Below are 57,671 nucleotides of genomic sequence, written 5' to 3' on the forward strand. Positions count from 1 at the left end.
GCGAAGCCGCCACCCGGCAACGTTCTCAATGATACGTCTTAACAATCTCCAGTACGCCGTTAATAATAAACTGCACGCCCATACAGACCAGCAGGAAGCCCATCAGACGGGAGATAGCTTCAATCCCCCCCTTGCCCACCCAGCGCATAATCGCCCCGGAGCTGCGCAATGACCCCCAGACGATAATGGCGATAAGCGCAAAAATGATCGGCGGCGCAACGGTAATAACCCAGTGCGGAAAAGTAACACCATCACGCACCGTTGAGGCGGAACTGATGATCATCGCAATCGTTCCCGGCCCCGCCGTGCTCGGCATGGCTAACGGCACAAACGCGATATTGGCGCTCGGTTCGCTTTCAAGCTCCTCCGATTTGCTTTTGGCTTCCGGAGATTCATGCGCTTTATGCGCCGGGAACAGCATCCGGAAACCAATAAACGCCACAATCAGCCCACCGGCGATACGCAGACCGGGAATCGAAATACCAAAAGTATTCATCACCAGTTGTCCGGCATAATAAGCCACCATCATAATCGCGAAGACGTAGACGGAGGCCATCCTCGACTGCTGGTTGCGCTCCGCGCTGTTCATGTTACCCGCCAGCCCCAGAAAGAGCGCCACGGTCGTTAACGGGTTCGCCAGCGGAAGCAACACCACCAGCCCAAGCCCCACTGCTTTAATCAAATCCAACATAATGCACCGCAGTCCTTATCCTTATTCATTACCGCAATTATAGGGGGAAAGTCTCGTCCTGAGCTATCCGCGCAACGTAACCATAATTGTCTCGCGTAACTAATAACCCCAGATTATCTATATGATTTAAAAGCGTACAGAAAAAGTTCCTGAAGCGTTTTAGCATTTCGTGGCATCGGCTGATCCATTCAGTTGACTTATACTTGCCTGAGCAATAATATCTGCCGTGACTAAACTACTTGCCAGGGCAACCATTGTGAAAAGCACCAGTGATCTCTTTAACGACATAATCCCACTGGGTCGTCTTATTCATATGGTTAACCAGAAAAAAGATCGCCTGCTCAATGACTACCTGTCACCGCTGGATATCACCGCAACACAGTTCAAAGTGCTGTGTTCCATTCGCTGCGAAGTGTGTATCACGCCGGTTGAGCTGAAAAAGGTGCTCTCTGTCGATCTGGGTGCGTTAACCCGCATGCTGGATCGTCTCGTCTGCAAAGGATGGATAGAACGAAGCCCTAACCCGAATGACAAACGTGGCGTACTGGTGAAACTGACCAGCGATGGCGCGGCCATGTGTGAGCAATGTCATCAATTAGTAGGACAAACACTGCACCAGGAACTGACAAAAAACTTAACGGCAGATGAAGTGGCAACGCTTGAGCTTTTACTCAAGAAAATCCTGCCGTAAACAGAAAAAGAGGTATGACGATGTCCAGACGCAATACTGACGCTATCACCATTCATAGCATTTTGGACTGGATCGAAGATAACCTGGAATCTCCACTCTCCCTTGAGAAAGTGTCGGAGCGTTCAGGTTACTCAAAATGGCACCTGCAACGGATGTTTAAAAAAGAGACCGGCCATTCATTAGGACAATATATTCGCAGCCGTAAGCTGACGGAGATTGCCCAAAAACTGAAAGAAAGCAATGAGCCGATCCTCTATCTGGCGGAACGCTACGGATTTGAATCGCAACAAACCCTGACGCGTACGTTCAAGAACTACTTTGACGTGCCGCCTCATAAGTACCGTATTACCAGTATGCCGGGTGAATCCCGTTATCTGTATCCGCTAAAACATTGCAGTTAATCATCGCCTGTTAAGACGTAACCGAGGAAATCATGAAATTTATCGTCTCCGCCACCCTCACCTTGCTGGTGCTGGTTTCCGGCCAGAGCTTCGCGGAGCAAACCCCCAGTGCGGGGCAGCAAAATAATCGTGACACCATGATTATGCCGTCCACGCAAAACCAGTCGCCCTGGGACTTCAATCACATGGGCGCTGGCAGCGACAAATCCGACGAATTAGGCGTGCCGTATTATAATCACGACCTGTAATTCGTTTTTGCCCCGCTAATGCGGGGCTTTTTTCTGCCTTAACTCCGCACCCGCGTCGCCCGACGCACCCGCAAGCCAAAGACGTTGATATACAGCCCGGCCATAATCAGCCCTGCGCCACACAGTTGCAGCGCGCTGAGCGTTTCATCCAGCAACAGGGCGGCGCTGGCAAGCCCGACCACCGGTACCAGCAGCGATAACGGCGCCACGCGCCAGGTTTCATAGCGCCCGAGCAGCGATCCCCAGATGCCGTAGCCAATGATTGAGGCGACTAATGCCAGGTAGATCAGCGACAAAATGGTCGTCAGGTCGATCTCCACCAGGCTTTTCAGCATCACCTGCGGTCCATCCAGAATAAACGACGCGGCCATAAACGGCACAATGGGGATCAACGCGCTCCAGACCACCAGCGACATGATTCCAGGACGCGACTCATGCTGCATTATCAGCTTGTTAAAGATGTTGCCGCACGCCCAGCTCAGCCCCGCCGCCAGGGTGAGCATAAAGCCCAGCAGCGCGACATGCTGACCGTTGAGGCTGCCTTCTATCAGCACCAGCACGCCAAAGACCGCAAGGCTAATGCCCGCCAGCTGTTTGCCCTGCAAACGTTCGCCAAAGACAAACGCGCCGAGAATAATGGTAAAGAAAGCCTGCACCTGAAGCACCAGCGAAGCCAGACCCGCAGGCATACCGAATTTGATAGCGCAAAAAAGAAACGCAAACTGACCAAAGCTGATGGTGAGGCCGTAGCCCAGCAGAAGCTTCAGGGGAATCTTTGGGCGGGCAACGAAAAGCAGCGCCGGGAAGGCCACCAGCAGGAAGCGCAGACCCGCCAGCATGAGTGGAGGCATGTTGTGCAACCCCATTTTGATGACCACAAAATTGAGTCCCCACACCACGACAACCAGTAACGCTAACAGCCCGTCTTTCCGCGTCATTTTCCGCCCCTGAATTATTAAATTTTTGTAAACACTTCAAGGTAACAGAAAAAATACCCCCGCGAGAAGATCATTAATTCTGGTACTGAGGAGAAGCACTTGCGGATAAATTGGGTGCTATACAAGCTGCCGATCCCATGATAATCCTGTAATAACACAACAAAAAAAGCATAAGCATTTGTCGGGCAGGAAAATGAAACCATCAATCAGGCGCTCAACCGCAGCGCTGCTGGCATCGTCATTGTTATTAACAATTGGCCGCGGGGCAACGCTGCCCTTTATGACCATATATCTCACACGCGTGTACGATATGAGCGTGGAGAATATTGGCTATGCCCTTACCGTGGCGTTGACCATTGGCGTGGTGTTTAGCCTGGGGTTTGGCATCCTGGCGGACAAGTTCGACAAAAAACGCTATATGCTGGTCGCCATCGTGGCCTTTATCGCCGGGTTTGTGGCCATTCCGCTGGTGAATAACGTGACGCTGGTGGTGTTGTTCTTTGCCCTGATTAACTGCGCCTATTCCGTCTTCTCAACGGTGCTGAAAGCGTGGTTTGCCGACGTGCTGACCTCCAGCGAAAAGGCGCGCGTTTTCTCACTCAACTACAGTTTCCTGAACATCGGCTGGACGATTGGGCCGCCGGTTGGCACTCTACTGGTGATGTACAGCCTGCAACTGCCGTTCTGGCTGGCGGCCTTCTGCGCCGCACTGCCGCTCGGGTTTATCCATTTCTTTGTGCAGAAAAGCGTAGCGTCTGACAGCGTGGAGGAAAAAGCGCCGTGGCAGCCCTCGGTGCTGCTGAAGGACCGGGCGCTGTTCTGGTACACGCTCTCCGGCCTGCTGGCGTCCTACGTGGGCGGATCGTTCGCCAGCTGCATTTCCCAGTACGTCCTCGCCGCGTATGCGGACAGCGATTTCGCAGAAAAGGTGGTGGCCGTTGTGTTGCCCGTCAACGCGGTGGTGGTGGTCACCCTGCAATACGCGCTTGGCCGCAAGATCTCCGCAAGCAACATCCGCCCGCTAATGACAGCCGCAACGCTCTTTTTCATCCTCGGGCTGGGCGGGTTTATGCTTTCCGGCGAGAACCTGATTTACTGGGGGATTGCGGCGGCGATTTTCACCCTGGGTGAAATTATTTATGCCCCGGGTGAATACATGCTGATCGACAATATCGCCCCGCCGGGCATGAAGGCGAGCTACTTCTCCGCCCAGGCGCTGGGCTGGCTGGGCGCGGCGGCGAACCCGATGATCACCGGGCTCATCCTGACCCATCTGCCGCACTGGTCGTTATTTATTATTATGATGGCCGCCATCATTGCGGCGTGGCTGATGGTTTTGCGCGGGATGCGCGTGAAAAGTGAAGATAGCGTGTCGGGTGGCGCTGCGCTTACCCGACCTACGAAACCCTAATCCCACGCCGGGTAAGGCTAAGCCCCCACCCGGCAAATCCAACAGCCTAGTGGTGCAACATCTCCTCCACCACCTGCTCTTTGTACATCTCGTTCGGGTAGTAGGTCGGCCAGTTATCCATCTCTTTCAGCAGCGCCTCGTGGGAGGTGTTGCCCATAAAGATATGGAAGTGTGAAGAGGCTTTCGGCCCGATGGTATGATCGCTGAACTGCACAAACTTAGGCGCCTGGCTTGCCTTATCCTTACATTCAAACAGGTAGCGCACGCCTTTTTTCCCCGACGCATAGGTCAGAATTTTATAGCCGCTGTAGTCGTAGCGGCAGCTGCTCACCGTTTTGCCTCTGTGGAATTCCATCACGTTGTTTTCAATGCCGATGGCGTCCACGTCCGTCGCGTAGCCCTTACGGTAGTAGGCTTTCACCTCGGCAGCGGATTTTTCCCCCTTCAGCGCTTTCTTTTCGAAAACCGGATCCAGCGAACCATCAAGCAGGAACGGGTAAACAGACTGCCAGGTCCCGTCCCAGTCAGACAGCGTCCTGTCCCTGACGTCTTTATCCTCAAAGACGCCGTTTGCCGCCTTCTGTTCCGCCTCCGTCATCTGATGACCGTGCGAATGGGCAAAAAGCGAGCCGCTTACCAGCAGCGTTCCCAGAGTCAGCGCAATTTTTCCAAGTTGTGCAGCCACAGCAAAACCCTCATTCCGTGTTATAAGAATGAGGATGTTATAGTATAACATTTCAGATCGCAACCAGTCCGCGAACCCCCTCCTGCTCCATGTTCTCACCGCGCCCCTGCTGGACGATGCTGCCGCGCGACATCACCAGATAGCTGTCGGCCAGCTCCGCCGCAAAATCATAAAACTGCTCCACCAGCAGGATCGCCATATCCCCCCGGTTCGCCAGGCTGCGGATCACCTGCCCAATCTCTTTAATCACCGACGGCTGTATACCTTCCGTGGGTTCATCCAGGATCAGTAACCGTGGACGGCTCGCCAGCGCGCGACCAATCGCCAGCTGCTGCTGCTGACCACCGGAAAGATCGCCTCCGCGACGGTGTTTCATCTCCTTCAGCACCGGGAAAAGCTGCCAAATCTCCTCCGGCACGCTCCTTGCGTTTCCCGCGGAGAAGCGCGACAGTCCCATCAGCAGGTTTTCTTCTACGGTCAGACGCGGAAAAATCTCCCGCCCCTGCGGAACATACGCCACGCCGGACTGCACCCGCTGGTGCGGTTTACTGTGAGTGATGGTCTTTCCCTGCCAGACCACCTCCCCGGCTTTCACCGGGATCAGCCCCATCAGGCACCTCAGCAGTGTGGTTTTCCCCACCCCGTTGCGCCCCAGCAGGCAGGTAACTTCCCCGACCACCGCCTCAAAGCTCACCCCGCGCAGAATATGACTTCCGCCGTAGTACTGATTCAGCTCGTTAACCTGTAACATCCCCTCTCCTTAGCGTCCCAGATAGACGTCAATCACCTGCTCATTGGCCTGTACCTCGCGAAGCGAGCCTTCGGCCAGTACGCGCCCCTGATGCAGCACCGTGACGTGGTCGGCGATGGTCTCGACGAAGCCCATATCGTGCTCAACCACCATCAGCGAATGCTTGCCTGCCAGAGTTCGGAACAGCTCGGCTGTGTATTCCGTCTCTGCGTCGGTCATACCGGCGGCGGGTTCGTCCAGCAGCAACAGATGCGGATCCTGCACCAGCAGCATGCCGATCTCCAGAAACTGCTTCTGCCCGTGGGAAAGCAGCCCGGCGCGGCGATCGCGCTCGCTGCCAAGCCGCAGCAAAACCAACATCTCGTCAATGCGGTCGCGCTGCTCGCCGCTGAGTTTTGCCCGCAGGCTCGCCCAGACGGACCTGTCGGCTTTCATGGCGATTTCGAGGTTTTCCCCTACGGTCAGCGCTTCAAACACGGTCGGTTTCTGGAACTTACGGCCAATGCCCTGACGGGCAATGGCCGCCGGTTCAAGGGCTGTCAGATCGATGGACTGATCGTAAATAGCCTTCCCGCTTTTTGGCCGGGTTTTGCCGGTGATCACGTCCATCAGCGTAGTTTTACCGGCGCCGTTAGGGCCAATGATGCAGCGCAATTCTCCAATGCCGATATTAAGTGAGAGATCGGTCAACGCCTGAAAACCATCGAAACTGACGTTAATGGCCTCAAGCTGCAACACAGGATCGGTCTGCTCACGGTAACGATCGCCCGGTAGCTGGCGGGTAAAGAGTCCTTCAGAGGGCTGCATTAATTATCTCCCTTACGAAACAGACCGAACACGCCGCGCGGTAAAAAGAGCGTCACGGCGATGAAAATCAGCCCAAGAAACAGTTGCCAGTACTCCGGCATCGCCACGGTGAAAACGCTCTTCGCACCATTGACCAGCGCCGCACCAATCACCGGGCCTACCAGGGTGCCGCGCCCGCCCAGCGCCACCCAGATGGCCGCTTCAATCGAGTTGGTCGGCGACATTTCACCCGGGTTGATAATACCCACCTGCGGAACGTACAGCGCCCCCGCCAGACCACACAGTACGGCGGAAAGCGTCCAGACCAGCAGCTTGAAGCCGCGCGGATCGTAGCCGCAGAACGTCAGACGGTTTTCCGCATCGCGCACCGCCGTTAAAATGCGGCCAAACTTACTCTTCGCCAGCGCGTAGCCTGTGCCCAGGGCCAGAAGCAGCAGCATGACCGTTGCGAGAAACAGCGCGATCCGCGTGGTAGTCGCCGTAACGGAAAACCCGAGCAGCGTGGTAAAGCCGGTAAAGCCGTTATTGCCACCAAAACCGGTTTCGTTGCGAAAGAACAGCAGCATGCCCGCATAGGTCAGCGCCTGGGTCATGATGGAAAAATAGACCCCTTTTATCTTCGAGCGGAAAGCAAACCAGCCGAAGACCAGCGCCAGCAGGCCGGGGATCGTCACGATTAACACCAGAGCCCAGGCGAAATGCTGCGTTCCCCACCAGAACCAGGGCAGTTCGCTCCACGAGAGAAACGACATAAACGCGGGCAGCCCGTCCCCGGCCGCCTGGCGCATCAGGTACATGCCCATCGCATAGCCGCCCAGGGCGAAGAATATGCCGTGCCCCAGCGAGAGCATACCGGCATAGCCCCAGACCAGATCGAGGGCCACGGCGACAACCGCGTAGCAGAGGATCTTGCCGATAAGCGTCAACATCCACGTCGAAACGGCCAGCGGATGGGTTGCGGGTAACAGCGCGAGAAAAGGCAGCACCAGCAGCGCCGCGACCAGCAGACTGCCGAAGATTTGCGCGGTGCGCGGTGCCCTGCGCGCCAGTGTTAAGGTCAATGGCTGGCTCATCAGTCTGTCACCCTCCCTTTAAGTGCGAATAACCCCTGCGGACGTTTCTGGATAAACAGAATGATCGCCACCAGAATCAGGATCTTGCCCAGCACGGCGCCCATCTGCGGTTCAAGAATTTTATTGAAGATCCCCAGACCAAAGGCCGCCGCGACGCTACCGGCCAGCTGGCCGACGCCGCCGAGCACCACCACCAGGAACGAATCGATGATGTATCCCTGGCCCAGCTCCGGCCCCACGTTCCCCAGCTGGGACAACGCCACGCCGCCCAACCCGGCAATGCCGGACCCGAGGCCAAATGCCAGCATATCTACCCGTCCGGTGGGAACGCCGCAGCAGGCCGCCATGCTGCGGTTTTGCGTCACCGCCCGCACGTTGAGACCCAGACGCGTTTTGTTCAGAATGAGCCAGGTGAAGAACAGCACCAGCAGTACAAAGCCGAGCACCACAATACGGTTCCAGGGCAGCGTCAGGTTGGCGAAAACCTGCACCCCGCCGGACAGCCATGCCGGGTTAGCGACCTCAAGGTTCTGAGCGCCAAAGGTCATGCGGACCAGCTGGATAAGCATCAGGCTGATCCCCCAGGTGGCGAGCAGGGTTTCCAGCGGGCGGCCATAAAGATGGCGTATCACCGTGCGCTCCAGCACCATTCCGATGCCTGCGGTCAGGCAAAACGCCACCGGCAGCGCCACCACCGGATAGAGCGCCAGCCACTGAGGCATCCACTGCGCCATTACCTGCTGCACCATCCAGGTGGCATACGCCCCGAGCATCAGCATTTCACCGTGAGCCATGTTAATCACCCCCAGCAGACCATAGGTGATAGCCAGCCCGAGCGCGGCCAGCAAGAGTACCGACCCCAACGACAGGCCCATGAAGGCCTGCCCCAGCAGTTCGCCCCACATCAGCCGGTGCTGAATACGCTCCAGGCTCTCAGCGGCGGCGGCACGTACCCGTGCGTCCGGCTCGGTTTGCGTCCGGGTGAACGGCGTCAGCGTGGCCTGCACGTCCGGATCGTCAGACTGTCCCAACAGCTCAACAGCCTTGAGCCGTACTTCAGCCTGTGGGCTCGTCAGCTGGAGGTTTGCCAGCGCCAGCATCAGCGACTGTCGGGCGACGTCGTCCGTTTCGCTACTGGCCCGCTGTTGCAGAAAGCCGAGCATATCCGGCTGGGCGTCACGCTGAAGTTGCCGCGCGGCATGACGCCTTTCGGTGACACTGTCACTGACAAGCTGATGCGTCGCCAGCGCCGTGACGGTTAACACGCGCAGTCGGTTGGTCAGCCGCACGGCTTTGGTCGTGCCTTCAGCGCTTTTTGCCGCGCCCAGGGCAACCATTTCGCCGTCGATGCGGGTAAATGCCTTCTTCTGGCTGTCGGTATAAAGGTTCTCCTGTTGCAGCGCCTTAAGCAGCGGCAAACGTGCAGGTTCCGGCGTGGCTGCCCAGCGGGTCAGCATGGCGGTTTGCTGGCTGCGGCTAGCGGCAACGAAATCATCGGCATCCGATGCCTGCGCCATCCCTGGCAGCAGTCCGGTAAGCCACACAATCGCAATCATCATGCGTATGGCGTTCATGACGTCTCTCCCTGGTGGTGGCTTAGTTGCTGGCGGTTTTCATCGGCTGATCAGGCTTTTTGTCATTCCCGGCGATAAACGGGCTCCACGGCTGAGCGCGTACCGGCTGTTCGGTTTGCCAGACGACGTTGAACTGGCCGTTGCCTTCAATTTCACCAATCATGACGGGCTTATGCAGGTGGTGGTTGGTGGCGTCCATGGTCAGCGTAAAGCCGGACGGTGCGTTGAACGACTGGCCCGCCATTGCCGCGCGCACTTTGTCCACGTCGGTTGTTCCCGCTTTTTCAACCGCCTGCGCCCACATATGCAGGCCAACGTAAGTCGCTTCCATCGGATCGTTGGTGACCACGTTATCGGCATTCGGCAGCTTATGGGCTTTCGCGTAGGCTTTGTAAGCCGCGACAAAGGTCTGGTTGGTCGGGTTGTCGACGGATTCAAAATAGTTCCACGCCGCCAGGTTACCCACCAGCGGTTTGGTATCAATGCCGCGCAGTTCTTCCTCGCCCACCGAGAACGCCACCACCGGCACGTCCGTGGCTTTCAGCCCCTGGTTCGCCAGTTCTTTATAGAAAGGCACGTTGGAATCACCGTTGATGGTGGAGACCACTGCCGTTTTGCCGCCCGTGGAGAACTTTTTGATACTGGCGACGATGGTCTGGTAATCGCTATGTCCAAATGGGGTGTAGACCTCTTCAATATCTTTATCTTCAACGCCTTTCGAGTGCAGGAAGGCGCGCAGGATCTTGTTCGTAGTGCGCGGGTAAACGTAGTCCGTACCCAGCAGGAAGAATCGCTTCGCACTGCCGCCGTCCTCGCTCATCAGGTACTCCACCGCCGGGATCGCCTGCTGGTTAGGCGCCGCGCCGGTATAGAAGACGTTAGGTGACATCTCTTCACCTTCATACTGCACCGGATAGAACAGCAAACCGTTCAGCTCCTCAAAAACCGGCAGAACCGATTTACGCGATACGGAGGTCCAGCAGCCAAACACCACGGCGACCTTATCCTGGCTCAGAAGCTGGCGGGCCTTTTCGGCAAACAGCGGCCAGTTGGATGCCGGGTCAACCACCACCGGCTCCAGCTTTTTCCCGAGCACGCCGCCTTTAGCATTGATTTCATCGATGGTCATCAGGGCGACATCTTTCAGGGGCGTTTCTGAAATGGCCATCGTGCCGGAGAGAGAGTGCATAATCCCGACTTTAATGGTCTCTGCGGCCTGGACGCCAAAGCTCATTCCCATGGCGATGACGGAGGCGGACAAGGTGAACGCTTTAATAAAGGTACGACGGTGCATATTTTCACTCCTGAAAAGAAAGCTGTGCGAAGACGTCCGTTACCGCCGGACGCAGAAAAAAGTAACGCCAGTTTCAGGAGAGCAAAAACAGTGCCAGGTTGCAGAGACAGGATTTTAAAGGGATCGAAGAGAGGAGTGACGGGAAACGACTCAGAATGGTACAGCGCTGCACTGTAATAATGCAGCGCTGTAAACGGCGTTACCAGACGTCGCTGGCGATTTGCGTCACCAGGCGAACTTTATCCCACTGCTGGGCTTCGCTCAGGCTGTTACCCTCTTCCGTAGAAGCAAATCCGCACTGCGGGCTGAGGCAAATCTGCTCTTTCGCCACGTAGCGCGCAGCCTCTTCCAGACGCGCTTTCACCCCTTCCGGGTTCTCCAGTTCACCGTGTTTGGTGGTGATCAGCCCCAGAACCACCTGCTGTTTACCCGGGCGCACAAAACGCAGTGGCGCGAAGTCCCCGCTACGGTCGTTGTCGTACTCCAGGAAGAACGCGTCGACGTTCACCGTGCCGAACAGCACCTCCGCCACCGGCTCATAGCCGCCCTCGGAAATCCAGGTTGAGCGGAAGTTGCCGCGGCAGACGTGCAGCCCGACGGTCAGATCGTCCGGTTTGCCCTCCAGCGCCTTATTCAGCACCCGCGCATAGGTCCGGGCAAGTTCGTCTGCATCGTCACCGCGCTCGCGGATCTGGCGGCGCTGGTCCTCCGAACAAAGATAGGCCCAGACGGTGTCATCCAGTTGCAGATAGCGGCAGCCTGCATCGTAAAAGGCCCGAATGGCATCGCGCCAGGTGGTCGCCAGATCGGCAAAGTAATCCTTCAGATCCGGGTAGACCGTAGCATCAATATCCTTGCGGCCACCGCGGAAGTGCAGCACACTCGGGCTCGGAATGGTCATCTTCGGCTGTGCATTACCGCTAATGCTTTTGAGGTAGCGGAAATCTTCCAGCATAGGATGATCGCCGAAGCCCAGTTTGCCCGTTACGCGCACGCCATGGGCTTTAGTCTGCACCCCGTTGAACTGAATGCCCTGCTGGGAATCATAACGCTCCACGCCCTGTAGCCCGTCAAAGAAGTCAAAGTGCCACCAGGCGCGGCGGAATTCACCGTCCGTTACCACATGCAGACCGCAGGCGCACTGCTGCTCGACAACATGACGAATGGCCTCGTCCTCAACCGCGCGAAGCTGCCCGGCATCGATTTCACCGCTGGCAAATTGCAGACGGGCCTGTTTAATGGCATCCGGGCGTAAAAAACTGCCGACTACATCGGCGCGGTACGGGGCATGGTGTCGCTGCATGGAAATCTCCTCTGTCTGTCGGCGTTAATTGCCCACAGTGATAATTCATCTCTTGAATCTTTAGACTTCTGGATGTCTAAACGTCCTGAAAAGATGTCATACCGGCTCGCCGCCGACAAACGAGAAAATTTCATCTGTGTTGAAATAAATTCATGTTCACAGAGCGGGTGATGAAGATCCTGCAAACGCGAACCGCTCATCTTCCCAGCCGGTCATGCCCCCGAGCATAATCTTAACCGGCAGACCCAGACGCGCCAGCTTTAGGGCCGCCCTGTCCGCCCCGTTGCAGTGCGGGCCTGCACAATAGACGACAAACAGCGTGCCCTCCGGCCACGCTTTCATCCGCTCTGCGGTGATCTGGCTCCAGGGTAAATGCAGCGCGCCGGGCAGATGCCGCCGGGCAAAATGTTCAGGCTTTCCGACAACGTGCAGCAGAACAAAGTCCTGCTCACCGCCGGATACCGCGTGATGGACATCGGCGCAGTCCGTCTCGACACTCAGACGACGCAGAAAATGTCCCACAGCTTCCTGCGGCTCAGCAGCCGGAAATTCAGTAACATAGCTCATGAATCTTCCTCATTTGTGGTGTTTGTGTTAACACTACTCTATCCCTTAACTCAGCCCATGAATGCGTCCGCCTATGCCAGAAAACAGCAAAAAGATGACAAACTTAAGACATCCCTCGCCGCGCGCGGTCGTGCTGGCATATGACGGTTTATGTACCTTTGAGTTTGGCGTGGCGGTAGAAATCTTTGGCTTGCCGCGCCCGGAGATGGGCGATGACTGGTATCAGTTTGCCGTGGCGAGCGTGGATGATGGCGAACTCCGGGCAACGGGCGGGATCCGTATTCTGGCCGATGGCGATCTGGGTCTGCTGGAGACGGCGGATCTGGTTGTTGTTCCCGGCTGGCGAGGGCTGGACGAACCCGTACCGGAAGCGCTCTGCCAGGCGCTCCGCACGGCGCATGCCCGCGGCTGCCAGCTACTCTCGATCTGTTCTGGCGTTTTCGTTCTGGCAGCCTCAGGCCTGCTTGACGGGCGGAAGGCAACCACCCACTGGCGCTATACGCAAGCGCTGAAAACACGCTATCCCGCCATTACCGTGGTCGAAGATGTGCTCTACCAGGACGAAGGCGATATTCTCACTTCCGCCGGAAGCGCCGCGGGGATTGATCTGTGCCTGCACGTGGTGCGCCGGAATTATGGTATGGAAGTGGCAAACCGCGTGGCGCGTCGGCTGGTGATCCCGCCCCATCGGGACGGCTCGCAAACCCAGCAGCTTAGCCGACCGGTGGCTCAGTTGCGGGAGAGCCAGCGCCTCGGCCAGTTGTTTGATTATCTTCACCAGCATCTGGCTGTTTCCCATACCGTCGAATCGCTGGCCCTGCGGGTGGGTATGAGTCAGCGCACCTTTCTGCGCCGTTTCCAGGACGCGACCGGAACAACGCCCGCGCGCTGGTTATTGACTGCGCGATTGCAGCGGGCAAAAGATTATCTCGAAAACAGTCGGCTCAGCATCGACAATATTGCGGAACAAACCGGATTTGGACAAAGCGCCACGCTGCGCCACCATTTCCGGCAGCAATTTGCGCTTTCACCCGCGCAATATCGCAAACAATTTTTACAGCCGGTACGATAAACGGGCAAAAAAAAACCGCCATAATCTGGCGGTAAATGCTTGCATGGATAGATTTGTATTTTGGTATCTACGCTCCGGTATTCCATACCGGGATGTGGATCACCTGCAATCTACCACTGTGAGCCTCAACGAAGCATAAACGAATCGATTAACCCGCTTTAGTATTAATTTGCAGATAACGCATCAGCCCCTGCTCTGCACTCTGGCGGGCATCATCATTAATCGCTTCGAGATAAAACGCACGAGAGACCCCATACGGCGCCTGCTCGGATGGGTAAACAGCGAACTGGAAGGTTTTGCCCCTCGCCTTATTGGTACAGCCCAGCTCCCAGCGATCTTCACTTACCTGGGTGCTATTACATTCGACACGTCCGTAATCGCTGGTTAAATACGATCCGACACGGCTTTTTGCTGACTGAATATATTCTGGTTCTTCATTTGAATAGATGCTGGCCGCAGCACCCACCGCAACCACTACGCCCAGAAGTGATAGCACGATTATTTTTTTCATTTATTCGATCCAATCCTTAGCCAGAAAAATCTTATTGTAAATGATTTCCCAATAAATCTAGCTTCTCTTTGCATACCAGAAATGGGAGTTTACAACGGCGATATTGCTTTTAAGAATAGTCTTAAGTGAGTTTTATGGCGACCACAATTTTTGACAGTCTATTTTCTCAAATTTAAAGAGTCGAATAATTACTCTATGAAATTATCCCTACGATGACCGTAGCGTATTTTCGGGGGTAAAAGATGTTCAGAAAAGGCTTTTCGCTACTGCTGCTGATTAGCGCCCTGTTCTCGGGTCAGATTATGGCGGAGCACAAAGGACATGAATTTCTGTACGTGAAAAACGCCGACCATCAGCTTCGTCATGAAGCTGACAGCGACGAGTTACGCAGCGCGGCAGAGGAGTCTGCGGAGGGGTTGCGCGAGCACCATGCCTGGCAGAAATCGCGCAAACCGGATACCCACTCTGCGGGTTAGCTGCCTTTACGCTTCGGCAGGGTCTTCATCAAATCGTCAGGGCTGACGGAGGCCACAATGCTGCCCGGAGACGGCATTTTGAAGATGTGATTCTTCATCTTGCCGATAACGTGCATTTCACACGGACGGCAGTCAAACTTCAGCGTCAGTACTTCATCGCCATTCACCAGCTGCATCGGCGTCGCTTTCCAGCTTTTAATATTGCCTTTCGCCTGTTTCGGACAAAGGTTAAAGGCAAACCGCAGGCAGTGTTTGGTGATCATCACCGGCACATCGCCCTTCTCTTCATGCGCTTCATACGCGGCGTCAATCAGTTGCACGCCGTGACGATGGTAAAACGCACGCGCTTTGTGGTTGTAAACGTTCGCAAGGAAAGAGAGATGCGTGTCCGGGTAGACCGGCGCAGGCACCGCTTCGGCCTTACGACTGCCGCGCGGATAGTTTGCCAGGCGTGCTTCATCCAGCATCTCAGCCGTTTCACGGCGGAACTGGTTCAGCAGGCTGTTCGGCACGAACAGCGCATCCGGCAGATTCACCTCAATATTGCGCGCATAATAAATGGTCTGCCCGAGCTTCGCTACGCCATCCTTGAGGTTGCTGAGCGCTTTCTCCGCATTGTTCGCCACCTCGAACAGGCCGTCGAGCGTATGCGTCACGCTGATGCCGTCTTCGCAGGTCATGGTCAGGATCAGCTGCTCTTCCCAGCCACCCAGCGCGATATCCACCGCAATGCGACGCTCGCTGGAGGTCTTGAGCAAGGCCTGCTGCCAGTTGTGATCCAGGTTACGGTTCAGCGCCGCATTCGGGCGGGCTTTGCAAAGGTCGGCAGGCATTTCGTTCGGCCAGACGCGATAACGATTTTCGCCGGTTTTCTCCACCGTATTGGCGCGAAAACCAACCACTTCACGTTTGATCATCACGTTGAGACCATCGCCGTTCGCCAGCGGCTCTGTAACCTGAACGTCAAGATGATCCTTCGCCACTTTCAGCACTTCACCCACCGGCAGACCGATAAACTTCGGTGAATCGAACGCGCCAATATCCCCTTTGCGCGCATTAACGAAATAATCCGTACTGCCGCGGTGGAACGTTTTGTCCGTCGATGGAATAAAGAAATGCTCTGTACGACCGGCGGACGCGCGCGCCAGGTCACCGCGATCCTCGATGATGGCATCCAGCATCTGACGATAATGGGCGGTGATATTTTTCACGTAGCTCATGTCCTTGTAGCGGCCTTCAATTTTGAAGGAGCGTACGCCGGCATCGATCAGCGCGCCGAGGTTTGCCGTCTGATCGTTATCTTTCATCGACAGCAGGTGTTTCTCGAATGCCACCACGCGGCCCTGATCGTCTTTCAGGGTATACGGCAAACGGCAGGCCTGAGAGCAGTCGCCGCGGTTAGCGCTGCGCCCCGTCTGGGCGTGAGAGATATTACACTGCCCGGAATAGGCCACGCAAAGCGCACCGTGGATAAAGAATTCAATGGTCGCGTCGGTGGCCTGGTGGATATCGCGGATCTGGTTCAGGTTCAGCTCACGCGCCAGAACAATCTGCGTAAACCCGACGTCTGAAAGAAACTTCGCCTTCTCAACGGTGCGGATATCGCACTGGGTGCTGGCGTGCAGCTCAATTGGCGGGATATCCAGTTCCAGAACACCCATATCCTGAACGATCAGAGCGTCAACGCCGGTCTGGTAGAGATCGGTAATAAGACGCTGCGCGGGCTCCAGCTCATCATCATGAAGAATGGTGTTCAGGGTCACGAACACCTTCGCCCCGAAACGGTGGGCGAACGGTACCAGTTCGGCAATGTCGCGCAGGCTATTGCTGGCGTTATGACGGGCACCAAAGCCTGGGCCGCCAATGTAGACGGCATCCGCACCGTGAAGAATGGCTTCACGGGCAATGGCGGCGTCGCGGGCCGGGCTTAGCAGTTCAAGATGATGGGGGTGCAGGCGCATACTTCGTCGTTATCCGTTATGGTCAAAATGGCGGCTATTGTAGTCAGAAGTCTGTGCCAGTGAAACCGTTTTGCGACGCTTTAGCGGGGATAATGGATCAGAGAGTGAAAATGCACCGTCCGGGTGCTGCTGTTACGGTACGCGTGCGGTTTATCGCCGGCAAAACGCACGCCGGAATCAGCGTATAGAGTGCGCCAGACACCGTCAATCTGCATGTCCAACTCACCGCTTATCACCACCACGTGTTCAATCACCCCGGCTTCGTGCGGCGTGGACTCACTCAGCGCGCCGGGCGACAGGGTGATGGAGAAATGGTCGAACTTAAGCTGTTCATCCCAGGGGAAAAGCGGTTTCACCACCATCGCCTGCTGCTGCGGATCGAACACCGCCTGCGGTTCGCTCTCTGGAGTGATAAACGCCGAAAAAGGTACGTTCAGCCCGGTGGCAATTTTCCACAAGGTTGAGACCGTCGGGCTGGACTCATTGCGTTCGATTTGCCCAAGCATCGCTTTCGACACGCCCGTCTCTGCCGCCAGTTTCGACAGGCTCCAGCCCCGCGCCTGACGCAGCGCTTTCAGTGTGGTTGCCAGATGTTGAGTGATATCCATAGTTCCTCCTGTTGGGGCAAAGCATACCACTTGTACGCTATAGCGCACAGTGATACCTTATCCCGGACGTTATAACGCACAACGGAGTTCACATGCGATCGACTGCCTCTCTCTTTCCTGCCGTGCTGGCTGGTTTTGTTGCCGTTCTGGTGGGCTACGCCAGCTCTGCCGCCATTATCTGGCAGACGGCTGCGGCGGCGGGCGCCAGTACACAGCAAATCGCCGGATGGATGACCGCGCTGGGGCTCGGGATGGGGATCAGCACGCTTGCATTGTCGTGGTGGTATAAAGCCCCGGTGCTGACCGCCTGGTCGACTCCTGGCGCGGCGCTGCTCGCCACCAGCCTGCAAGGCGTGACGCTGGCGGAAACCATAGGGGTATTTATATTTGCGAATGCGCTGATTCTGCTGTGCGGCGTCACTGGCCTGTTTGCCCGGTTGATGAAACTGATCCCGCACTCGCTTGCCGCCGCTATGCTGGCAGGCGTGCTCTTACAGTTTGGCCTGAAGGCATTCAGCAATCTTGAGGGACACGTGCTTCTTTGCGGCAGTATGCTGGCCGCCTGGCTGGTGGCAAAAGCCGTGGCGCCCCGGTATGCCATTGTCGCCACGCTGCTGGTGGGGGTGTTCGTGGCCTGGGCTGGAGGTGACGTTGTCACGAATAAAATGACGTTATCGGTGATCATGCCGGAATTCATTGCCCCTGCGTTCACCTTCACCAGCCTGATCAGCATCGGCTTACCCTTCTTCCTGGTGACCATGGCGTCGCAGAATGCGCCCGGCTTCGCCACCATGCAGGCATCGGGCTATCCGCTGGCGGTCTCACCGCTGATCGTTGCCACCGGCGGGCTGGCGCTGCTGTTGTCCCCCTTCGGCGTCTATTCCATCTGCATCGCCGCCATCACCGCCGCCATCTGCCAGAGCCCGGACGCCCACCCGGATGCCAGTAAACGCTGGCTGGCAGCGGCGGCCGCAGGTGGGTTTTATCTGCTGGCGGGGGTGTTCGGCGGGTCGATTTCGGGGCTGATGGCCGCCCTGCCGCTGAGCGGCATCCAGACGCTGGCCGGGCTGGCCCTGCTCGGCACTATCAGCGGGAGCTTGTATCAGGCACTGAATCATGAAGCAGAGCGCGACGCGGCGATCGTCACCTTCCTGATGACCGCCAGCGGCGTCACGCTCCTGGGAATTGGCTCCGCTTTCTGGGGACTGGTGCTGGGTGGGATCTGTTACGCTGTCTTCTCACGCCTTCGCCGCGCGTAGCTGTGACGGCGTGATGCCGGTCATGCTGCGAAAACGGTTACTGAAATGGCTGGCGGAGTTAAATCCACAGGCCAGCGCGATGTCGGTGAGCGGCGTGGTCGTGTGCTGAATCAGCGCTTTGGCCTTCTCCATGCGGCGCTGCATGACGTACTGATGCGGCGCCAGCCCCATCGACTGGCGGAACATCCGCGCAAAGTGATACTCACTGAGTGCGGCCTGGCCCGCCAGTTCCGCCAGCGTTAAGGGTTGCGCCAGATTTTCCTCGATAAAGGCCAGCACGTTGCGCAGCACAAACGGCGATAGCCCGCCGGTGACCACCGGTAACTTCCACTGGACGCTGGAATAGTGCTGGACCAAATGCGTCAGTAATAAGGTCGACGCAGTGCTCAGGGTGAGCTGATTGGCGTTTTGCTGCCAGTCGCAGCCGAGCAAAAACTGGCGATAAAGGGCGGTGATTTTCGGATCGCTGCCGAAGATTTTTTCCTCCAGCGTCAGCGATAGCGGTCGTTTATCCCAGATTTTCTCCCCCACGTCCCGCAGGTGTTCATCGGTGCAGTAGAGGTGCACGAACGACAGGTCATCACGAATATCCCATGTGGATTCGCTCTCTTCCGGCATAAGACAAAAACGGTCCGGCCCGCCGCCATTTTTCCAGCCACCCGGCGTTTTTTGATAGCTTTCATAGCCATCCGCCACGTACAGGCTAAGGGTGTGATGGTTGCTTTTCACCGTGATCGTATCGTGCTTGTTGTACCACGCCGCCAGTTGAATGCCAGTATTGAGCGCGACGGTTTCCCGCAGCACTGCATTTTTTTGGCGTAACGTTTCAAAGGTGTCGTAAACGAGAGACATGGCCGTAAACAGGTGATTAATCAGACTGTCAGTCTAAGAAGTGTTGCAGCCTGTTACCAGCCATTGTGCGAGAAAAAAGCGCAAGAATTTGCAAGTCCGGCGCAAGGCGTTGAAAGCCGGGGCCCCCTTCTTTCGCCACACTGTTGTTTTTCGCGGTATGAGAAGAGAGACACCATGAACGCATTACTCTATGGGCTGGTTGTTGTTATCTGGGGCACGACCTGGATCGCCATTTTTTTACAACAGGGACCGGTTGCAGCGCCGGTCTCCATTTTCTGGCGCTTCGCCGTGGCCAGCGCCACGATGATGATCGTCCTGGTCGCCCTTCGTCGCCTGCGCAGGCTGGCGCTGCGGGATCATCTCTATTGCATGCTTCAGGGTTGCTGCGTTTTCTGTTTCAACTTCTGGTGCTTTTACACCGCCGCCGCCCATATCAATACCGGCCTTGAGTCGGTGATTTTCTCGATGGCCGTGCTGTATAACGCCATCAACAGCTTTATCTTCTTCGGCCAGCGTCCCCCCGCACGCTTCTGGACGGCGGCAGCGCTGGGGCTTATCGGGATCATTACCCTGTTCTGGAACGATCTGCTCGCCAGCGGCTGGAGCGCGTCATTGCTTACGGGCATCGGGCTTTCCGCCCTCGGCACCTACGGCTTCTCGCTGGGGAATATGATCAGCATGCGTCATCAGCGAAACGGGCTGGAAACCATGACCACCAATGCCTGGGCGATGCTGTATGGCACCGTCGTGATGGGCCTTATCGCTCTATTCAGGGGCGAAAGCTTTATGCCGGAATGGACGGTGAGCTATATGGGGGCGCTGCTCTATCTTGCTCTGTTTGGCTCGGTGATTGCCTTCGGCGCCTACTTTACGTTGGTAGGCCGCATTGGTCCCGGTAAGGCCGCGTACAGCACCCTGCTGTTCCCGCTGGTGGCGCTGTCGATTTCAACGGTGTACGAGGGTTACGTGTGGCATATCAACGGGATCGTCGGCCTGCTGTTGATTTTAGGGGGAAATATGGTGATGTTTACGAAACCGGAAACCTGGTTCCGCCGCCTGCTGACGGCATAAAATAACGGCCTGCGTAGATGCAGGCCGTTTTTATTATTTTGCTGTCTGATGGACATCAAACATGGTGGCATCGGTCGCCATATCATCCACAACCTGTTTCAGTGTGGCGAATCCCAACGGCGTGTTCTCGTTGGCAAGCTCTTTACCTTCACCTTTACGAACAACTTTAACTACCGGTTTGTTCGTGGCGGCATCAATCAGCTCACCTTCAAAGAAAAGATGCGTATCCATGGTGCGATGGCCGGTTGCCATCTGCGTACCCGCAACCAGCAGCGCGACGGGCACCACTTCATAGAACTGCAAACCTTCTTTCTCTGAGCTCACACCCGTGATGGCGCCGCGGAAGATCAGGCTGTGTTTGCCCGGCGTCGTCACAATTGGCTTACGCTGGCCAATCGCGTTTTTTAGTGTGTTATTGGTGTAACTCAACAATTCATCAAGCGTTTTTTGCCCAAGCTGTGTGGTTGGCTTTGGTGTCGGATAATAGGTTATCGGGGTCCAGATAATACTGTCGTAGTTCGCCGGATCATAGGAAGGATCGACCCAACGCAAGGTTGGTTTCCCGGTTGCTGATGTCATCTCCTGCAAGTCAGAGTAATCTTTTAAAAAGCCTGAATATTGATCGGGGGCTGCGACTTTTGACGCACAGCCAGAAAGGGCCAACAGGCCAGAAAGCACTGCAACTTTAAAAAAAGTGGAAGTACGCATGATGGAGTTCCGAGTTATCTGCAAGTATGCACTTGAAGTTATAACAAAAAACAGAGGGAAATGTTGTGGCAAAAAATGACGGGGAAGGCACAAATTGTAAAAATAGTGCCCGGACCGGATCCGGGCAGAAAAATATTACTGTTTTATATCTACCTGCCAGAACAGATGTTTGCCGAAGGGATCGATTTCATACCCCGTGACCTCTTTTCTGACTGGCTCAAAAATGGTCGAGTGGGCAATCATAACCGCCGGCATTTGATCGTGCATCATCTGCTGCGCCTGCTTGTACAGCGCCACGCGTTTTTCGCGATCGGTTATCGATTTTGCTTCGGCAATCAGGTTATCAAACGGCTTATAGCACCATTTGGCCGAGTTCGACCCGCCGTTGGCGGACGTACAGGTAAACAGTGGTCCGAAGAAGTTATCCGGATCGCCCGTCGCCGTTGTCCAGCCCATCAGCGCAGCCTGATGCTCCCCGCCCTTCACGCGCTTCAGGTATTCGCCCCATTCGTAGGTCACGATTTTGGTCTGCACGCCTACTTTCGCCCAGTCCGCCTGGATCATTTCAGCCATACGCTTCGCGTTCGGGTTATACGGCCGCTGCACGGGCATAGCCCACAGATCGATGCTTACGCCGTTGGCAAATCCGGCTTCCTTTAACAGCGTTTTCGCTTTTTCTGGATCGTAATCGTAGTCTTTCAGCTCGCTGTCGGCACTCCAGACGCCAGGCGGCAGCAGGTTTTTCGCCGCCGTGCCGGTGCCGTGGAAGACCGCCTCAATGATGGCCGGTTTGTTAATCGCCATCGCCAGCGCCTGGCGCACTTTTACGTTATCCAGCGGCGGCTTTTGCGTGTTAAATGCCAGGAAACCGGTATTCAGACCGTCCTTGCTCATCAGGTTGATATCTTTGTTAGCCTTCATACGCGGCAGATCCGCCGGGTTTGGGAACGGCATCACCTGGCACTCATTCTTCTCGACTTTGGCAAAACGCACCGAGGCGTCCGGCGTGATGGTGAACACCAGTCGATCCAGCTTCGATTTTCCCTGCCAGTAGTCCGGGAAGGCGGTAAAGAGGATGCGGGAATCCTTCTGATATTGCGCCAGTTTAAACGGCCCGGTGCCAATCGGCTGCATATCAACCTTTTCAGGCGTGCCCGCTTTCAGCATGGCATCGGCATACTCCGCCGACAGGATGGAGGCAAAATACCACGCCAGATCGGCAACAAACGGCGCTTCCGGGTGCGCCAGGGTGAAGCGCACGGTGCGATCGTCAATCTTATCAATGGCGGTAATCAGGCTGCCGAACTCCAGACTTTCGAAGTTGGAATAACTGCCGTTGGATACGTTATGGTAGGGATGATTCACATCCTTCTGGCGCATAAACGAGAAAATCACGTCATCCGCGTTGAAGTCGCGCGTCGGCGTGAACAGTTTATTACTGTGGAATTTCACCCCTTTGCGCAGGTGGAAGGTGTAGACCTTACCATCCTCGCTCACCTCCCAGCTTTCCGCCAGGCTCGGCACCAGTTCGGTAGTACCCGGTTTGAAATCGACCAGACGGTTATAAACCGGTACGGCGCTGGCGTCCACGCTGGTTCCCGACGTGTAGAGCTGAGGATTGAAGTTTTCCGGCGATCCTTCGGAGCAATACACCAGCGTTTTTGCCGCGACGGTGGAACTGACCGTCAGCGCAGCAAGCGCCAGCGTTATCATTGTGAATGTGCTTTTCATCATTTATTCCTGTCTTTTTAATTCGACGGCTAATTACTTCTTTTGCCATTTCATAAATAACATTAAAGTGATGGCGCAAACACATGAAAAATAAATACAGAAGGAAACACTATGGGCTCAGAACTCTCCAGACAATTAACCCAACGCTTTTTCCGCTATCTCGCCATCACCAGCCAGAGCGACCCGAAAGTCAAAACCCTGCCCTCCACCCCGGGCCAGCACGACATGGCGCGGGAGCTGGCGAAGGAGCTGGAAACGCTGGGGTTAGACGATATTGTGATTGATGAGTTCGCCACCGTTACCGCCGTAAAAAAAGGCAATATTCCCGGCGCGCCGCGGATTGGTTTTATTACCCATATCGATACCGTTGACGTCGGTTTATCCCCGGATATTCATCCACAAATATTAACCTTTACGGGAGATGATCTCTGCCTGAATAAAGAAAAAGATATTTGGTTGCGCGTAAATGAGCACCCGGAAATTCTGGCTTATCCTGATGAGGAGATTATTTTCAGCGACGGAACCAGCGTATTAGGCGCAGATAATAAAGCGGCCGTCACCGTGGTCATGACGGTGCTGGAAAACCTCACCGCTGAACATAAGCATGGCGATATTGTGGTGGCGTTTGTGCCCGATGAAGAGATTGGTCTCTGTGGCGCGAAAGCGCTGGATTTGAAGCGCTTCGACGTCGATTTTGCCTGGACCATCGACTGCTGCGAGCTGGGGGAAATTGTTTACGAGAACTTTAACGCGGCTGCGGCTGAAATTCGCTTTACCGGCGTCACGGCGCACCCGATGTCCGCCAAAGGGGTGATGGTCAACCCGCTGCTGATGGCAACGGATTTCATCAGCCATTTCGATCGCCAGCAAACCCCGGAATGCACCGAGGGGCGCGAAGGTTATATCTGGTTTAACGGCATCCAGGCCGGGCAAAACGAAGCGGTGCTGAAAGCCAACATTCGTGATTTTGACAAAGAGGGTTTTGCCGCCCGCAAGCAGCAAATTGCCGATGTGGCAGCGCGGATTGCTGCGCAGCATCCCACGGCAAACGTGGAGTATCGCATTGAAGATACCTACAGCAATATCAGCAATGCGATTGGCGAAGACCGCCGCGCGATCGACCTGATGTTCGAGGCGATGGAATCGCTCGGTATCACCCCAAAACCGATCCCCATGCGCGGTGGCACGGACGGGGCGGCCCTGTCAGCCAAAGGCTTGCTCACCCCGAACTTCTTCACCGGCGCCCATAACTTCCACTCAAAGTTTGAGTTTTTACCGCTGTCGTCGTTCGAGGCCTCCTGTCGCACGGCCTTGCAACTCTGTCTGCTGGCCGCGCGTTAAGCGGGCTTGCGTGCGAGCATGGTGGCGAAGCGCAGCTTGATACGGTTGCCGTTGGCATCGGTACGGTGGAGTTCCCCCACCTCTTCGTTGTACTTGATCAGCTCCCAGCCTTCGTAGTAGTGGCTCAGTTCACCGGTTTTGAAGGCAAACGGGAAGCCGACGGTGCACGGATAATCCTCCGTATCCATGGCGGCAACGATCAGGTTATAGCCGCCTGGTTTAGTGCAACGCTGCATATTGGCGATAAGACCAGGGATGGTTTTCGCTTCGAGAAACATCAACACGACGGTGGAAAGAATAAAGTCGTATTCGCCGTCAAAGGTCAGGTTGTTCAGGTCCTTTATCGCCGTTTGCAGATTCGCGATCCCTTCCGCCGCCTTAATGCGCTCGATGTTATCGATGCTCATCGGGTTTTTATCCCACGCCGTCACGTCATAGCCGTTGGCAGCGAGGTAGAGGCTGTTACGGCCATTTCCGCAACCGAGATCGAGCGTTTTTCCCGGCTTAACAATGTCCGCGCTGAGCAGGACCTCTGAGTGCGTGCGGGTCAGCCCATATTTCTCAGTAAAGTAGTTTTCATCGACAGTCATTATTTTTCCTCAGATTGCATTAGCAGTGCCTTATCAGCGCGCACCAGAAGTTTGCCCTGCATCAGCAAGATAAAAGTACGGACCAGCAGCATCGCGATGATGATGTTGGTGAAAATAAACAGGGGAACCGCGAGGGCATGAAAGAACCCAGACGGACTGCTCTGCCCCAGATGTAAACCGGTGGTCGCCAGCGCCGACACCCCGAACGAGAAGCTCCAGAACGACACGTTGAACGGCTGCGACAGATACCACGGCATCAGACGCAGCATAAACAGGAGTTGCAACAGACCATAGCCGAAAAGCATTTTGGCGAAGGTGTCCGCTTCGCCGCCGTTGACGCTAAACCAGGCGCTACAGGCCACCAGGGCAGGCGCAAGCTGGATCCCGAGCGAAGTACGAAGCGCCGAGGGCAGTTCGCCCACGCTGCGCAGGCGTTGCAGAATGACCGGCTCGAGGCTCAGCCAGGAAAAGACCCCGGCACCAAGGAACACCAGCCCCGCATCGTGGAAACCCAGCGCACCGCAGGCCATGGCGCTGATAAAATTGTTCGCTACCGTCGGCAGATACAGTCCCGGCGTCGTGGCCTCTTCCGGATGCTTACCGCGCCACAGCCCGGCGCTTTGCCAGGCGGCATACGCAAGCTGGATCACCACGCCTACGCTAAACAGCACCAGCGACACTGGTCGGCACCACGGCACAAAGCCAATGGCCACCAGTAGCGTTGTGGCAGGAAACAGGCTGACAAAACTGCTCATTACCGGATGCCGCATCTCGGCCAGCACGCTATGTGGAAACCGTACCGCACGGGTAAGAAACGCCACGCTCAGCAGGAACCAGATCGCCACCGCCAGCGCCACCAGGATCTCGCCCGGCCAGCGCGTCACAGGCCAGATAGTACCGGCATAACGCCAGGCGAACCCCATACCTATGGTACCCAGAACCATACCGAAATAACCGGCGGGCAAGTTAAGAACGCGTTGGTCTTGGTTATGCATTTTTTTTAAACTTTAAAATGTATTTTAAATGCCATTTTAAGGGGTTTACCGTGCAGACGCCAGCACTTCGAAACGCCAAAAGTTTGCTACGTTTAGTGAATGGCTTTTCAGGGAAAACACGATGACAAAATACAGGCTTGGCAATGAAACGCGTCTCTGGCGCTGGCAGGACGGATCAACGCCGTGCACAACCCTACTCAGACAGATTATTGCCGCAAAGGATTTTAACGATGTGACCAGCGGGACAAAAGGTGGTTGGGTTGAGGATGAACACGCGCTCGCCCAGGACGGGGATTGCTGGGTTTATGATGAAAACAGCGTGGTGTTTGCCGGGGCCAGGATATCCGGCAACGCCCGCCTCACCCAACCCTGCATCGTAAGCCACCGCGCGCACATAGGCGGCAACAGCTGGCTTGACGCGGCAGAGGTGAGTCACGGCGCGGCAATAAGTGACAACGTCACTATCCAGCACTCCACCGTACGCGGGGAATGCCGTATCGCGGGTGACGCGCGGGTGCTGCATAACAGCATGGTGATTGCAGCCAAAGGGCTGACACCCGACCGTGAGCAGATCCTGCAGATTTACGACAGAGCCACGGTCAGCCAGTCGCGTATTGTGCATCAGGCGCAAATCTACGGCGATGCCATGGTGACCTGGGCCTTTGTTGAGCACCGCGCGGAGGTGTTTGACCGCGCCATTCTTGAGGGCAACGCGCTTAATAACGTCTGGGTGTGCGACTGCGCCAAAGTGTACGGCAACGCCCGCCTGCTGGCCGGTTTAGAGGATGATGCGATCCCGACCGTGCGGTACAGTTCACAGGTCGCGGAAAACGCCCTCGTCGAAGGTAACTGCGTGATTAAACACCACGTATTGATTGGTGGCGAGGCGTGGTTACGCGGCGGGCCGATCCTGATTGATGACAAGGTCGTTATTCAGGGGCGCGCGCGTATCAGCGGTGATGTCCTGATTGAGCATCAGGTAGAGATGACAGACGATGCGGCGATCGAGGCGCTGGAGGGTGAAAGCATTCACGTCCGGGGAGCCAAAGTGATCAACGGTGACACGCGGATCACCCGGACGCCGCTGCTGGGGGCGCTATAGCGGGAATAACCTGGCGTACAGGTTTACGTCATCGAAGCGGCCGTTGAGCATTTCCGCTTCCCGCAAACAACCTTCCAGCGCAAAACCGTTGCGCTGCGCCACGCGGTTACTGTTATGGTTAGCCACGCGACATTTGATCACAAAGCGGCGGATCTCGCCGCGCTCAACGTAATAGCGCATAAACGCCTGTAGCGCCTGAGAGAGAATGCCCTGCCCCTGATGCGCTTTGTCAAGCCAGTAGCCGATGTACCCGGCCTTATTCGCAGGCTCTATCGCGTTAAAAGAAAGCACGCCCACCAGCTCGTCCTTCATGAAAATCAGGAACATTTTGGCGTAGCCGCGCTGGTGCAGCATCTGGTTGCTCTGCACGTTACGGCGCGTGTCCTCTTCAGTGCCGACATGCTGCGCCCAGTCGAAGGCGGTTTGCAGCCAGGTTTTGTTTTTAATAACGAGGTTATGCAGATCGGTGGTATAGCGCTCTTCGACGGCGCGAAGCTCGATTTCCTGGGTTACGGGGATAATTTCTGAAGACATAGTGCCTCTTAATTGCCGGGTGGCGCTAACGCTTACCCGGCCTACAAATGCGTCCGGATCAGGCCGGGTAAGGCGAAGCCGCCACCCGGCACAAACCCATAAGGACTAACGCATGATCCGGTCGTCAACGTAGTTACGTTTGTCCGGCGCGGGCGGGAAGTACTGATACAGCCAGGTCTCGCTGATGGCGTCGCCCTGACAGCGCAGGAACAGACGCATATCGACCGGCTCGGTGGAGTCAGAGGTTGGGTACCAGTCAAACAGAATGCGATACCCGTCGAACGGCTCGACGTAGAGGATCTCCACCTGCTTCGCTTCACCGCTGGACAGGGTGATCACCGGCTCAATGCCCTTCGGTGCGGCGGCCTTCAAATCGCCCCCGACGAAGTCGATGGCAAAGCGACGGGCCCACACTTTCGGGTAATTTTCACCCGGCGCCCAGCCCTCCGGGAAGCCGCCCATACCGGTACGGGTAGCGTAGACGTTTGCCAGCGGTGAACGCACCGGCGGCTGCGCGCTCCAGTAGAGACGGTATTTGAAGTCCAGTTCATCACCCGCCTGCACCGGTTTCTCCGGCTGCCAGAAGCAGACCACGTTATCGAGCGTCTCGCCGGTTGTCGGGATCTCCATCAGGGCGATGGATCCTTTACCCCAGTTGTTGCGCGGCTCGACCCAGAGGCTTGGTCGCTTGTTATACCAGCCCATGACGTCCTGGTAATGGGAGAAATCACGGTCAAGCTGCAACAAACCAAAGCCTTTCGGGTTTTTATCCAGATAAGCGTTAAATTGCAGCTTTTGCGGGTTGTTCAGCGGTCGGCAGATCCACTCTCCGTTACCGCGCCACATTGCCAGGCGGTCTGAATCGTGGATCTGCGGATGAATGGTGTCGCACATGCGGCGTTCGTTGTTGCCGCAGCTGAACATGCTGGTCATCGGCGCGATGCCGAGCTGCTTGATGTCTTTGCGCGCATAGAGATGGTTTTCGACGTCCATGATCACCTGGCTCTTCTCACAGTGGATCACAAACTTATAGGCACCGGTAATGCTAGGGCTGTCCAGCAGCGCATAGACGGTAAAGGTGGTATCGCCCGGCTTAACGGTTTCAAACCAGAAGGAGGTGAAATCCGGGAACTCTTCCGGGGTGTCAGTAAAGGTATCCACCGCCAGCCCGCGCGCGGAAAGGCCGTACTGGTAGGTATCATCCACTGCGCGGAAGTAACTCGCGCCCAGGAACGAAACGATATCGCGTCGCGCCAGCTCCGGCGCTTTAAAGACGCGGAATCCGGCGAAGCCGAGGTCGCTCTGCCCTTCAAGCTGGCGGGTATCCACGCCCGTATCGCCGTAGCTGAACAGCTCAGGCCGGAAGTGGATCTCACGCGCCTGAGAGGTGCTTTGATCCAGCGAGAACATGCGCACGCGGCGGCGGAATCCCATCCCCATATGGAAGAACTGGGCGTCCAGCTGGCGACCTTCAATGTTATTCCACAGCGACTGTTTCTCATCGTAACGGATGGCGTTGTACGCCTGCGGCGTCATGGTGGCCAGCGTTTCCGGCAGCGGACGCGGCGCACCGCCCCACGGGGTTTTCGCCAGATCGTGCGCCATGGATTGCAGAACAGAGAAGTCAAAGCGACGGCTCTGACCGTCGGCAATGTCGGAGTCAGCAGCATACGCCGCCTGGGAAAACAGAGAAGCAAGGCCAGAAGTGCCGCTCAGGGCAGCCATTGCCAGGGAACCTTTGAGAAAACGTCTGCGATTCATGCCTGAGAAAACGTCCTTATGGTCGTGTGAATGAGTTTCGCGCGCAGCGAAATGACGGCAAGAAAGAACGCACAGCCTAAACAAAAACGGTTAAGAATCCAATTGTTGGCGGGTGATTATCTGAACAAACCGAGAAATATTTTCTGTCGACCAGAACGGCCTGAAAGTGGTGTAAAAAACAGTAAATACACAAAATCATTCATGCTGGATCAAGGCGGCAAGTCTGAAATCCCCAGGAGCTTACTCAAGTAAGTGACCGGGGTGAACAGACGTAGCCAACGCAGAGGCAGCCTGAAGGATGAAGTGTATTTAAAAGTGTCCCGGCTGGACATCGACAGCCGGGACCAACGAGGCGGTTATTTTACGCTGACATCGATACCTGGGAAGTACTTATCAGCCAGTTTAGCGATCGTGCCGTCGGCACGTACTTTATCAATTGCGGCATCAAGCTGCTTTTTGGTGGCCTCATCCCCCTTACGCAGCCCAAAGCCGATCCCACTGCCGAGGATGGTGTCGTCCGACACCGGTTTGCCGATAAAGCCAAACCCTTTACCCTGCGGCTTGCTGAGGAAACCTGCCTGCCCGGCCGCTGACATGACCAGCGAGGCATCGATGCGGCCATTCAGCAGATCTCCCCAGGCCATATTCTGATCTTTATAAGACACCACGGTGACACCGTGCTTTTCCCAGTGCTCTTTGGCGTAGGTTTCCTGAATTGAACCCTGGAGAACGCCGATGGTTTTGCCCTTCAGCCCTTCCGGCGTGGCCTCTACCGCAGAACCGGCTTTGCCCACCAGCTGGGAGGGAATACGGTAGATGGGCTGGGTAAAATCAATGCTCTTACGACGCTGTTCGGTGATGTTCATCGCCGAGTTTATGGCGTCGAACTTTTTCGCCACCAGACCGGGAATCAACGCATCAAACGAGGTTTCTACCCAGCTGCACTTCAGCGCGGCGGCTTTACAGATGGCATTTCCCAGTTCTACGTCAAATCCTTCCAGCTCCCCTGAGGCATTGCGGCTTTCAAACGGCGGATATTCCGCTTCCAGCCCGTATCGCAACTCGGTAGCAGCAAACGACGAGAATGAACACAGCAGTCCTATGCCGACAACTAACGCGCGTAATTTCATCTCAAATTCCTTAACGTGGTGTAACCCGACAAAGGGCCTGGGCACCTGCCCGTAACGTCGCCTCATCTTTCGCAAAAGAGAGACGGATCAGTTTATTGTCCGTGCCATCGGCATAAAACGCTGACAGCGGAATGGTGGCAACCCCGTACTCAACAATCAGCCTTTTCACCATCTCGCTGTCGCGCTCGTCGCTAAAGCCGCTGTAATCCGCAAGCAGGAAGAACGAACCGGCACTCGGAAGCAGCCTGAACGGTGAGTCGGCGAGCAAACTTTGCAGCAGATCGCGCTTGCGCTGATAAAACGCCGCCAGCGACAGCCAGGTTTGCGGATCGGTCATGTGTTCGGCAAACGCGTACTGCATCGGCGTATCGGCCGAGAACATTAAAAATTGATGGACCTTACATATTTCATCCATCAGCTCCGCGGGCGCCACACAATAACCCACGCGCCAGCCGGTGACGTGATAGGTTTTTCCGAAAGAAGAAATAATCACGCTGCGCTCCGCCAGTTGCGGGTGCGTCGCCATCCCGTGATGCGGTTCGCCATCAAAAACGACGTGCTCGTACACTTCGTCAGACAAAATGATGATGTCGGTGTGGCGCGTCAGCACTGCCAGCTGGTGCAGATCGGCGGCTGAAAATACCTGTCCGCTCGGGTTGTGCGGCGTATTGACGATGATCATCCGCGTGCGCGGGGTAATAGCCGCGCGTACTTCATCCCAGTTCACGGCAAAATCCGGTACCGTCAGCTTAATAGCGATCGGCGTCGCCCCCTGCAGACGGACAATCGGCGCATAGCTGTCAAAGGAGGGCTCGAAATAGATCACCTCATCGCCAGGATGAACCAGCCCGCTGATGGCTGAGTAAAGCCCTTCGCTGGCGCTGGCGGTCACCAGTACCTCACTCGCCGGGTCATAGCGGGTGCCATAGAGCGTGGCAATTTTGTCCGCGATGCGCTCTCTGAGCGGTTGCAGCCCGGTCATGGAGGCATACTGGTTATGCCCTGACTCCATGGCGCGAGTGACGCCGGAGATAAGTTTTGGGTCGCAGGAAAAATTCGGCGCACCCTGAGAAAGGTTGATGGCGTTATGCCGGGCTGAAAGCTGGCCGATAACGGTAAAAATGGTGGTTCCTACATCGGGCAATTTAGAGCGGGTCTGCACCGGCGTTTTCAAAGTCATCCTCTGTCCCTTCTCGTGGTGAATGCATAACTATTCAAACAATAACTTGATTGCCGGGACAATCGAATTGTTGTCATAATAGCCATGACAAAAACGCATAGCTAAGGTGAGATATGTCGCGTCGTTCATTTCCGCTTAATGCCGTAGAGACGTTTATCGTGACCGCGCGTCACCTGAATCTTACCCATGCCGCGAAGGAGCTTTGTCTGACGCAGGGGGCGGTAAGCCGCAAAATTGCCTCGCTGGAAAGCTGGTTCGGCTTCCCGCTGTTCGAACGCCATGCTCGCGGCCTGCGTCTTTCTTCACAGGGAAGCGCCCTGCTGCCGGAACTGCAATCTGCGTTTGAGCACCTGCTTAACGTTGCTGAACAGGCGCGGACGCACCAGACCGTAATTCGTCTGAAAGCGCCTACCTGCGCGATGCGCTGGCTGGTACCGCGTCTGTTACAGGTCGAGCGCGAACAGCCGGAACTCCAGATTGCGCTGACCACTACCACCGATCATAACGTCAATTTCAAAACCGAATCCTATGACGCGGCGATTGTGTTTGGAACGCACATGAGCGCCGGCGATCTGCTGTTCGAAGAGGCCTTAACCCCGGTGATGAGCCCGCTGCGGGCCGGTTCTGCGCTGGAAACACTCACCTTCCTTCACCCCACGCGGGACAAAACGGACTGGACGCTGTGGCTGGCGAAACAGCCGCGTCCGGCGCCAGCTATGCTCAAAAATCAACACTTTGAAACCATGGATCTGGCCATTACCGCCGCCATTCAGGGGCTGGGCATCGCCATTGCGGATGAAACGCTGGTGGAGGAGGACGTGCGCGCCGGACGGCTGATGCGGCCTTATGATACGAGCATAAAGACGGGGGCGAGCTACCGGCTGGTGTTACGCGACGCACCCGACCCGGAGAACGGACTGGATGCGTTTCGTGCCTGTCTGCTCAGTCGAGGCTGACGTGGTGTTTCATTACCCGTTTGAAGAGGCTCATACGGGCACGCATAAAACGGTTTTCAAGCCGAAAACCTGCATGTTTATTCACACCGATGCGTAACAACACGTCCCGCCCTTTCCGGCAGGCGGGCCAGCGTGTGGGCCCCACCAGGCTATCGCGTGCTCCCGCATCCCGGGCGAAGCTCACCCAGTAGTCCGCCACCTGAGCGGCGAAGGCCAGATCGCGTTCATTTACATACTGCCGCGAGGGTTCCACCTGCCCAAGGGTATCGAACACGTAGGGCACTTCGTTACCGTGCCAGGCGCCGTTGGTATACGTCGCGTGCTCCGCTTCGGCCACATAATCAAACCAGTATCGCCAGCACAGGCCGCCTGCCCGCTGCTGCGCCTGCATCACCACGTATCCCATGGTGGTAAAGGCCATGTCGCGGCAAACCTGCCTGCCGAGTTCCTCATCGCCCTTCACGCCCGGATAAAGCAGCTTGATCAGCCCCAGGCCAAAGCGCCGCTCGCGACGGAGCTTCTGGATCTGCCCGGCAAGATCGACCCCGAACACCGACATCACGCTGGCTTCGTCGCTGTTTGACCCAATCATCACCGGTACTGAATGCTGACGGGCAGCGAAAAAGACATCGAGCATGGCCTCAGGCAAAACGCAGTCACCCACGATGGGCGCAGGGGCGATATTCAGTGGCGAGGTCAGCGGCCAGAACGCCTCAGGCGGGATCGCGCGAAGCTGTTCCGCGGTGGCATTTTGCAGGCCAAAATGGGCAGCAATCGCTTCGCCTTTATGCATGGCCTGCTCGCGCGGGGTGTCGGGCAGCGTGTACCCGCTTTGCACAATGGCTTTATGGAACAGTCCTCCCGCAAGCGGAGAAGCCATCAGCGACAGCACGCTGCGCGCACCGGCCGACTCGCCAAATACGGTGATGTTCTCAGGATCGCCGCCGAACGCGGCAATGTTATCGCGCACCCATTCCAGGGCCTGGATCTGATCGAGCAGCGCAAAGTTATGCACCACGCGTTCTTCTTCCCCCTCAAGCGCCGGATGGGCAAAAAAGCCGAGGTGGCCGAGACGGTAATTAATTGTCACCACCACCGTGCCGCGCTTCGCCAGCGCCCTGCCGTTATACGGAGGCAGACCGCCAGCGCCGAGGGTAAATCCTCCGCCGTGCAGCCAGACCATCACCGGAAGCGGATCGGCGCGTACGACTGGCGACCAGACGTTAAGGTACAGGCAGTCTTCAGAGAACTGGCCAGGATCGCCGCCGCCCAACTCCTGACAGCTTTCGCTGCTCTGCCAGCTGGAGGCGGAGAACGCCGTCGCCGGACGCACGCCATCCCAGCGTGCAGGGGGGCGTGGGGAGCGCCAGCGCCACGGGCCAACCGGCGGTGCCGCATAAGGAATGCCACACCACACATGGGTATCGCCTTCAGTAGAACCAATTAGTGCGCCCTGGCGCGTTTCAACCACAGGGGCGGAGGGATTTTCCATACCAACCTTCTTTTTCCATCACACCCCTGCAGAGTAACGGTTTCAGAGCAAACCGCAACGCTGTTTGCTGCGCGCTTCCGCCTCCTCGTAAAGCGTAAACTCGTCGTACACCGCACAGCCGAGCGCGGCTTCGAAGGCATTGCGGCTGGCATTGCCGTGGCTGCGCGCCTGCGTTTCATTGCCAAGATTCGACTGGAAAATCCCCGCCGCGCTGACGGGCAGAAAATCCTCATAGGTGATCGGCTGCGCCACAACCCAGCCGCGTTCGATCAGCGGCTGCGGATCGTCGCCGGGACGAAACGCGTGGCGATGCGCCTCACCGGTCGGAGTCAGACGGTAGCGGAAATAAGCCAGCCCCTGTCGGCGCAGGAACATTTCGCTGTCCGGGAAAGTGCTGAAGATCTCGCGCAGGTGAAGCTGATGGGTCAGGTTGTCTTTGCCGGTCCCGGCCTGATTTAACAGACGGTCGTACAGCTCGCGCCCTTTCGGCGTAAGGGCCACGCCCCGCTGCTCAATCTCACCGAAACGCGCGGTATGCGTACCCTTGTGTTCTCCCGCGAAAAGCACCGGCTCTTCCAGCGCCTTAAAGCTGGTCTGGCGCAGGAGGATCGGCACCTCGCGGCGCGGCGGTCCTTCAATCAGGATTTTCGGCTCAATGCCGTACTTCGGCATCAGCTCCTGTACCCGGTCGATATCCAGCGTGCGCGGCGTGAGATGGTTGATATGGCACCCCGGGAAACAGACCACGTCGGCTATCAGGCGATGTTCGTTACTAAGCGCCAGATAGGTTTCCTGATCGACCGTCGCATGGCGATGCCAGCGGAAGGTTTCTAAGGCTTCCTGCACAAATTCGCGCGCCTGTGCCTCGGTAAAGTGTCCCTGTACATCATGCAGGTCGATCAGGTCCAGGCAGCGCGGCGTAAAGATGTTGCGCCGGGAGAGGATCTCTGCCGCCCTTTCGCGCAGCGCAACGTTTTCAATCAGCTCCAGGCGCAGCAGCGAGGTAAAAATGCGAAACGGATTACGGCAGAGCGCCGCATCGTCAGTCGGACGAAACGCCGTCGAGTGGACGGGGACGCCCGCCTGGGAGAGATCGTAGTAGCTGACCGGGTACATGCCCATGATGGCGAAGATCCGGCGCAGGGTGGAAAGCTCCTGCGCGGTGCCAACGCGGATCGCACCGTGACGTTCAACATTCAGGCGCGCCAGTTCGTCTGCATTTGCCAGTTGTTCATGTAAAAGTGGGTTATTTTCCAGAACCGCCAGGTTAACGTCCGCCACCAGTTCCAGCAAGGTGCCGTACTGCGGAACTTCCTGCTGGTACATCGCCGACATAGCCTGCGAAAAGTGTTCCCGAATATCATCAGCCGTGATGGTGTTCGCCATGATGTCATGCCTCCAGTGAATACTACCTGGAGTGTAGAGAAGCCCGTTCTTTTCGTTGGGAAGAATTTACAAATTGTGATCCAGGCAGACGAGTGGTCAAAGCATGGGCGTTTTCGAAAAACAGTTGTAACTCAAACAGATCAAATGTTAAAAATATTTTGCTATCAGGTTATCAAATTCAAACAACTTAACTTGTCACCCGCGTCGCTCTGTTTTTAACATCGCCTATGGAAAAAAATGGTCTGTTCAGTCAGCGCATACGCTTGCGCCATTTGCATACATTTGTGGCCGTCGCTCAACAGGGAACGCTGGGGCGAGCGGCTGAAACCCTTAACCTTAGTCAGCCTGCACTATCCAAAACGCTGAACGAACTGGAACAGCTTACCGGAACCCGCCTGTTCGATCGCGGCCGTCTGGGCGCTCAGCTTACGCTCGTAGGCGAACAGTTCCTGACGCATGCCGTTAAAGTTCTTGATGCCCTCAATACCGCCGGTCAGGCCTTAAACCGTAAAGAAGAGCAGGCCAGCGACATCGTGCGCGTGGGGGCACTGCCAACGGCGGCGCTGGGCATATTGCCTGCGGCGATCGGCCAGTTCCACCGCCAGCAAAAGCACGCCACGCTTCAGGTCGCGACCATGAATAACACCATGCTGCTGGCGGGCCTGAAGTCAGGGGAGCTCGATCTGGGCATTGGCCGGATGTCCGATCCGGAACTGATGAGCGGCCTGAATTACGAACTTCTGTTCCTGGAATCACTGAAGCTGGTCGTGCGTCCGAATCATCCCCTGTTGCAGGATACCGTCACATTAAGCCGCGTAATGGAGTGGCCGGTGGTAGTCTCCCCGAAAGGAACGGTTCCGCGTCAGAATGCGGAAGCGTTGCTGCAAATGCAGGGCTGCACGCTGCCTTCAGGGTGTATTGAAACGCTCTCGGCGTCTCTTTCGCGCCAGCTGACGGTGGATTATGACTACGTGTGGTTTGTGCCGTCCGGCGCGGTGAAGGACGATCTGCGACGCGGCGTGCTCACCGCGCTGCCGGTAACCTCACCCGGCGCAGGAGAACCCATTGGGATCCTGACGCGGGTAGATGCCCCGCTCTCTGAAGGCGCCCAAACGCTGTTAAGCGCCATTCGTAAGTCAATGCCTCTCTGACCCTAAACGCAGAACCCGCCGCGAGGGCGGGTCTGTCTTACTCAGAACGTTTCCCAGTTATCACCTGAGACAGCCGCCGCCGGGGTTAAAGGCGCGGGTTTTGCTGCGGTTGCGGTGGCTGTAGTCCGTCCTGCGCGCGCCCCGTTGAGACGAAACGCGCCAACGGCTTCCGTCAGACGCGCGCCCTGCTCTTCCAGCGAGGCCGCCGCCGCAGAGGCTTCTTCCACCAGCGAGGCATTCTGCTGCGTCACCTTATCCATCTCGGAAATCGCCTGGCTCACCTGAACAATGCCGCGGCTCTGCTCATCGGACGCGGCCGCAATCTCCAGCATAATATCGGTGACGCGTTTAACCGCCTCGACGATCTCATTCATGGTATTGCCCGCCGCAACCACCTCCCCGGAACCCTGATCGATAAGCGATACCGATTCATTAATCAGGCTTTCAATCTCTTTCGCCGCGTTCGCGCTGCGGCTTGCCAGGGTGCGGACTTCACTCGCCACGACCGCAAAGCCGCGTCCTTGTTCACCCGCACGCGCCGCCTCGACCGCCGCATTGAGCGCGAGAATATTGGTCTGGAACGCGATGCTGTTAATCACGGCGGTAATTTCAGAGATCTTCTTCGAGCTGGTGGAAATATTACCCATGGTTTTCACCACGCCGGAGACCATCTGCCCCCCGCGGCTGGCCTTACCGGAGGCATCTTCTGCAAGTTTACTCGCATGATGCGCGTTATCGGCGTTTTGCTTCACCGTCGCGGTGAGCTGCTCCATGCTGGCCGCCGTCTGTTCGATGGCCGCCGCCTGCTGTTCGGTTCGGGATGAGAGATCGGTATTACCCGCGGAGATCTCACTGGTTCCCCGGTAGATCTTCTCCGCCCCCTGCCGCACCGTGCCCACGGTTGTCACCAGCGCGTGCTGCATTGTTTGCAGATCGCGCGTCAGGCGGCCAATTTCGCTGCGCCCGGTCGGTTCGTCCGGCATGGTCAAATCGCCTTTCGCGATATTTTCGATACGCGTAGCGGCTCGCTGAAGCGGGTTTATCACCGTACGGCGCAGCACCACAAAGGTGATCACCGCCAGCGCCAGCGCCAGGCCAAACGCGCCGAACATAAACATCAGCCCCAGCCGGGTGCGGGTGTGAGCCTGCGCCGTCAGTGCGTTGGCGCGTTCGGTGCGGATTTTTATCGCCTTCAGCAGCACCGCGTTATAGGCATCGTCCAGCGGACGCGCGGTCTCATTTTCATGGTTGATAATGGCTTCAAACATGCCGTTTTTGGCATATTTCAGCATCGGCTGCATACCGGCGATGTAGGCGTCATAGCGGGCTTTCAGATCGCCATCCAGCGCTTCATCAGCCTGAGTGCGAACGGTGCGCTTCATATAGGCGGCAAATCCATCCTGCGACTGCCTGATGCGGGTCTCAGCCTCAGCGATGTTTTGCTTCATCGCCTCCATCTCCGCGATGCGGCTCGCCGCCCCCGCGTGGATCATGTTGATACGGGCGGTGCGTAAATGGTTGGAACTGTTTGACAGCCCGGTGCGCACCTGGATTTCTGCTGTGACATCCTGCTGATCGTTATCGGCCTGGAGCAGGAAATAGCCTGCCAAACCCGAGCTCAAGGCAAACAGGAGAATAATGCCACCGAGAATGGAGGAAAACAGCGGAACCAGCCGGATGTGATGCAAGAAACTCAGCTTGTGCTGCGCCTGCATCGATGTTGTGTTGTCCATGACCGTCGACTCTCTTATAGGTAAGATGCGTAAAAACACGCCTGTAAAAGAGTCATCGGCACAGCGGGGAATTAGATTACGCCTAAAAGCGCCAGACAGGTCACACTTTAGAGAAGATCAGGGAAGAAATGCCAGCGGGAAAAACCGCTGGCAGAATAATCAGTTGTCGCCGAAATGGATGACGGTACGAATGGATTTTCCTTCGTGCATCAGATCGAAAGCTTCGTTGATCTGCTCCAGCGGCAGGCGGTGCGTAATGAACGGATCGAGCTGAATTTTGCCGACCATCGCATCTTCAACCATGCCCGGCAGCTGTGTACGGCCTTTCACGCCGCCAAATGCCGACCCGCGCCATACGCGCCCTGTCACCAGCTGGAAGGGACGGGTTTTAATCTCCTGACCCGCGCCGGCCACACCGATAATGATGCTCTCACCCCAGCCTTTGTGGCAGCACTCCAGCGCTGAGCGCATCACGTTGACGTTGCCGATACATTCGAAGCTGAAATCCACGCCGCCGTCGGTCAGCTCAACGATCACGTCCTGAACCGGTTTGTCATAGTCTTTCGGGTTGATGAAGTCGGTCGCACCCATCTCACCTGCGAGCTTAAATTTCTCCGGGTTGGTATCCACAGCAATGATACGCCCAGCTTTCGCCTGTACCGCGCCCTGGATGACCGCCAGACCGATCCCGCCCAGGCCGAACACCGCCACGGTGTCACCCTCTTTCACTTTCGCCGTGTTATGCACCGCGCCGATACCGGTGGTGACACCGCAGCCGAGCAGACAGACTTTATCCAGCGGGGCCTGCGGATTCACTTTCGCCAGTGAGATCTCGGCGCACACCGTGTATTCGCTGAAGGTGCTGGTCCCCATGTAGTGATAGATTGGCTCGCCGTTATAGGAGAAACGGGTGGTACCGTCCGGCATAAGACCTTTGCCCTGCGTGGCGCGCACGGCCTGACAGAGGTTAGTTTTGCCGGATTTGCAGAACTTACACTCGCCGCACTCTGCGGTGTAGAGCGGGATCACATGGTCGCCGGGCTTCAGGCTGGTAACGCCTTCACCCACTTCCACCACCACACCGCCCCCTTCGTGGCCGAGCACCGCCGGGAATACGCCTTCCGGATCGTCACCGGAGAGGGTAAACGCATCGGTATGGCAGACGCCGGTGTGAGTAATTTTGATCAGCACTTCGCCTTTCTTCGGCGGAGCAACATCAATTTCAACGATTTTCAGCGGCTGGCCTGGGCCGAACGCGACAGCTGCGCGAGATTTCATGATGTCTTTCCCTTGTTGTGAGGTGTGTGGGTTTATTTTAGATAAGAGCGCAGCAAATGGCCGACTTCCGCCATCCGCACTGCCCGCTGATCCGGGGTGGTCTCCCCCGTCACCAGCTCATCTTTGAGGTGAATTTCAACCATTTCACCCATCAGGCCATTGGCAGCACCGCGCACGGCGGCAATTTGCTGCAGAATGGCGAGACAGGGATCGCCCGACTCCAGGGCGCGTTCAAGGGCATCAACCTGGCCTCGAATGCGGCGGACGCGGGTCAGAATACGTTTTTTATCTTCGGGTGAATGCGGCATACGCCCTCCTGATACTATAGGGGGGTATGGTACCTTGTATGTTATTGCCCTGTAAACCACAAGATAGAGACGCTGCAATGAGCACATCGCCGGCAAGGAACAAAAGATATTTAGGGTTTATTCTGGCCGCTACGAATCCTATTTAGCTCGTAATGTTAAAATTCCGCACTTATATGGCACGATGTGAACAGAAATAACATTCTCGTCACCTAACATACTGCTACAAACAAAATGGTGGTGTTAATGATTGTACTAAAGAGCTTTTTATTCTTTGTTGGCGCGGCGGTCGCATGCGCGCTTATTATACTTTGTCTTTGGGTTGATATGCGGTTTGTCGGCCATGATATTCCGGAATTATCACTGACCGAAATTATGCAGGAAACGGTATTAGCGACTATCGTGTTTCTCCATTTTCGTCTGGCGAAAATGGATGAATCCATGCGTTACTGTAATATACTGGTTGGCGGTTTTTTCCTGACGATGTTAATTCGTGAACTGGACGCGCTTTTTGACCTCATTTCTCATGGGAGTTGGGTGTGGTTCGCGCTGATTACCGCTCTGCTGGCTATAATTCGCCCCGTTATGCATTTTCGCACTACCCTGGAACAGCTGGCAAAATACACGCAATCCCCCTGGTACGGTATTCTGTTGAGCGGCCTGCTGGCTGTACTGGTCTTCTCCCGTCTCTTTGGAATGCAGGTGCTGTGGCACGCCATTCTGGAGCATGGCTATATGCGTGTCGTGAAAAACGCCGTGGAGGAAGGTTCGGAATCGTTCGGCTATATGCTGTGCCTGGCCGCATCCCTTGGCTATTACATTACCTTTCGCGCTAACGCAGGAGAGAAATAGTCTCTTCCCGCTACGTAGACAGAGACGGCGAGGGAAATATTTATCCACTCCATCCTTAGGGCGTTATGGTGGACATGTAAGAAAGACATATCCTAAAAAGAGGTAATCAGGCGTCGATTTCAGCGAATTCTCTCTCACTCTTGCCATCAGCGTCTATCCTTAGACTATCAACAAAAGGAGGCTGGAATGTCTGATTTCGACACTGATAAAAATGCACAATACGCTGGCGATAAAGCCAAAAACAAACTTGATGAATTATCCGGCTCTGCGCAGCAGCAGTTTGGTGAATTCGTTGATTCCCCTAAACATCAGGTGAAAGGTGCAGCGAAAAAATATGCTGCCCAGGCCAGTGATGCCGTCTCGGATGTTACTGAAGCCGTCAGAAATAACCCGTTAACGGGCTTAATCGCTGCGGGTGCGGTAGGCATCGTTCTGGGACTTCTGCTGGGACGGAAATAATTTCAGGCCCTCCGGGGCCTTTTCTTTTCCCCACGTTTTTCTCCCTCTCTTCCCCCCTAATTTTGATAGTTCTTCTGACAAATCCCCGAACTGCACGAAAAACTTGTACAATTTAGATGTACAGATTTGACCGGATAGTATAAATTCGATGCCAGTGATGTTACAAAATTGTTTGTCAACGGTGGAAAATTATGCGTCGCAACCATGCTCCCTCTACAGCAGAAAGCGCTATAACCTTGTATTTTAACAAGGATAATGTCCCAACACAGCAGGAAACCCTTGGTGCCATCGTCAGTGAGATCATCAAAGAAAATGTACAACTGAGCAGAATGACAATTTGTACAAAGCTGTTGCGCAGAATTGAAGAATCAACGTCTGACGTTGAGAAAGCGCACTATAACGGTTTGATAGCCCTCTTCTTCGAGCGTTAACCTGAACACTGTTTTTAACTTACTAAGTTAGTCATGCTGAGTGAGAATAGAGCATCTGGATGCGATGACTAACCCCATGCTACAGCCGCGTGTAGCAGAGTGAGATTAAGCTATGCATAGAACTAAATTTGAACGACTTAAGGATGACCTTATCGGTGAGGCCGTATTATCCATACTGAAAGAGAACGGACCTATTACCTTTGCGTCTCTTGCTAATCGCCTGCTGGCGATGGCTAACGTTGAATCAAATGATGAGCGTAAAAATGCATTGATTGCCGCTGAAGATGAAGTGCGCCAGCGTGTAACCGACGTATCGCACGACCGGGGAAGAGTGATGGGCGATTATGATATTGGCCGCATGCGCTCTCTCTTTACTCACAACACGCTTCTGAGCCCAAATAAGAAACACTAATTTTAACCGAGACGGTGACCACCATGAGTAAAGCGACTATGCACCAGACGTATAATTTTGAAGCCCTGCACGATAAAGGACTGGCGGAACACTTTCTTAATGCTGGAAAGCATCTCAGTGGTGAAGTTGAAGTGTTAGGCTCGGCAATACGCTGTATTATGCTGACCGGTGACAACCTTTCGAATAAAGAGATCATCCTGCAACTGATTCACGCCCTTGAAATTACCGAGGAGCCTGAAGCCTGCGATGTCATTCGCAACACACTTGAAATTGTTGTCGGCTTTACGCGTGATGATATCTGAGAATACACTATTGCGACGGTGATTGAGTGTTTTTTACTGGTGGTCGAATACTGTAGTCTGTCGTACCACCAGCATAGTGAAGCCGTTAACTAAATAGCCGTACCATTCGATCCAACTCTTCTTCTTTAACCGCGTGGGAAAGATAATAACCCTGGAATCGCTTAACCCCTAACGCGACAAGTTTTTCAAATTTTTCTTCGCTATCGACGCCTTCCGCAACGCATTCGGTCCCCGTCATGTCGCTGTAAACCTGTATCGCTTTAATAATGCTATAGTCTTTGTCATTAGCCACAAAGTGCTCAACAATATCGCGATCAAGCTTTAGTCCATCAACATTAATCAGTCTGATGGGCAACATAGCATGATATTTTGAAAAACAGTCATCCAGAAAAAGCCGACATCCCTCGGCGCGTAAACGCTGGAGTGTTTCGGGAATATTTTTATCCTTTGTTACGTCAATCGTTTCAGCTAGTTCAAAGACTAGTTTCCCGGCCCACTGCGGTTTGAGTAACATTTCGACGGCCTTTTTGGCCATCCCCGGCAGCGCGTTTCCCGAAGCAAGTTGAGGAGGAATGTTAACTGAAAAATAATATTTTCCATTGTATTTATTGATACCTGATACGGCCGCATGGATGACTAACGCCGTTAGCTTGAGCCATATTTCACTATTTTTTATCCCTCCCAGAAAATAGGTTGGCTTCAGGATCTCACCTTTTTTACGCCAGCGCAGCAGGATTTCAAATCCAACTCCTTTTTTATCACTATCAGTGATAATTTGATAAGCCGCAAAGATTTCCCGTTTATGTAACGCTTGTAATATATCTATTTCCGTTTCCGAAAACACTTTTGTTTTATTTTTTCCTGCACAAACCTCATCTCTGAAAACGCGAGAGTCGCTAAACCATACTCTGATAATATATAATTTACCCAAACCCACCTTGCGATGGGTATAAATAGTTTTATCTGACAGCCCTAACCTCTTACTCTGCTCTTTTATGGAAATACCCCGATAGAAATTCAGTAGCACGGTTAACTCGCGATGTGTTAACCCATGCAAATTTTCTTTACCCTCCTTGTCTGGTTCGTTACGCAACAAGCGTGAAGGGCCAGCACGCTCATCTGTCTCATTTTTTACAAAGCCCATTATTTCTGTAATATTCTCTACCCTGATCGTGGAAAGCTTTTTTGTATTATTAACGAGACTTCTCAACGTTGCATTAAGCCATCGCTCAGGTAGTGCACCATACAGGGTGACCCTGCAAATCACCGGCAGTGCATTCAGAACGGATACCAAGCGCTTCAGGCTTTCAAGAAAAGTAGCAACGTCACGACCAAGGAAAACCGAAACCTCGGGCGATTGATTTTCCATCATTTTTTCAACGTCAACGGAACATATTTCATCCTCTTCAAAATGGAGTCGCGTGGCGTGTACGCCTCGAGATTTCAGAAGCAGGCTATACCCTTCAAAGGTGAAACCGCAGGCTGAAATAACAAACCGTTGCTTGTAGCAAGTACCTTGCACAGAGGGTAAATTTTGAGACATAACCTGCTCCTGAGAATACAAACATCATTCCCATATGTAATTAAAGCCAATATTCCTTGTCGCATTGAATAATTTTACCGCACCCCATTTGGTTAATAAACCGTTATCAATGTTATGCACATGAACATCTTTGCGTTAATCAACCGACTCATCCATATGCAGCATAAATATCATTTTCTTTTCATATAACAACAGTAACCAGGACTTTCTCAAGGTATAATGAAAATTCCGAAAAAGAAGTCCGGACACTTCTTCTCATCGGCTCAGACAAAAAAGAGAAAATGCTATGGATAATCACATCTCATCCAGAGCTTTGCTACATCGACGGGATGTCATTAAAAACAACCCGCGATTTAGTGAAGCTATAATAGAACACTACAGAATCAATGACGCCATTTATAAAAAACAACCCCTGTTCTACAAAACGATGCTTCAGGAATCACGGTTCAATATAATACTCTCAATATGTTGTTTTGTTTTTGGCAATCAGGCTGAGTCGGTCTCGGAGATTAAGGCACTGTGCTCACGCTATAATATCGCCAGCCCTAACAGCGTTATTGCGATCATCACCATACTTAAAACCACCGGGCGAATTAAGACCTGGCGCTGTACCGAAGATCGGCGAAAAACAAAAATCGCGCCTACGGAAAAAGGACTGGATGAGCTTAAACGCTATATGTCCGGGGCGTTCACGCCTGTTAGCATTCTTTATCCGACATTCAACATTAATGTTAATCTTCTGGACAATGACACACTCAGGCACAACTTTTTCCGGCGCGCCGCAGAATACCTTTTCCGCGGATTAACATTCAGTAAAGTACTTCCGGAGGTGGGTTTATTTATTGATAAGGATGGTGGCCGAATGATTATGCTCTATCTCTATTTGCAGGCCATTAAAAACAAAACAGCATACGGTGCCATAATAGCGTATTCAGCCAGCACACTTGCAAAAGAATTTTTCGTCTCGCGTATTCACGTCAACCGCATTATCAAATCGGCACAGGAGGCTGGTTATCTTAAAGATCGTGGCGATGGCCGGATGTCCATTTACCCGGCATTTATCGAACTTGTCGAAAATTATGCCGGTTTATATTTTGCCTATGTCACACATTACATCAATGTGGTGCCAAAAGAACGACGCCATGCTGTCAACATGACGTCTACACTCTGATCTGACGGGCGTTCGGCTTGCTGAACGCCTTTTTTATCGCTCGCGCAGCGCCTCTTTTGCCTTATTTAACGGTTTCAGCAGATAATCAATGACGGATTTACTGCCGGTTTTGATATCAACCGTAGCTATCATGCCCGGAAACACCGGGAATTCCTTGCCCTGCCGGTTAGTCAGATGGTTACTGTCTGTACGGATATAAACGCGATAATAATAAACATCCCGTTTCACCTCGTCCTGAAGGGTATCCGGTGAAATCATCGTCACCTCCCCCTCCAGCCCGCCGTAAATGGAGTAGTCATAAGCGGTGATTTTCACCAGCGCTTTTTGCCCGGGATGGATAAACGCGACATCGCGCGGCGAGATTTTCGCTTCTATCACCATCTGGTCATCAAGCGGTACCAGGCTCATCAGTTTGCCGTTCGGCGGGATCACCCCGCCAACCGTCGTCACGTCAATGTCTTTCACGATGCCACGCACCGGCGCATTAAACGTTAAGCGGGTGAGTGAGTCTTCGCGCCCTTTCATCACCGAACGCTGCGCTTCGATTTCCGCGTTCGCTTTCGCCAGTTCTTCGCGGGCGCGAACGTAGTACTGGTTTTTCATCTCGGTGATTTTGCTCTCCAGCTCATTTTTTTGGCGTTCAAGGCGTAAGACTTCGACCTTACTGGCCGCCCCCTGCGTCACCAGCGGGCGCGTTAATGCCAGTTCACGCTGCACGAGATCCGCTCCCTGGCGTAAACCCGCCAGCCCTTTTTCAAGGCTTTCGCGACGAGACTGGTAAAGCGCCGTTTCCTGTTTAACCAGCTCAACGTCGTCATCCAGCTCTGCCGGGAATGTCAGCCCGGTGTCGTTCACTTCAGCATTCAGACGCGCGGCTGTCGCCATCGCAGCATTTAATCGAGACTCGCTCTCAAGCACGCTGGACTCGGTTTTCGTCCGGTCCAGTTGGGCAAGCTGTTGACCACGCTCGACGATATCGCCTTCGCGCACCATCAGACTGTGGATAATCCCCCCTTCCAGGGACTGGATCACCTGCTCGTGGGAGGACGGGATCACCTTGCCACTGCCCGTAGTGACCTCATCCAGCTGGAACAGGCTGGCCCAGGTAATAAACACCACCAGCAGGGCAAACAGCGACCATGCCACCAGCGACGATCGCGGCAGGCGGGGCTCCTTCAGTCGGCTATTAAAGCGGGAGAAATCATTCATGCCACGCCCTCCGTTTTCAGTTTAACCGTGCGCTGCTGCGCCTGCTGCGGGGCCATTCCGTGCTGGCGTAAAATGGCATCACGAGGGCCATCCATCACCACTTTGCCGTTTTCCAGCACGATGATGCGGTCAACCAGGTCCAGAATCGGCAGACGATGCGTCGCCACCACCAGCGTCCGGCGCTTACCGAGCCACTGGTGCAGATGCTGGATAAACTGCTTCTCGCTGACCTCATCCAGCCAGGCGGTGGGTTCATCCAGCAGCAGAATATTCGGCGAGGTGATCAGCGCGCGGGCCAGCAGCAGCGCCTGACGTTGCCCGCCGGAAAGCCCCATTCCGCCCTCGTTGATGATGGTGTTCAGCCCCATTTTCTGCTTGCGCACAAACTCCAGCGCGCCGCTATTGACCAGCGCCTGATGGATTTCCTCGTCTGTCGCCAGCGGATTACCCATCAGGATGTTGTCGCGTACGGAGCCGAAGAACAGCCTCGCCTGCTGACTGAGCAGCTGCATATCGCGGCGTACGTCAGCCGGGTCAAGATGATTGAGAGCAATATCGTCCAGCAAAATGCTGCCCTGCTGTGGCTCCTGCATTCCCGCCAGCAGGTGCAGCAAAGTGCTTTTCCCCGAACCATTCCGCCCGAGCACCGCCACGCGCTCCCCGGCGCGAATGCGCAGTTTGCTGACGTTCAGCACGGTGAGCTTCTCTTCTTCGTCGTAATAAAACCCGACGTCGTCCAGCTGATAATCACCGCGCAGGTGGGCTTTATGCACTTTTTTGCCGTGCTGGGGATCGTCAATCGGACGCTGCATCAGGTCATCCAGTCCCTTGCGGGCCACCTTTGCTGACTGCCAGCGGGAGAGCACGCCGGAAATCTGCGACAGCGGCGCAATGGTGCGGGACGCCAGAATCGAGGTGCCCACCAGCGCACCGGTGGTCATGTCGCCGCTGATGACCAGGTAACAGCCCACCAGCAGCACCACGGCGTAGACGATAGATTGCACCTCCTGGGTCCAGGTCAGCAGCAGCCCCGTCAGCCAGCGCTGTTTCATGCCGACGCTGGCGGCAACGTCATTGGTGTTATTCCACTGGTTCTGGAACCGCTGCTCGGCGCGCATCAGCTTGATGTCCTCAAGCCCCTGCACCGCTTCCACCAGCGTGGCGTTACGAATCGCCGATTCACGCATCCCTTCGCTGGAGAGTTTTCCCAGCGGGCGCTGCACCAGCAGGCCGGGAATGAGCAGCAGCGGCACGGCCAGCAGCACCACCAGCACCAGCGGGCCGCCAATCATCCACAGAATGAAGACGAACAGCAGGAAGAACGGCAGATCGGAGATGGCTGCAATGGTGGTGGAGGTGATCAGCTCCCGCACCGACTCCAGCTCGCGGATCTGGGCGATAAACGACCCGGTCGATTTCGACCGTGCGCCGTTTTTAATCCGCAGGGCGTGGGCAAACACGCGCTCGGAAATACGCAGGTCGGCGCGTTTCCCTACCACATCCGAAATATGCACCCGCAGCATGCGCATGATGAATTCAAACACGATAGCGATCATCACGCCCCCAAACAGCACCCACAGCGTGGCCTCCGACTGGGACGGCACCACCCTGTCATACACCTGCATGGAAAAGACCATGCCGGAGAGCGCCAGCACGTTGGCGACCAGCGCCACCAGCATAATGTCGCTGTAGCGACGCCAGTCTTTCAGCGCCAACTGCCAGAACCAGTTTTTCTCATAGGGTTTGATGTAATCATCCACGCGCGCATCCGGCGTGGACTCCAGGGGACGCAGCACCATCAGCCCTTTTAACCGCGAACCGAGTTCGTCACGCGTCAGCGTCGTCTCCAGGCCGCCGTCGCCGCTGAACTGCACGCTGATGTTCCCTTCATTGTCCATACGGTTGATGACCGCGATTTGCCCGCCGGTGAACTCCGCCAGCAGCGGTAAGCGCCACGGGTCGAGCGATACGGCTTCCGCCGCTACCCAACGCATCCCCAGCCCAAGCTGGCGCGCCATCTCCTCCAGCACCAGCTGGCGCGAAGACTGGCTTTCATGGTTAATCGTGACCCGAACATGCTCCGCCGAAAAATCTAGCCGATAGTGCTTAGCGATGATGAGCATGCCCTGCAACCAGGGTTCGTACTGTGGATGTGTCTTCATAATGCTACGTCCTGTTCAGGGCGATGATTTCGCACTGAAATGATACCTTTGCGGGATGATTAGAAATCGAACGTTGCCTAAACGAGCCCGCAAAATAATCTTGTGAAATAGAGGGTTATGGCTATTAATGTAAAGAAACGCAAAAAGCCGCGAGGATCGCTCCCCGCGGCGTTGTTTTACGCAATTAACAGTTGATGATTTGCCAGCAGCGTCGCCAGATCCGTCTGCACGCCGTTCAGCGTCACCAGGGTGGTTGGCGAGAACTGGCCGCCCGTCCCGTCGAGGTCAACCTGGATCTCGGTGTTGCTGCCGTTCTGCACCACGCGGATGTAGTCAGCAATGTTGCCCGCGCTATTGTCCAGCGTCGCCACGCCGTTCACGTAGCTCGCCGAGCCGGTGCCGGTATAGCCGCTGTCGGAAAGCAGGTCACGCAGATCGATGCGGTCCGTGTCTGCCGTCCCTTCCCAGGTACCGACGGTAAAGCCGTTCACCACATCGCTACCGTTGCCGCCGGTCGCGTCAGACGCGTTGATCAGCTTATAGAGCAGCGTGTCCTGACCGCCGCTGCCGATGTTGAAGGTGTCGTTACCGCCGCGGCCTTCGAACTGGTTATCACCGCTGTTGCCGGTGATCACGTCGTCATAGTCGGAGCCGTTAATCCCTTCAATATTCAACAACCGTGTGGTACCGAACCCGGTGTCCTGCGCCGTTGAGAGGCGCAAATCAACAGTTATCTCAGAGGTGGCATTGCGGTAATCCACCACGTCCATGCCGCCGGTATTGCTCCAGGTGTCGTAGTCGGAATGGGTATTCCAGCCGCCGGAGCCATTATAGGTATAGCTCCCATCCTCTGCGATAAAGGTGTCGTTATACCCGGTTCCGGTAATGGTTCCGTTGTGGCCGCCGGTGGCCGCTTCGGCGGTGAGAACATAACCCTCTTTGCCGTTGCTCGCGTCCAGGCCGGTCCAGGTGACGTTATCCGACACGCCGTTGGTGATCTTCACGATCTCCGCCGAGTAGGTTTCGTTCGGATCCAGCCCGTAGAAACTTACCAGCGCAGAGGTATCATTCGAGCCAATGCCGGACTGGGCGTTGATGATCTGCGAGGCCACCAGTACGCCCGCGGCGTTGTACAGATTGACCGTGTTGCCGTAGTAGGCGTTGATGCCCTCGCTATCGACAATGTGCAGATGCATCGCGGTACCGTCAGCAATGGTTTTGCTGTTTTGCACCAGCACCACCTTGCCATTCTGCTGAGACACCAGCAGATCCTGCGCACCATCCCAGTTGTAGTCCACCGCGGCGACGCCGGTGACGTTAGCAAGCCCTGACGCAAGCTGGCTTGAAGTCCAGGTTGAGCCGTAGCCGTTGTTGGTGAACAAGGTTGCCGTCTGCGAGCCGCCGTAGGTGCTGAGCTTGATGATGTCCATCTGCCCATCGCCGTTCCAGTCCACCGCCACCGACAAATAGCCCGCCGTGGCGTTAGAGGCTTCCACCGCGCTCCTGGTGGTGGATAGCTGCCCGGTACCGTCGTTGTAGTAAATCACCCCGCCGTTGTTGTTGTAGCTGCTGCCCAGGTACAGGTCCATGTAGCCATCGCCGTTAAAGTCCGCCCACGTTATGGACGCCGCCGTGGTGGTATTCGAGGCGTTGGCCACAAACACGTTGGTCAGGTTCTGGCCAATGGAGAGCGTACCGTTCCCGTTGTTGTTTATCACGGTGAGCGAGTACGCCCCGCTGCGGTTGGTGTGCTGCACGATGTCCACGGTGCCGTCGTTGTTCAGGTCGACGCCGGAGATTTCACGTCCGGAATCGAACTGGCCGTAGAATCCACCTTCCCCGCCGGTGCCGTCCGGCGACAGAACGCCGTTGGTATTAACCAGGTAGGTCAGGGAGTCCATACCGGCATCTCCGTAGGCCAGATCCAGATAGCCATCCCCGGTTTTATCGTAGGCAATTACGCCGCCGTACCAGATAGTGGTCCCCATTGCCAGCTGGCTGGCGGTGTAACTGCTGCCATCGTAGGTCCACATCACCTGCGTAGAACCCGCGTAGGTGTTCTCAGTTGCGAAAATATCCTGGGTGCCGTTACGGTCAAAGTCGGCGGCGGTCTGACTCACCACGTAATAGCCACGGGTGTTGCTCAGCGTATTGCCGGCATAGGTCGAGCTATCGCTGCTGGAGTAAGACTGGCCGTTAGCAATGATATTCCACAGGCCGCTGCTGTTCGTGCCGACCGTCATAGTCGAGTTATTCAGGTTACCCGCAGTGGTCGCCCAGTCGGTATTCACCGAGGTGGTATCGATCACCAGGCTGCCGGTTGCCGTACCAGTGGTGTTACCGTTGCCCGCGCTACTCTTCACCTGCGCGGTTACGTCGTAGTTCGCCACGCTCAGGGCATCGCTGTCCGGGATCTGCAGATACCAGGTATTGTGATCCGGGTCGACTACCACCGCGCCGCCGGTCTGCGACGTATAGGTTTTCCCGTTCACCATCACCACCAGGTACTCCCCATTCACCAGGTCCGCAGACACCGTGCCATTAATAATCGGCGTGGTATCCGAGGTGGTCTGGGCAGTAATCGCCGCCGTGGTGGTCGGGATGCTGGTATCGACGTTCAGCACAAAGCCATCCGATTCCGTGTAGTTACCGGCTTTGTCGGTGACGCGCAGAATGTAAGTGTGATTCCCGTCGAGCAGGCCGTTGTCCTGATAGGACCAGCTTGCGCTGCCGTTCATTGTGACCTGACCCAGCAAGATCCCGTCCCGGTAAAGCTGCACGATTTCGCCGTCTTCCGGAGCACGGTTAAGCGTACCGTTGATCAGTGGTGAGGTATCGTCCGTCGCGACTGATGCGCCGTACGTGCCCGTACGTTCACCTTCCCCGTCGGTATAGCTGACCACCGTTCCCACCGTTTCAGGCGGCGTGGTATCAACCGTTACCACCTGCGAAGAGGTTGAGCCGACGTTGCCCGCCTGGTCGATGATCCGCACCTGCCAGGTGTAATCCCCGTCCGCCAGATCGCGGGTATCCGTATAGCTCCAGCGCTGGTTAGTGACGGCAGTGTCAATCCAGGTATTGCCGCCGTCGAGGCTGATCTGTACGCGCTCGTCGCTGGCCAGCGCGCTGCCCAACGAGCCGTTGATCGTCAGCGAGGTGTCCATGGTGATGAAATCACTCCCGGACTGCCCGGTATCTTCGCTGATGCTGTCAATGGTGATGCCGTACTGCGGCGCCTGGGTATCCACCGTCACGTCCTGCGTGGTGGTGGCCCCGACGTTGCCCGCCTGATCGACAACCCGCACCTGATAGCGGTAGTCGCCGTCGGCCAGGGTGCGCGCGTCGTTATAACTCCACCGGGTGCCGCTTACCGTGGCGTAAACCCAGGTAGTGCCGCCATCCATGCTCACCTGCACATACTCACCCGCCCCGAGTTCGGCCCCGAGCGTCCCGTTGAGCGTGTACGAGGTCGAACTGGTCAGGAAGTCGTTATTGTCGAAGCCGGTATCGACGGTGATGTTATCCACGGTCACCGTAATCGCCGCATCCGGCGCGACCGTATCGACCGTCACCTGCTGATGAGCGCTGGCACCCACGTTGCCCGCCGCATCCACTACGCGAACGTAGTAGTCATAGGTCTGGTTACCCAGCGTGCGGCCGTCCACGTAGTACCAACTGTTGCCGGTGACGATCACGTTCTGCCAGCTGACTCCGCCGTCGATGCTAATCTGGGCATATTCGCCGTCGGCCAGCGTTGCGCCGAGCGAGCCGTGCAGCGTCAGGGAGGTATCATTGGTGATAAAGTCGCTGCTGCTCAGGCCGGTATCGTCGCTGATGCTGTCGATAGCGATCGTTTTGCTGGCGTCCGGCGCGACGGTATCAATGGTCACCACCTGGCTGGTGGTGGCGCTGATATTCCCCGCGTCGTCAATCACCCGCAGCTGGTAGTTGTAGTCTCCGTCGGCCAGCGTGCGGCCATCAACGTAGGTCCAGCTCAGACCGCTGACGCTCACGTCAGTCCAGGTCGCGCCACCGTCCAGGCTGATCTGCGCGTGGTCGCCGCTGCCCAGGGCCGCGCCGAGCGTCCCTTTCAGGCTAATCTGGTTGTCGCTGGTAATGAAGTCGCTGTCGGACAGGCCGGTATCCTGCGAGACGGAATCCACGGTAATGCTCGTCGCCGCAGGCTTCGTCAGATCGATTACCACGTCCTGGCTGTCCGTTGCCCCGACGTTGCCCGCGTTATCAATGACGCGCACCTGGTACGGGTACGTCCCGTCCGTCAGGGTGCGGCCATCGGTGTAACGCCAGGTGGTGCCGGTCACGGTCAGGTCAATCCAGGTTGAACCACCGTCGAGGCTGATCTGCGCCTTCTCGTTATTACCGAGCTGCGCGGTCAGGGAACCGTTCACCACCACCTGCTTATCGTTGGTGATGAAGTCACTCGCGCTCAGGCCGGTATCGTTTTGCAGGGAATCAATGCTGATCCCCATTGACGGTGCGGTGAGATCCACGGTGACGCTGTGGTTATCGCTGGCGCTGTTGCCGATGGCGTTGCTCACCTGCGCATTGATCACGTACGAACCGCCGTCCGCCAGCGCGGTCACGTCTGCGCTGCCGACCGTATAGCTCCAGGTGCCGTCATTTTGAACGGTAGCCGTGTAGGTTTTACCGTTAAGCGTAATGGTCACCGTCTGGCCCGCAGGCGCGTCGGTGGTGCCGCTGACAATTAGCGGCGTGCCGTGCTCGGCGGCGTTGACAATATCGTCCTGGGCAAAGGTGTTAATGACGATGGTCGGCACGTCGCCGTTCAGCGTCACGTCGTGTGTTGCGCTGCCCGGGTTACCCGCCTTATCGCTCACCGTAGCCGTAATGGTGTAATCCCCATCGCTCAGGCCGAGGAAGTCGCGGCCCGGCACGAAGACCGACCACGAACCGTCTGCTCCAACGGTCGCCTGATAGCTGTGCCCGTTGAAGGAGACGGTCACCGTCTGGCCCTGCTCCGCGGTGGTGGTCCCGCTAATAGTCTGCCCCGCCAACTGCTCGGCGTTGTTGACGATATCGTCATCGGCCACGGTGCTGATGGTGACGGCTGGTGCGACGGTATCGACCGTTAAGGTATGGGTCGTCTGGCCGCTGTTACCGGCTTTATCGTTGACCACGGCGGTCACCGTCAGCGCACCCTGGCTCAGTGCGACCAGGTCTGCCGCCGGAACGTCCTGCGTCCAGGTGCCATCTCTGCCGACAAGCGCAGTGTAGGTTTTTCCGCCCAGCGTGACGGTCACCGTCTGGCCTGCTTCCGCGCTGGAAGAGCCGTGTACGGTGAGCGGCTGCTGAGCTTCCGCCGCATTCAGCACGTCGTCGCCCGACAACGTGTTCACGCTAATCACCGGCGCGGTGGTGTCCACGCTGATGGTATGCGTCGCCGAGGCGCTGTTCCCGGCGCTGTCCTGCGCCGAAACAGAAATCTGGTAGCTCGCGCCGTCGGCCAGAGCGCCCACGTCGGCGGCCGGAACGGTGGTCTGCCAGGCGCCGTCGCTCTGAATGGTGGCCGTATAGCTCTTACCATTCAGGGTGATAGTGACCTGCGTACCGCTGGCGAACTGCGCACTGGAACCGTTGATAACCAGCGACGCGCCCGCTTCTGCCGCATTGATCACGTCATCACCGCTGAGGGTGTTGACGGTCAGCGCGACCGATGCGGTATTTACCACCACGTCATGGGTCTGAGTGCTGCTGTTGCCTGCGCTGTCGGTGATAGTCGCGCTGAGGGTTACGGTGCCGTCGGCCAGTGCGGAAATCACGCTGGCCGGAACGCCCACGCTCCAGTAACCGCTGGCGTCAACGGTGGTGGTGTACTGATTCGAACCGATGGTGATAATCAGCTTATCGCCGACGCTGGCGCCGGTTGCGGTGCCGCTGACGATCTGCGCCTGCCCGTGCTCCACGCTGTTGATGACGTCATCACCCGCCACGACGTTAAAGCTGACGGTCGGCGGTGTGGTATCAAGCGTAATCGCTTTACCCGCGCTGCCCGGGTTACCCGCGGCGTCACTCACGCTCACCTGCACGGTGTAGCCGTTATCCGCCAGGGCGGACAGGTCTGTGCCCGGCACGTTAACGCTCCAGACGCCGCCCTGCTGAACCTGCGTGGTGTAGCTGTTCCCGCCGAAGGTTACGGTTACCGTCTGACCGACTTCCGCCGTGGTGGTGCCGGAAATGGCCACGCCCGCAGCCGCTTCGCTGCCGTTGATCACGTTGTCGCCTGCGACCGTGTCAATCGTCACGGTTGGCGCGGTGGCATCTACACTGTATTCGCGGCCCGCCGAAGCGCTGTTGCCGTGCGCGTTGGTGATGCTCACCTGCACGCTGGCGTCGCCGTCTTTCAGACCCGCAAGATCCGAGGAAGGCACGTTCGCCGTCCAGTTGCCGTCGGCATCGACTTTGGCGGTGTAAGACTTGCCGCCAAAGATGATGGTAACGATCTGGTTATCTTCCACATTGGATGTGCTGCCGGATAGCACCAGATCCGCGCCTTTCTCCGCCGCATTAATCACGTCGTCGGTGGCGATGGCATCGATGCTGATCGCCACGGCTGCCAGATCGATGGTGACGTCGTGGCTGATGGAGACCGGATTGCCCGCCGCGCTCTGGCCCGCTACGGTGACGGTCATCGTGCCTGCGGCCAGAGCGCCCACGTCTGCCGCCGGGATCGCCGCGGTCCAGGAGCCGTCTGCCAGTACCGACGCGGCATAGGTCTTGCCATTCAGGGTCACGGTGAGCGTAGTGCCCGCCGCCAGCCCATCGCTTGAGCCAGTGACGATAAGATTCTGACCATGCTCAATGCTGTTGATCACGTCATCGCCCGCCACGGTATCCACGCGCAGCCCCGGCAGGCTGGCGTCAATAGTGATATCGCGCTCGCCCGTTCCCGAATTGCCATGGTCATTAGTGACGGTCGCTGACACCGTTAAATCGCCGTTGCCCAGCGCCGTCAGAACCGACTCAGGCACGTTCACGGACCAGGTCAGATCGCTCTGCACCGTCGCGTTGTAGCTGTTGCCGCCGATGGTCACCGTCACGGTGTTGCCCGCCTCAGCGTTCGTTACCCTGCCGCTGAGGGTCTGCCCCGCAGCCACTTCCGCCGCGTTAATCACGTTGTCGCCCGCCACGGTGTTGATGGTGACGGTTGGCAGCGCGGTGTCGACAAGCAGGTTCGCGGTATTGCTCACGCTGTTGCCCACGCCGTTGGTGGCGGTCGCGCTCAGGGTGTAGTTGGCTTCGCCCAGGCTCGCCAGATCCGCCGCCGGAACGGTCAGGCTCCAGGTGCCGTCTGCCGCAGTTGTCGCCGTGTAGTTTTTACCGTTCAGAATTACGGTCACCACGGTGCCTTCCGCCAGGTTGGCGCTGGTGCCGCTGACGCTCAGGTCCTGCCCTTTTTCTACCGCGTTCAGGACGTTGTCATCGCTGATGGCGTTAAAGCTGACCGACGGCAGACCGGTATCGACGGTCACATTATGCGTGCCGCTGCCGGTGTTGCCCGCCGCGTCGGTGACAGACGCAGTGACGGTCACGGTGCCGTCGCTGAGGCCTGAAATCACATTTGCCGGAACGCCCACGCTCCAGTTACCCGCCGCGTCCAGCACGGTGGTGTAAGTCTGGCCGCCGATGGTGACGGTGACGGTATCGCCCGCCGCCGCGCCGGTGGCGGAGCCGCTGACGATCTGCGCCTGATTGTGTTCAGCCGCGTTAATCACATCGTCACGTGCAACGGTGTGGATGGTCACCCCAGGAACGGTCACATCCACCGTCAGAGTGTGATCAACCGATGCCGGGTTACCCGCCTTGTCGCTGACTGAGGCAGTGACCGTCACGCTGCCGTCGGTTAATCCTGCCAGATCCGCCGCCGGAACGTTCAGCGTCCAGCTGCCGTTCGCGCTCACGGTTGTGGTGTAATCTTTGCCGTTCAGCGACACGGTCAGCGTCTGGCCCGCTTCGGCGGTGCTGGTGCCGGAGATTGCCAGGTCTGACTGCGCTTCCGTGGCGTTGAGGATATCGTCTGTGGCAATCGTGTTGATGGTCACGGACGGCGCGGTAGCATCCACGCTGTACTCGTGGCCCGCAGACGCGCTGTTGCCGTTCACGTTGGTGACGCTCACCTGCACGCTGGCGTCGCCATCCTTCAGGCCAGCCAGATCCGCTGACGGCACGGTGTAAGTCCAGTTGCCGCTGTCGTCCACGGTGGTGGTGTAGATCCTGCCGTTCAGACTGATGGTCACGGTCTGCCCGGCTTCCACGTTGGTGGTCGCACCGGACAGCACCAGATCCGCGCCCTTCTCCGCCGCGTTAATCACGTCGTCGGTGGCAAGCGCATTGATGCTGATGGCAACGGTAGCCAGATCCACGGTCACATCGTGGCTGATGGTGATCGGGTTACCCGCCGCGCTGTCGCCGGTAACGCTGATTTTCACGATGCCTTCCGGCCACGCGCTCACGTCGGTGGACGGGATCGCCGCGCGCCAGGTGCCGTCTGCCAGTACCGTTGCCGCGTAATCTTTACCGTTGACGGTAACCGTCAGCGCCGTGCCCGGCGCCAGCCCGTCGCTGGAGCCTGAAACAATCAGGTTCTGCGCGTGCTCAATGGTGTTGATCACGTCATCACCCGCCACGGTATTCACGCGCAGGCCCGGCAGGTTAGCGTCGATAGCGATCTCGCGCTCGCCGGTCCCGGTGTTGCCGTGGCCGTTGGTGACGGTTGCCGTCACGCTCAGGCTGCCGTTGCCGAGTGCGGTCAGCACGTCAGACGGCACATTCACGGACCAGGAAAGATTGTTCTGCACCGTTGCGGTGTAGCTGTGGCCGCCGATAGTCACCGTCACGGTGTTGCCCGCTTCGGCATTCGCCACGGTGCCGCTCAGGGTCTGACCTGCCGCCACTTCCGCCGCGTTGATGACGTTGTCGCCCGCCACGGTGTTGATGGTGACGGTTGGCAGCGCGATGTCCACCAGCAGGTTCGCGGTGTTGCTCACGCTGTTGCCCACGCCGTTGGTGGCGGTCGCGTTCAGGGTGTAACTGGCCTGACCGAGACCGGCCAGATCCGCCGCCGGAACCGTCAGGCTCCAGGTGCCGTCTGCCGCAGTTGTCGCCGTGTAGTTTTTGCCGTTCAGAATTACGGTCACCACGGTGCCTTCCGTCAGGTTGGCGCTGGTGCCGCTGACGCTCAGGTCCTGCCCTTTTTCAACGGCGTTCAGGACGTTGTCATCACTGATGGCGTTAAAGCTGACCGACGGCAGACCGGTATCGACGGTCACATTATGCGTGCCGCTGCCGGTGTTGCCCGCCGCGTCGGTGACAGACGCAGTGACGGTCACGGTGCCGTCGCTGAGGACTGAAATGACGCTGGCCGGAACGCCCACGCTCCAGTTACCCGCCGCGTCCAGCACGGTGGTGTAAGTCTGGCCGCCGATCGTGACGGTGACCTTATCGCCCGCCGCCGCGCCGGTGGCGGAGCCGCTG

49 protein-coding genes (1 of these 49 running past the window's edge) are annotated in these 57,671 nt (G+C 56.4%); 18 read left to right on the forward strand and 31 right to left on the reverse strand.

The genetic code is table 11. The features are described from left to right. Nucleotides 1-25: 25 nt before the first annotated feature. Nucleotides 26-691 (reverse strand): MarC family NAAT transporter, encoded by a 666-nt coding sequence (locus INF86_RS05195; RefSeq protein ID WP_193543284.1) that lies wholly within the window; start codon nucleotides 689-691, stop codon nucleotides 26-28. Between the two features lie 256 nt (nucleotides 692-947). Here INF86_RS05195 and marR point away from each other — a divergent pair, with 256 nt between their 5' ends. From marR to marB, 3 genes are read left to right on the forward strand one after another with little or no spacing between them, the layout of a single operon-like run. Next, complete coding sequence (marR, locus tag INF86_RS05200) at nucleotides 948-1,382, forward strand: multiple antibiotic resistance transcriptional regulator MarR (protein ID WP_020884159.1); 435 nt, start codon at nucleotides 948-950, stop codon at nucleotides 1,380-1,382. 20 nt (nucleotides 1,383-1,402) lie between these two features. Beyond that, nucleotides 1,403-1,783 carry an MDR efflux pump AcrAB transcriptional activator MarA gene (marA, locus tag INF86_RS05205; protein ID WP_001303241.1) on the forward strand — a complete coding sequence of 127 codons (381 nt, stop codon included), beginning with the start codon at nucleotides 1,403-1,405 and terminating at the stop codon, nucleotides 1,781-1,783. A gap of 32 nt (nucleotides 1,784-1,815) precedes the next feature. Next, on the forward strand, nucleotides 1,816-2,031 hold the full coding sequence (gene marB, locus INF86_RS05210; RefSeq protein WP_193543285.1) for a multiple antibiotic resistance protein MarB: 216 nt from the start codon (nucleotides 1,816-1,818) through the stop codon (nucleotides 2,029-2,031). A 38-nt stretch (nucleotides 2,032-2,069) separates the two neighbouring features. Here marB and eamA read toward each other — a convergent pair whose 3' ends face one another. After that, the gene (gene eamA / locus INF86_RS05215; protein WP_023330139.1) at nucleotides 2,070-2,969 is read right to left on the reverse strand and encodes an O-acetylserine/cysteine exporter; all 900 of its coding nucleotides are present in this window, start codon (nucleotides 2,967-2,969) and stop codon (nucleotides 2,070-2,072) included. Between the two features lie 193 nt (nucleotides 2,970-3,162). Between eamA and ydeE the strand changes: the two genes are divergently transcribed. Beyond that, nucleotides 3,163-4,380: an efflux MFS transporter YdeE gene (ydeE, locus tag INF86_RS05220; protein WP_023300096.1), complete on the forward strand. Its 1,218-nt coding sequence runs from the start codon at nucleotides 3,163-3,165 to the stop codon at nucleotides 4,378-4,380. A 46-nt stretch (nucleotides 4,381-4,426) separates the two neighbouring features. On the opposite strand, the gene zinT is transcribed toward ydeE, so the two are convergent. The 8 genes from zinT to INF86_RS05260 all read right to left on the reverse strand — a co-directional run bounded on the left by zinT (nucleotide 4,427) and on the right by INF86_RS05260 (nucleotide 12,434). After that, a complete protein-coding gene (zinT, locus tag INF86_RS05225; protein ID WP_063150022.1) occupies nucleotides 4,427-5,065 on the reverse strand; it encodes a metal-binding protein ZinT in 639 nt (212 codons plus the stop codon). A 52-nt stretch (nucleotides 5,066-5,117) separates the two neighbouring features. Next, the gene (gene urtE / locus INF86_RS05230) at nucleotides 5,118-5,816 is read right to left on the reverse strand and encodes an urea ABC transporter ATP-binding subunit UrtE (protein WP_023300094.1); all 699 of its coding nucleotides are present in this window, start codon (nucleotides 5,814-5,816) and stop codon (nucleotides 5,118-5,120) included. Nucleotides 5,817-5,825: 9 nt separating this feature from the next. Continuing rightward, nucleotides 5,826-6,623, reverse strand: coding sequence for an urea ABC transporter ATP-binding protein UrtD (gene urtD, locus INF86_RS05235; protein WP_032624266.1), 798 nt, complete (start codon nucleotides 6,621-6,623; stop codon nucleotides 5,826-5,828). Next, nucleotides 6,623-7,696, reverse strand: coding sequence for an urea ABC transporter permease subunit UrtC (gene urtC / locus INF86_RS05240; protein WP_063147336.1), 1,074 nt, complete (start codon nucleotides 7,694-7,696; stop codon nucleotides 6,623-6,625). The genes urtD and urtC overlap by 1 nt, the downstream gene beginning before the upstream one ends. Further along, nucleotides 7,696-9,270 carry an urea ABC transporter permease subunit UrtB gene (gene urtB / locus INF86_RS05245; protein ID WP_048966355.1) on the reverse strand — a complete coding sequence of 525 codons (1,575 nt, stop codon included), beginning with the start codon at nucleotides 9,268-9,270 and terminating at the stop codon, nucleotides 7,696-7,698. The genes urtC and urtB overlap by 1 nt, the downstream gene beginning before the upstream one ends. Nucleotides 9,271-9,292: 22 nt before the next feature. Then, complete coding sequence (urtA, locus tag INF86_RS05250; protein ID WP_038416047.1) at nucleotides 9,293-10,564, reverse strand: urea ABC transporter substrate-binding protein; 1,272 nt, start codon at nucleotides 10,562-10,564, stop codon at nucleotides 9,293-9,295. 199 nt (nucleotides 10,565-10,763) lie between these two features. Then, nucleotides 10,764-11,867 (reverse strand): cobalamin-independent methionine synthase II family protein, encoded by a 1,104-nt coding sequence (locus INF86_RS05255; RefSeq protein ID WP_154051257.1) that lies wholly within the window; start codon nucleotides 11,865-11,867, stop codon nucleotides 10,764-10,766. A gap of 156 nt (nucleotides 11,868-12,023) precedes the next feature. Then, on the reverse strand, nucleotides 12,024-12,434 hold the full coding sequence (locus INF86_RS05260; RefSeq protein ID WP_023306182.1) for a rhodanese-like domain-containing protein: 411 nt from the start codon (nucleotides 12,432-12,434) through the stop codon (nucleotides 12,024-12,026). Nucleotides 12,435-12,507: 73 nt separating this feature from the next. Between INF86_RS05260 and ftrA the strand changes: the two genes are divergently transcribed. Continuing rightward, nucleotides 12,508-13,506 (forward strand): transcriptional regulator FtrA, encoded by a 999-nt coding sequence (ftrA, locus tag INF86_RS05265; protein WP_193543286.1) that lies wholly within the window; start codon nucleotides 12,508-12,510, stop codon nucleotides 13,504-13,506. 148 nt (nucleotides 13,507-13,654) lie between these two features. Here ftrA and INF86_RS05270 read toward each other — a convergent pair whose 3' ends face one another. Next, a complete protein-coding gene (locus INF86_RS05270; RefSeq protein ID WP_015570547.1) occupies nucleotides 13,655-14,017 on the reverse strand; it encodes a hypothetical protein in 363 nt (120 codons plus the stop codon). Between the two features lie 242 nt (nucleotides 14,018-14,259). Between INF86_RS05270 and INF86_RS05275 the strand changes: the two genes are divergently transcribed. Beyond that, nucleotides 14,260-14,493 carry a DUF2554 family protein gene (locus INF86_RS05275; RefSeq protein WP_022648092.1) on the forward strand — a complete coding sequence of 78 codons (234 nt, stop codon included), beginning with the start codon at nucleotides 14,260-14,262 and terminating at the stop codon, nucleotides 14,491-14,493. On the opposite strand, the gene INF86_RS05280 is transcribed toward INF86_RS05275, so the two are convergent. Both INF86_RS05280 and INF86_RS05285 read right to left on the reverse strand, forming a co-directional pair. After that, a complete protein-coding gene (locus INF86_RS05280; protein WP_157507608.1) occupies nucleotides 14,490-16,454 on the reverse strand; it encodes a U32 family peptidase in 1,965 nt (654 codons plus the stop codon). The genes INF86_RS05275 and INF86_RS05280 overlap by 4 nt on opposite strands. Nucleotides 16,455-16,534: 80 nt before the next feature. Next, complete coding sequence (locus INF86_RS05285; RefSeq protein ID WP_022648090.1) at nucleotides 16,535-17,062, reverse strand: helix-turn-helix domain-containing protein; 528 nt, start codon at nucleotides 17,060-17,062, stop codon at nucleotides 16,535-16,537. Between the two features lie 92 nt (nucleotides 17,063-17,154). Here INF86_RS05285 and INF86_RS05290 point away from each other — a divergent pair, with 92 nt between their 5' ends. Then, nucleotides 17,155-18,321 carry a benzoate/H(+) symporter BenE family transporter gene (locus tag INF86_RS05290; protein WP_193543287.1) on the forward strand — a complete coding sequence of 389 codons (1,167 nt, stop codon included), beginning with the start codon at nucleotides 17,155-17,157 and terminating at the stop codon, nucleotides 18,319-18,321. Here the strand turns inward: INF86_RS05290 and INF86_RS05295 are convergent. Beyond that, the gene (locus INF86_RS05295) at nucleotides 18,301-19,173 is read right to left on the reverse strand and encodes a helix-turn-helix domain-containing protein (RefSeq protein WP_022648088.1); all 873 of its coding nucleotides are present in this window, start codon (nucleotides 19,171-19,173) and stop codon (nucleotides 18,301-18,303) included. The genes INF86_RS05290 and INF86_RS05295 overlap by 21 nt on opposite strands. Before the next feature lie 174 nt (nucleotides 19,174-19,347). On the opposite strand from INF86_RS05295, the gene INF86_RS05300 reads away from it, so the two are divergent. Continuing rightward, nucleotides 19,348-20,244, forward strand: a complete 897-nt coding sequence (locus INF86_RS05300) for a DMT family transporter (protein WP_022648087.1) — start codon at nucleotides 19,348-19,350, stop codon at nucleotides 20,242-20,244. 33 nt (nucleotides 20,245-20,277) lie between these two features. Here INF86_RS05300 and INF86_RS05305 read toward each other — a convergent pair whose 3' ends face one another. Continuing rightward, nucleotides 20,278-20,952 carry a DUF3313 domain-containing protein gene (locus INF86_RS05305; protein WP_022648086.1) on the reverse strand — a complete coding sequence of 225 codons (675 nt, stop codon included), beginning with the start codon at nucleotides 20,950-20,952 and terminating at the stop codon, nucleotides 20,278-20,280. 135 nt (nucleotides 20,953-21,087) lie between these two features. Then, complete coding sequence (locus tag INF86_RS05310) at nucleotides 21,088-22,683, reverse strand: ABC transporter substrate-binding protein (RefSeq protein ID WP_193543288.1); 1,596 nt, start codon at nucleotides 22,681-22,683, stop codon at nucleotides 21,088-21,090. 111 nt (nucleotides 22,684-22,794) lie between these two features. On the opposite strand from INF86_RS05310, the gene pepT reads away from it, so the two are divergent. After that, nucleotides 22,795-24,024: a peptidase T gene (pepT, locus tag INF86_RS05315; protein ID WP_193543289.1), complete on the forward strand. Its 1,230-nt coding sequence runs from the start codon at nucleotides 22,795-22,797 to the stop codon at nucleotides 24,022-24,024. Here the strand turns inward: pepT and tehB are convergent. Then, nucleotides 24,021-24,614 carry a tellurite resistance methyltransferase TehB gene (tehB, locus tag INF86_RS05320; protein ID WP_023300079.1) on the reverse strand — a complete coding sequence of 198 codons (594 nt, stop codon included), beginning with the start codon at nucleotides 24,612-24,614 and terminating at the stop codon, nucleotides 24,021-24,023. The genes pepT and tehB overlap by 4 nt on opposite strands. After that, the gene (gene tehA, locus INF86_RS05325) at nucleotides 24,614-25,609 is read right to left on the reverse strand and encodes a dicarboxylate transporter/tellurite-resistance protein TehA (protein ID WP_193543290.1); all 996 of its coding nucleotides are present in this window, start codon (nucleotides 25,607-25,609) and stop codon (nucleotides 24,614-24,616) included. The genes tehB and tehA overlap by 1 nt, the downstream gene beginning before the upstream one ends. A gap of 121 nt (nucleotides 25,610-25,730) precedes the next feature. Between tehA and ydcK the strand changes: the two genes are divergently transcribed. Next, nucleotides 25,731-26,711: a YdcK family protein gene (ydcK, locus tag INF86_RS05330; RefSeq protein WP_155025969.1), complete on the forward strand. Its 981-nt coding sequence runs from the start codon at nucleotides 25,731-25,733 to the stop codon at nucleotides 26,709-26,711. Here the strand turns inward: ydcK and rimL are convergent. From rimL to INF86_RS05350, 4 genes are all read right to left on the reverse strand, one after another. Next, nucleotides 26,706-27,245 carry a 50S ribosomal protein L7/L12-serine acetyltransferase gene (rimL, locus tag INF86_RS05335; RefSeq protein WP_022648080.1) on the reverse strand — a complete coding sequence of 180 codons (540 nt, stop codon included), beginning with the start codon at nucleotides 27,243-27,245 and terminating at the stop codon, nucleotides 26,706-26,708. The genes ydcK and rimL overlap by 6 nt on opposite strands. 105 nt (nucleotides 27,246-27,350) lie before the next feature. Continuing rightward, nucleotides 27,351-29,006, reverse strand: coding sequence for a glucan biosynthesis protein D (locus INF86_RS05340; protein WP_171932649.1), 1,656 nt, complete (start codon nucleotides 29,004-29,006; stop codon nucleotides 27,351-27,353). A 356-nt stretch (nucleotides 29,007-29,362) separates the two neighbouring features. Next, entirely contained in the window at nucleotides 29,363-30,136 is a 774-nt protein-coding gene (locus INF86_RS05345; protein ID WP_038416033.1) for an ABC transporter substrate-binding protein, read from the reverse strand. Nucleotides 30,137-30,146: 10 nt separating this feature from the next. Next, nucleotides 30,147-31,316, reverse strand: coding sequence for a pyridoxal phosphate-dependent aminotransferase (locus tag INF86_RS05350; RefSeq protein ID WP_032624285.1), 1,170 nt, complete (start codon nucleotides 31,314-31,316; stop codon nucleotides 30,147-30,149). Nucleotides 31,317-31,429: 113 nt separating this feature from the next. On the opposite strand from INF86_RS05350, the gene INF86_RS05355 reads away from it, so the two are divergent. Continuing rightward, nucleotides 31,430-32,272: a LysR family transcriptional regulator gene (locus INF86_RS05355; protein WP_022648076.1), complete on the forward strand. Its 843-nt coding sequence runs from the start codon at nucleotides 31,430-31,432 to the stop codon at nucleotides 32,270-32,272. Here the strand turns inward: INF86_RS05355 and INF86_RS05360 are convergent. After that, on the reverse strand, nucleotides 32,259-33,764 hold the full coding sequence (locus INF86_RS05360; RefSeq protein ID WP_193543291.1) for a carboxylesterase/lipase family protein: 1,506 nt from the start codon (nucleotides 33,762-33,764) through the stop codon (nucleotides 32,259-32,261). The two genes, INF86_RS05355 and INF86_RS05360, sit on opposite strands and share 14 nt — an antisense overlap. A gap of 42 nt (nucleotides 33,765-33,806) precedes the next feature. Then, nucleotides 33,807-35,150 carry a VOC family protein gene (locus tag INF86_RS05365; protein WP_022648074.1) on the reverse strand — a complete coding sequence of 448 codons (1,344 nt, stop codon included), beginning with the start codon at nucleotides 35,148-35,150 and terminating at the stop codon, nucleotides 33,807-33,809. A gap of 227 nt (nucleotides 35,151-35,377) precedes the next feature. Here INF86_RS05365 and INF86_RS05370 point away from each other — a divergent pair, with 227 nt between their 5' ends. Then, nucleotides 35,378-36,301, forward strand: coding sequence for a LysR substrate-binding domain-containing protein (locus INF86_RS05370; protein WP_022648073.1), 924 nt, complete (start codon nucleotides 35,378-35,380; stop codon nucleotides 36,299-36,301). Between the two features lie 41 nt (nucleotides 36,302-36,342). Here the strand turns inward: INF86_RS05370 and INF86_RS05375 are convergent, their stop codons facing one another. The 3 genes from INF86_RS05375 to INF86_RS05385 all read right to left on the reverse strand — a co-directional run bounded on the left by INF86_RS05375 (nucleotide 36,343) and on the right by INF86_RS05385 (nucleotide 39,620). Beyond that, nucleotides 36,343-38,034, reverse strand: coding sequence for a methyl-accepting chemotaxis protein (locus INF86_RS05375; RefSeq protein ID WP_193543292.1), 1,692 nt, complete (start codon nucleotides 38,032-38,034; stop codon nucleotides 36,343-36,345). Between the two features lie 159 nt (nucleotides 38,035-38,193). Further along, on the reverse strand, nucleotides 38,194-39,312 hold the full coding sequence (locus INF86_RS05380; protein WP_017693450.1) for an S-(hydroxymethyl)glutathione dehydrogenase/class III alcohol dehydrogenase: 1,119 nt from the start codon (nucleotides 39,310-39,312) through the stop codon (nucleotides 38,194-38,196). A gap of 32 nt (nucleotides 39,313-39,344) precedes the next feature. Next, nucleotides 39,345-39,620, reverse strand: a complete 276-nt coding sequence (locus INF86_RS05385) for a metal/formaldehyde-sensitive transcriptional repressor (RefSeq protein WP_003857256.1) — start codon at nucleotides 39,618-39,620, stop codon at nucleotides 39,345-39,347. A gap of 243 nt (nucleotides 39,621-39,863) precedes the next feature. Here INF86_RS05385 and INF86_RS05390 point away from each other — a divergent pair, with 243 nt between their 5' ends. The 5 genes from INF86_RS05390 (at nucleotide 39,864) to INF86_RS05410 (ending at nucleotide 42,073) form a co-directional block, all read left to right on the forward strand. Then, nucleotides 39,864-40,469: a hypothetical protein gene (locus tag INF86_RS05390; protein WP_063149976.1), complete on the forward strand. Its 606-nt coding sequence runs from the start codon at nucleotides 39,864-39,866 to the stop codon at nucleotides 40,467-40,469. 186 nt (nucleotides 40,470-40,655) lie between these two features. After that, nucleotides 40,656-40,928: a YqjD family protein gene (locus tag INF86_RS05395; RefSeq protein ID WP_003857263.1), complete on the forward strand. Its 273-nt coding sequence runs from the start codon at nucleotides 40,656-40,658 to the stop codon at nucleotides 40,926-40,928. Nucleotides 40,929-41,119: 191 nt separating this feature from the next. Then, nucleotides 41,120-41,359, forward strand: coding sequence for a regulatory protein YcgZ (gene ycgZ / locus INF86_RS05400; protein WP_003857265.1), 240 nt, complete (start codon nucleotides 41,120-41,122; stop codon nucleotides 41,357-41,359). A 112-nt stretch (nucleotides 41,360-41,471) separates the two neighbouring features. Beyond that, entirely contained in the window at nucleotides 41,472-41,771 is a 300-nt protein-coding gene (locus INF86_RS05405; protein ID WP_193543293.1) for a hypothetical protein, read from the forward strand. 23 nt (nucleotides 41,772-41,794) lie between these two features. Next, the gene (locus INF86_RS05410) at nucleotides 41,795-42,073 is read left to right on the forward strand and encodes a biofilm development regulator YmgB/AriR family protein (protein ID WP_075208094.1); all 279 of its coding nucleotides are present in this window, start codon (nucleotides 41,795-41,797) and stop codon (nucleotides 42,071-42,073) included. An 85-nt stretch (nucleotides 42,074-42,158) separates the two neighbouring features. On the opposite strand, the gene INF86_RS05415 is transcribed toward INF86_RS05410, so the two are convergent. Further along, nucleotides 42,159-43,616, reverse strand: coding sequence for an EAL domain-containing protein (locus INF86_RS05415; RefSeq protein ID WP_193543294.1), 1,458 nt, complete (start codon nucleotides 43,614-43,616; stop codon nucleotides 42,159-42,161). Between the two features lie 286 nt (nucleotides 43,617-43,902). Between INF86_RS05415 and INF86_RS05420 the strand changes: the two genes are divergently transcribed. Beyond that, the gene (locus tag INF86_RS05420) at nucleotides 43,903-44,787 is read left to right on the forward strand and encodes a hypothetical protein (protein ID WP_023300064.1); all 885 of its coding nucleotides are present in this window, start codon (nucleotides 43,903-43,905) and stop codon (nucleotides 44,785-44,787) included. 33 nt (nucleotides 44,788-44,820) lie between these two features. Here INF86_RS05420 and INF86_RS05425 read toward each other — a convergent pair whose 3' ends face one another. From INF86_RS05425 to INF86_RS05435, 3 genes are all read right to left on the reverse strand, one after another. Next, on the reverse strand, nucleotides 44,821-45,996 hold the full coding sequence (locus INF86_RS05425; protein WP_022648066.1) for an HlyD family type I secretion periplasmic adaptor subunit: 1,176 nt from the start codon (nucleotides 45,994-45,996) through the stop codon (nucleotides 44,821-44,823). Continuing rightward, nucleotides 45,993-48,158, reverse strand: a complete 2,166-nt coding sequence (locus tag INF86_RS05430; RefSeq protein ID WP_193543295.1) for a type I secretion system permease/ATPase — start codon at nucleotides 48,156-48,158, stop codon at nucleotides 45,993-45,995. The genes INF86_RS05425 and INF86_RS05430 overlap by 4 nt, the downstream gene beginning before the upstream one ends. A gap of 176 nt (nucleotides 48,159-48,334) precedes the next feature. Next, nucleotides 48,335-57,671 carry the 3' portion of an Ig-like domain-containing protein gene (locus tag INF86_RS05435; protein ID WP_193543296.1) on the reverse strand. Its footprint extends 8,669 nt past the window's final position, so the window shows 9,337 of its 18,006 coding nt (coding positions 8,670-18,006); its start codon lies off the right edge, out of view; the stop codon is at nucleotides 48,335-48,337.

This window comes from Enterobacter cloacae complex sp. I1M (genome assembly GCF_014982425.1).
Lineage (GTDB): Bacteria > Pseudomonadota > Gammaproteobacteria > Enterobacterales > Enterobacteriaceae > Enterobacter > Enterobacter intestinihominis.

Coding starts and splice junctions, on each gene's coding strand:
- INF86_RS05345 (WP_038416033.1), bottom strand. CDS start 30,136: ATGAAATTACGCGCGTTAGTTGTCGGCATAGGACTGCTGTGTTCATTC.
- INF86_RS05295 (WP_022648088.1), bottom strand. CDS start 19,173: ATGTCTCTCGTTTACGACACCTTTGAAACGTTACGCCAAAAAAATGCA.
- INF86_RS05360 (WP_193543291.1), bottom strand. CDS start 33,764: ATGGAAAATCCCTCCGCCCCTGTGGTTGAAACGCGCCAGGGCGCACTA.
- INF86_RS05415 (WP_193543294.1), bottom strand. CDS start 43,616: ATGTCTCAAAATTTACCCTCTGTGCAAGGTACTTGCTACAAGCAACGG.
- INF86_RS05380 (WP_017693450.1), bottom strand. CDS start 39,312: ATGAAATCTCGCGCAGCTGTCGCGTTCGGCCCAGGCCAGCCGCTGAAA.
- INF86_RS05255 (WP_154051257.1), bottom strand. CDS start 11,867: ATGCAGCGACACCATGCCCCGTACCGCGCCGATGTAGTCGGCAGTTTT.
- INF86_RS05365 (WP_022648074.1), bottom strand. CDS start 35,150: ATGGCGAACACCATCACGGCTGATGATATTCGGGAACACTTTTCGCAG.
- INF86_RS05340 (WP_171932649.1), bottom strand. CDS start 29,006: ATGAATCGCAGACGTTTTCTCAAAGGTTCCCTGGCAATGGCTGCCCTG.
- urtC (WP_063147336.1), bottom strand. CDS start 7,696: ATGAGCCAGCCATTGACCTTAACACTGGCGCGCAGGGCACCGCGCACC.
- pepT (WP_193543289.1), top strand. CDS start 22,795: ATGGGCTCAGAACTCTCCAGACAATTAACCCAACGCTTTTTCCGCTAT.
- INF86_RS05195 (WP_193543284.1), bottom strand. CDS start 691: ATGTTGGATTTGATTAAAGCAGTGGGGCTTGGGCTGGTGGTGTTGCTT.
- INF86_RS05305 (WP_022648086.1), bottom strand. CDS start 20,952: ATGCGTACTTCCACTTTTTTTAAAGTTGCAGTGCTTTCTGGCCTGTTG.
- INF86_RS05355 (WP_022648076.1), top strand. CDS start 31,430: ATGTCGCGTCGTTCATTTCCGCTTAATGCCGTAGAGACGTTTATCGTG.
- INF86_RS05405 (WP_193543293.1), top strand. CDS start 41,472: ATGCATAGAACTAAATTTGAACGACTTAAGGATGACCTTATCGGTGAG.
- ycgZ (WP_003857265.1), top strand. CDS start 41,120: ATGCGTCGCAACCATGCTCCCTCTACAGCAGAAAGCGCTATAACCTTG.
- INF86_RS05385 (WP_003857256.1), bottom strand. CDS start 39,620: ATGCCGCATTCACCCGAAGATAAAAAACGTATTCTGACCCGCGTCCGC.
- INF86_RS05280 (WP_157507608.1), bottom strand. CDS start 16,454: ATGCGCCTGCACCCCCATCATCTTGAACTGCTAAGCCCGGCCCGCGAC.
- INF86_RS05290 (WP_193543287.1), top strand. CDS start 17,155: ATGCGATCGACTGCCTCTCTCTTTCCTGCCGTGCTGGCTGGTTTTGTT.
- INF86_RS05260 (WP_023306182.1), bottom strand. CDS start 12,434: ATGAGCTATGTTACTGAATTTCCGGCTGCTGAGCCGCAGGAAGCTGTG.
- eamA (WP_023330139.1), bottom strand. CDS start 2,969: ATGACGCGGAAAGACGGGCTGTTAGCGTTACTGGTTGTCGTGGTGTGG.
- INF86_RS05420 (WP_023300064.1), top strand. CDS start 43,903: ATGGATAATCACATCTCATCCAGAGCTTTGCTACATCGACGGGATGTC.
- tehA (WP_193543290.1), bottom strand. CDS start 25,609: ATGCATAACCAAGACCAACGCGTTCTTAACTTGCCCGCCGGTTATTTC.
- urtE (WP_023300094.1), bottom strand. CDS start 5,816: ATGTTACAGGTTAACGAGCTGAATCAGTACTACGGCGGAAGTCATATT.
- INF86_RS05410 (WP_075208094.1), top strand. CDS start 41,795: ATGAGTAAAGCGACTATGCACCAGACGTATAATTTTGAAGCCCTGCAC.
- ydcK (WP_155025969.1), top strand. CDS start 25,731: ATGACAAAATACAGGCTTGGCAATGAAACGCGTCTCTGGCGCTGGCAG.
- INF86_RS05425 (WP_022648066.1), bottom strand. CDS start 45,996: ATGAATGATTTCTCCCGCTTTAATAGCCGACTGAAGGAGCCCCGCCTG.
- INF86_RS05275 (WP_022648092.1), top strand. CDS start 14,260: ATGTTCAGAAAAGGCTTTTCGCTACTGCTGCTGATTAGCGCCCTGTTC.
- INF86_RS05390 (WP_063149976.1), top strand. CDS start 39,864: ATGATTGTACTAAAGAGCTTTTTATTCTTTGTTGGCGCGGCGGTCGCA.
- INF86_RS05370 (WP_022648073.1), top strand. CDS start 35,378: ATGGAAAAAAATGGTCTGTTCAGTCAGCGCATACGCTTGCGCCATTTG.
- INF86_RS05350 (WP_032624285.1), bottom strand. CDS start 31,316: ATGACTTTGAAAACGCCGGTGCAGACCCGCTCTAAATTGCCCGATGTA.
- INF86_RS05375 (WP_193543292.1), bottom strand. CDS start 38,034: ATGGACAACACAACATCGATGCAGGCGCAGCACAAGCTGAGTTTCTTG.
- urtA (WP_038416047.1), bottom strand. CDS start 10,564: ATGCACCGTCGTACCTTTATTAAAGCGTTCACCTTGTCCGCCTCCGTC.
- INF86_RS05270 (WP_015570547.1), bottom strand. CDS start 14,017: ATGAAAAAAATAATCGTGCTATCACTTCTGGGCGTAGTGGTTGCGGTG.
- INF86_RS05300 (WP_022648087.1), top strand. CDS start 19,348: ATGAACGCATTACTCTATGGGCTGGTTGTTGTTATCTGGGGCACGACC.
- ydeE (WP_023300096.1), top strand. CDS start 3,163: ATGAAACCATCAATCAGGCGCTCAACCGCAGCGCTGCTGGCATCGTCA.
- tehB (WP_023300079.1), bottom strand. CDS start 24,614: ATGACTGTCGATGAAAACTACTTTACTGAGAAATATGGGCTGACCCGC.
- ftrA (WP_193543286.1), top strand. CDS start 12,508: ATGCCAGAAAACAGCAAAAAGATGACAAACTTAAGACATCCCTCGCCG.
- INF86_RS05395 (WP_003857263.1), top strand. CDS start 40,656: ATGTCTGATTTCGACACTGATAAAAATGCACAATACGCTGGCGATAAA.
- urtD (WP_032624266.1), bottom strand. CDS start 6,623: ATGCAGCCCTCTGAAGGACTCTTTACCCGCCAGCTACCGGGCGATCGT.
- rimL (WP_022648080.1), bottom strand. CDS start 27,245: ATGTCTTCAGAAATTATCCCCGTAACCCAGGAAATCGAGCTTCGCGCC.
- INF86_RS05285 (WP_022648090.1), bottom strand. CDS start 17,062: ATGGATATCACTCAACATCTGGCAACCACACTGAAAGCGCTGCGTCAG.
- urtB (WP_048966355.1), bottom strand. CDS start 9,270: ATGAACGCCATACGCATGATGATTGCGATTGTGTGGCTTACCGGACTG.
- INF86_RS05430 (WP_193543295.1), bottom strand. CDS start 48,158: ATGAAGACACATCCACAGTACGAACCCTGGTTGCAGGGCATGCTCATC.
- INF86_RS05310 (WP_193543288.1), bottom strand. CDS start 22,683: ATGAAAAGCACATTCACAATGATAACGCTGGCGCTTGCTGCGCTGACG.
- marB (WP_193543285.1), top strand. CDS start 1,816: ATGAAATTTATCGTCTCCGCCACCCTCACCTTGCTGGTGCTGGTTTCC.
- marA (WP_001303241.1), top strand. CDS start 1,403: ATGTCCAGACGCAATACTGACGCTATCACCATTCATAGCATTTTGGAC.